Below are 57,671 nucleotides of genomic sequence, written 5' to 3'. Positions count from 1 at the left end.
ATCAGGGCGTCCTGCCCAATGAGCAGAGGCGCTATGGCTTCTTCGACGAGGATCGCGCTGGAACGGCCCTTGGGAATGCGGCTCGTCCCCGCTACGCCATCCGACGTCTCGATCCTCAGGTTCGCGGTGTGCTGCGTGGGACCTGACGCCGCAAGACCGTCGCGCCATCGGAATGCCGGAGCGACGGGCGCCTCGTGCACCTCCGCGGTGACTCGAGTGATCTCCATCGTGCTCATCCCTTCAACGCACCTGACGAAAGCCCCTCGACCACCTGGCGCTGGAAGAGGATGTAGACGACGATCACCGGGATGATCGAGATGACGATGCCGGCAGCGACCAGCCCGTACGAGCTCGCATACTCGGACTGGAAGCTCGCCAGGCCGAGCGGCAGCGTGCGCGACCCCGGGTCGGTGACGAGGACGCTCGCGTAGATGTACTCGTTCCACGCACCGATGAACTCGATGATGCCGACGGTGGCGAGCGCGGGACGGACGAGTGGGAGCACGACACGTCCGAATATGCGGAAGTGACCCGCACCATCGATCGCGGCCGCCTCACGCAGCTCGCCCGAGACTTCGTTCATGAACGCGGCTAGGAGGAACACCGCCTTCGGCAGAGAGAACACGGCGTACACCAGGATCAACGACCAGATCGAATCCCGGATGCCGAGATCGGTCATCTTGAGGAACGTCGGAATGATGAGCGCTTGCAAGGGCACGCCGAGTCCCACCGCGAATGCCAGGTAGAGGATGCTCGAACCGCGGAAGGGTATGCAGGTGATCGCATAGGCGACGCCGCAGGCGAGCGCCAACCCGAGCGCCACGCTGACGATGGCGACGATCCCGCTGTTGAGGAATGCGGTGCCGAGTCCACCGACTTGCCACGCCTGAACGAGATTGTCGAGGCTCCAGGTCTGCGGAAGGCCGAAGGGGTTGGCGAAGATCTCCCCGTTGGTCTTCGACGCGGTGATCATCACCCACGCGAGCAGAAGGAGCACGAAGAGGGCCAGCCCCCAAGTGAGAATCCATCGAAGGATCGTGCCGATCGCGTTCACCGTGATTCCTTCCGTGCTCGGAAGAACATCGGCAGGAGGAATGCGAGAGCGACGATGAACATGATCGTCGTCGCAATCGCGCTGCCGTAGCCGTAGCGGAACTGCTGATAGCCCTGCTCGTACAGATAGGAGCCGGTGACCTGCGTCAGGTTCGCAGGGCCGCCCTGCGTCAGCAGGAGCACGAAGTCGAACACCTTGAGCGCGGTCGTCAAGGACAGGATGATGCAGACCCCGATGGCGCCTCGGATCATCGGGAGGACGACATGCCAGAGTCGCTGGCGGGCGTTGACGCCGTCGACCTCGGCTGCTTCGAGGACTTCCTTGCTCAAGCCCTGCATGGCCGCCAGCAGGATGATCATCATGAGCCCGTAGTGTGTCCAGATCAAGGGCAGAGTGACGGCGGTCATCGCAGTCGCTTCGTCGCCGAGCCAGTTCCGAGCGAACCCCCCGAGACCAAACGAGCGCAGCGCGGAGTTGATCAGTCCGAAGTTCGTCTCGTAGAGAAAGCTGAACAGGAGAGCAACCGCGACGCTCGAGATCACGACGGGAATGAAGTAGATCGTCCGCAGGAAGCCGTGTCCCCGCACCTTGCGGTACAGGAACCAGGCGAGGAGCAGGGCGACCGGGAGTTGCACGAACAGCAGAAGCGCCGTCATGTAGGCAGTGTTCACCAGGGCTCGCACGAAAACCGGGTCCTGCACCAGGTCGACGAAGTTCTGGATCCCGATGAATACCGGATCGGTGATCGCGTTCCATTGGAAGAAGCTGTAGAACACCGTCTCCCCGACAGCCGCGGCGAAGAACCAGCCGTACAGAATGATGGCCGGAATCGTGAAGACGAGCAGTGGAAGCCAACGATGGCGCCATCCGCCGAGACGGGAGCCTCGCGCATGTGTCGCCACGGTGGCGGAACCGTCGGATGCTCGCGACGTCGATGCGGCGCCATCGGGATCCGGCACCTGCCCCCTCGCTTGGCGAGTTCCGGCACCCACGTAGTGCGTCGTCATCGGTTCTCCTGACTTCTCGCGGCTCGTGGGGTCATGATGCGTCTTCGAGCACGGCGCGGAAGGCGTCAGGCACATCTTCCGCAGAGATCTGACCGATGAGGAGCTGCTCGGTGAGCTCCTGCAACCCAGCAAGCTCCTCCGGGGCCAGGTACTGCTCGAACAGCGGCACGACCTCATCTCCTTGAAGTCCCTCACGGAGTTCGAGGACTTCGACGATCGACGGCGAGAGCGCTGCCTCGTCGAGATCGAGCTTGTCGAGTGAGATTCCAGCTGGCACGCCGGAGACCTCGACGAGATCAGCGGCCACTTCGGGGCCCGCCAGGTACGTCATGAGTTCCCACGCGGCATCGCGCTTCGCGGGGTCGTCGTGCGCTTTCTGCGACATGTAGACGAAGTAGTTCGACCCTGAAACCATCTGAACCGGGCTCTCGCCATCGATCGCGGGGAACAGGCTCACATCCGTGGTCTCACCAGCATCCTCCGAGAGGTTTCCCAGCGTCCAGGAGTCCTGGTAGTAACTGGCGGCCTGACCTGCGTTGTACAACTCGAGGCTCGGAAGTGTCGTCAGGGATTCCGCCCCGTCGGGGAACGCGCCAGCAGAGCGCAAGTCGATGATCGCCTGCGCCGACTCGATCACCTCATCGTCATACCCTTCGCCGGTGTCGGCGAATTCGCGCAGGTCTTCGTTACTCCCGATCAGCTGCGCGATGTACAGCTCGAGGAGGTACCGCTGCGCCGTCACATTGGCCGAGATGGGGATCTTCCCGGTGCCGGCGACCGTCGGCACCGCATCGATGAGCTCGGCGAGCGTCACAGGCACGTCCACTCCGGCGGCATCGAAGGCAGCACGGTCGGTGAGATACATGTGGATGTACGTGTTCATCGGCAGCCCATAGATCTCGTCTCCACGCTGGGCAGCGCCGAAGAGGGTGGGGTCGTACAGCTCGCCCACCTCGGAGTGCTCGGCGAGGAGATCGCTGATGTCAGCGACGCGTCCGGCGTCGATGTATGTCGACGTGCGGTTGAGTCCCCAGTGCAGGAAGACGTCGGGCTCCTCACCAGCTGCCATCTGGGTGGCGATGCGCTCCCCGATCGCGTTGCCCGCCGATTCCTCGATCACCAGGTCGATCTCGGGGTGATCCTCCGCGAACCGCTCGATCGCGGGCACGAAGGCCGCGGCCTGCGGCGCCTCGCCGACCCAGCCGTGGCCGAGACGGATCGTGACCGCCTCGCCCCCGGGAGCCGATGGTTCGGCGGGGCCGGCGCCGCATCCCGCCAGGAGCAGTACAGCAGTCATAGCGCCGGCAGCGGTAAAGGACAGGTTCTTACGCGTGATGCGCTTCATGACGCGCCTCCTCTTTGAGGTCGTGAAGTTCCGGTTCCTCGCGGTGGTGATCGGCGAGGATGGGTGTGAATTGGATTCTTGTAAGCAAAGCACCTAGATAGCACCGCATCTAGATTCATTTCGTCTTGATTGGGCGGTGGTTCGGCATCGGAATCCTCATGCCCTCCAGCGTCGACCAGAGTGCTTCAGAGGCGATATGGACTGCGGATGCAACGGCTGCTTCCACCTCCGAGACCGATCGCAGGCCCAGGACTGTGCGCTCGACGGCAGAGAAGAGCGAGGCGTACTGCACCGCGGCACCGTTGAGCGTGAAGCCGTTCTCGATACATGCCGCTGCGATGGCGCGCGCCCGCGAGAGGATCTCCGGCCCGGCGGGCTTGTAGTCGAAACGCGCGCCATCCACTGGAGCTGCCAGGATGCCGCTGTTGAAAATGCCGGCCGCATGCACACCGATGGAGCGCTGGGCACAGGATTCGACGAGGTCGAGACCCGACTGATCGAGCAGCGTCAGGCGCCCGGCGAGCATGACGACGTCGATGTCTCCCCCGTCGACGAAGCGTCGGGCGACGTCGACGATGTTCGTACCGACGCCGACCGCGCCGACGACTCCTTCGTCTTTGAGGCTGTAAAGCGTCGCCAAGCCCGTGGTCATTGCAGCGTCCATAGCCGACTCCGGATCATGCAGGTATGCCACTTCGACCCTGTCGACCCCGAGCCGGGTCATGCTCGATTCCAGGGAACGCATCACGCCGTCACGGGAGAAGTCGAACCGCCGTCGGACCCGGTGTCCACCGACAAACCGATCAGGAGCGATCTCGTCGTCGCAGGACTCGAGCACTCTGCCGACCTTCGTCGAGATCTCGCAATCATCCCGACGCACGGTTCTGAGGAAGCGGCCGAGCCGCTCTTCCGCAAGCCCACCGCCGTAGTGCGGCGCCGTGTCGAATGCCCGGATTCCCGCCGTGTACGCCGTGCGCAGCGCGGCCTGTGCGTCCTGCTCGGCGACGGGCGCGAAGAGACCTGCGAGCGGTGCTGTACCGAAGCCCAGGTCGGCCACGTTCATCGATCGTCTCCTCTGCTTCCGGCGATTCGTGGAGCCTGAGACGATCATCGCCGCGAACTGACATCCGATTGATATGCGGGGCCTATCGATCGACCTTCTTCAGATGCCGACTTCACGCAGGGTCGACGGTGACCGCGACGTTGTCGAAGGTGAATGCGCCGGCATGGCCCGATCCGATGCCGACATACACGGCTCCTATGTCCGAGGCGGGCGCACGGAACGGGTGACCCGCCCCCCTTTCTGTTCCGTTGATGAACACTCGATAGCTCTGGGTAGTCGTGTCAGCGACGATCTTGACCGCGTAGAGCGAGCCTGCCGTGATCGGCGCCAACTCGGTGTAGGTGGATCCGTCGAAGACCTGCAGCTTGCCGCCGTACGCGATGAGCGAGACCACTGGCTGCGTGCCCAGTCCTGGCTCGAAACCGGGAGCATGCATGTAGAGCAACGACTTCCAGGACGAAACATCGCTCAGCACGTAACTCGCGTCGACGTTGACGACGCCGCTGAGCGTACCGACGTCGAGGATCGCCGCGCTCGCGCCGGTCGCGCCCTTCGTGATCGAGACCGCTCGATTGTCCGTCGGCGTCGAATCCACGGTCGACACCGAGCCCGCCGTCGAATAGACCGCCCAGCCTCCTGGAAGCACTGTCCCGGACGTGGCATTGAAGGTGTCCTTGCGTATCGTGTTCGAAACGCCCGGCTGATAGTCGGGTGTTGGTCCCGCTTTCGCCGTGATACCGGTCCCGGTCGTTCCGTTGCGGAACGAGACGTTGTTGCGTGTGCCGACTCCGGTCTGAAGGTGGATGTTCTTCGCTACCGTCTGGAACACGTTGTCTCGCACCGTCGCATACTCGGTGTAGTTATCCAGATACACCGCGGCGATCGGTGCCGTTGTGAAGTTCCACGGGCCCTTCACGACGTGGTGAACCCAGTTGCCATGGATCTCTGTACCGAGCTGGCGACCGAGCGTGTAGATGCCACCGCCGTCACCGATCAACCGGTTCGTGTAGGACACCTCGTTGTATCGGATCTTGTTGTCACCGCCGCCGCCATCGAGGTGCGCACGTTGCTGGAACCCGACTTGGATACCGGTGTAGTAGCCGTCCGTGATGAGGTTGTGTTCGATGATCGAGTCGCTGAGATAGAAGGCTGCGACACCCATGCCGTTGGCGTAGTCGCGTCCGAATCTACTGATGGTGTTGTTGCCGACGAGGATTCTCGACGTCTGCTCGGCCACTGTCGGCTTGAGCTTGGAGTAGGCGTCCAGGTGGATGGCGTTTCCCGCGATGAGATCGAAGTCGTTCGAGACGATACTGATGTCGCGCGTTGCTTTCACCGTCTGCATGCCGTGCGCCCCGAGGAGCATGAATCGAGAATTCTCGACGGTGACCCGCTCGGCGAACGCGAGGGTGACCGCTGCCGGGACGATATCGACGTGACCGGTTTCGATCGTGACCGGCCGTGGGAGCACACCCTGAGTCGTCACAAGGCCCGACTGGGACGGCTCATTCCACGTCGTGTGGGCGAACGTGATGCCGGAGAAAGTGACGTCCGTGACGGATCCACTCGCGGTTCCCGCGAGCCGCACAAGGGTCTCCAAGCGCGGCGCCGTGATCGTCGTGGTGTTCATCGCCTGTCCGGCTTTCGGCTTGTAGTAGACCGTATCTGCACCGGTATCGAGGAACCACTCGCCTCCCACATCAAGGAAGTCCAGCGAGCCTTCGAGCCGGTACGGGCTGTCGTCGTAGTACTTCGCCGCCTGCCCGAATCCGATGGATCTCTCCGGCTCCATGAAGGAGACCGTCGATGTGACGCCGCCGGCGTCCGCGACGATCTCGTCGATGCGCAGGATGTTCTGGTACCACCAGCTCGTCGAGATGAACTCGGTACCAGAGCGATCCCCCGCGGGGATGTCGCCCGTCTCCACGGTGTACGTCCTGGCCGCGGGGTCCGCACCTGAGGCGATGAGGAACGGGCCGCCATCGGAGGGAGTCTCGAGGTTCGGCGTGCGTGCACGAACGCCGCGATCTTCCGCGACGTAAAGCTGGCGGAAGTCCAGCCCTTCGGCGTCCCGCTGGTAGATGCCGAGTGTCGGGTTCGACAGGGTCCACCCCGTGGTGAAGTCGGCCCCGCCAGAAAGCGTGACGTCGGCTCCGTCCGCGGCGACATAGCGGACTTGATGACCATTGGTCCCCGAGTCTGAGGCTCCGAGTTCGAGGGTCTCGTCGAGCTCGTATCGGCCATCATCGAGCGAGACCACGATGTCGCCTGTCATGTTCGAGTTGATGGTCCGCACTTTGGCGACGGCGGCTTCTAGGGAACAAGGCACGCTCTGGCTGCAGGCCGATCCGGTACCGGACGTCGACACGTGGACGAACGTCTGAACGTCTTCGGCAGCGGCACTCACTGGAGGCGCTGCCCCGAAGACCGAGGCTACGAGCGCGACGCTCAACAAGGGGGCGATCCTTCGGACTGCGGACATGTGAACTCCTTCGTTCACCTCCCAGTAAGGCACCGCCGTCCGTCGCATCCGGACCGTTTTCGTCTGGATCGAATCCTGCGCAAGGGTCAGAAGCCGGTGCAGGTCGCGCGGCCCCGGCACAGCGCCGCACTCACCCCTCGGGTGCCCGGTACCGGGACTCGTCCTCGAAAACCGTCTGCGCGTCAGAATCGAGTTCGAGGCTGACCGCCCCGCGACCATCGGAGAGCACGGTCATCCGGGACCCCACGACCGGGACTCTGTCCGCGCTCGTGCGCATGTGCCCCGCGACGAGCCTCCGTGCCCCGTCCTCGTCGTAGGCGACCTGGACAGTGAAGAACGGGTCGTCCCAGAGCCAGTAATTGCGGAACGTCACTTCCGTGAGAACGCCGGGAATCCTCGTGCCCGTCTCGCGCAATCTCGCGAGCTCCGCCTGCCGTGATCGCGCATGCCGTATGGCCGGCCCCACCCGGACCAACGTGAAGATCGCCCACAGTCCGAACACGACCCCGATCAGCACCGCCAACTCCCGGGGAAGGTCGGTGGCCGTGACGATGTGAGTCAGGTCGAACGGCGGCGCCGGTTCCATCCGGAAGCTGAGAGCGCCCCACACCCCCGCGCCCACCGCGAGTCCGCCCGTCACCGTCACGCTCCCGAGCAGGCCGGCGACCCGCGGTTGACCGAAAACGCGGCGGGCGTGCGTCCGAACGGAACTGGTCTGGATGAAGGCGAACGCCGCTACGACCACGGCCGCGGCCAGCCCCCACGGACTGCCGAGCCAGCTCAAGGCAGGAGTCGTCGGGTCGATTCCGAGCAGCCCCATGTACGGGACGGACGACGCCACCGCCCACAGGGCCGCGGCTGCCAGCATCCGCAGCACCAGGACATGATCGACCCGCCCGACCGGCTGGCCGGGTGCGAGCTGGGTCATGCGGGTTCCACGATCCGTCGTCGACAGGACCGGCATCATCTGCTGCGTACTGTCTCCCATCCGCACCCCCTCCTCGGATTGCGCCCAGGCACCTGGCCTCGATGCCGAAAGTACACCCGAACCCTCGCTACAGTGGGCACGTGCGCAAGATCGCCGACGCCCCGTCCCCCGAGCTGGTCGCACTGATCGCGCAGGAACGACTGCCACTCGCAGCGAGAACCCTCGTCTCCACGTTCACTCCGAAGCTCGGCGGTCCCTACCCCGCCTGCAGCAGGATGGAGCTCGCCGAGTTCCTGGCCGAGCACGGACAGGTGCCCAAGCACGCGTACACCTGGCGTCCGGACCGCTTCCCGGACGGAGCACTCGCCCGTCTCGTCATCGAGCTCGTGCTCCTCTGGGAACGCGCCGGCCTCGCCGCCCGCGGCATGAGTTACGAGATCGGCGAAGTCGTGCTCCTCGACGCCGGAGAGGCCGCGCTGCGACAGGAGAACCCGCACGCCGCCGTCCTCGCCGCACTCGGGGCCCGCTGACACCGGCGGAGCCACATCGCCCCTCTTCAGTTCCGGGCGATCGGCACCCCGTCGGACGTAGAGTGGATGCGGACGGTTCGTCCGAGAAGAGCTCCCGGCACCGTGCCGCCCGGAAGGGAGCCATCGTGGCTCAGTACGACGTCTCGGGCCGTTCCGCGATCGTGACGGGAGCAGGCAGCGGGATCGGCAGGTCGGTCGCGAAGCTGCTCGCGGCCAACGGCGCGTCCGTCGTCGTCAACGACCTGAACGCCGAGAACGCGCAGTCCGTCGTCGAGGAGATCCGCGCAGCGGGTGGCACGGCCGAGGCCTCGGCCGGCGACGCGACAGACACCGCTTGGATCGCCTCCTCGGTCGAGCTCGCCAACGGCCTGGCGCCATTGCGCATCGGCGTGAACAACGCCGGCATCGGCGGTGCCACCGCGCCGACGGCCGACTACGAGGATTCTGCGTGGGACAAGGTCATCGCGATCAACCTCAACGCCGTGTTCCGCAACATGAAGGCGCAGATCCCTTCGATCCTCGCCAACGGCGGCGGATCGGTCGTCAACATCGCCTCGATCCTCGGCAGCGTCGGCTTCGCCGGGTCGCCTGCCTACGTCACCGCCAAGCACGGCGTCGTCGGCATGACGAAGACCGCCGCGCTGGAGTACTCGGCGCAGGGCGTGCGCGTGAACTCGGTCGGTCCCGGCTTCATCGACACGCCACTGCTGGCGAACATGGATGCCGCAGCCAAGGACTTCCTCGTCAGCAAGCATCCGATCGGCCGGCTCGGACAGGCCGAGGAGGTCGCGCAGCTCGTCGTCTTCCTCGCGAGCGACGCCGCGAGCTTCATCACCGGGAGCTACCACCTCGTCGACGGCGGGTACACCGCGCTCTGATGCCGTCGTGGCCCAGACTGAGGACATGGACACCGTCCCCGGCCTGGAGCCCGACGTCGATCACCGCGACGTCGAACGCGCCTTCACGGCCGCCGGATGGTCGCGGATCGGCGCCGGCGACTGGGCGATCGCGCTCGTGTCGCCGGACGGCGCGACGGTCGCCCGCATCAGCCCGTTCGACCCGACCGGGCCGTACACCGCCGAGCTGTACCGCCGTGCCGAGCACACCCTTCTCGTGCCGCGCCTGTTCGCGCACCGGCGCCTCGCGGGCGGAGGTGACGTCCTGATCATGGAGCGCCTGCACCCGGTCGACCCGGCGGATGCCGCCGGGCTGCACCGCCTCATCGCGGACGAGGACGACAGCGTCGCGGAGCTGACCGGCATTCTGCGCGACCTCCACGAGCGCGCCCTGACCGAGCTGCCCTGGTGCGGACCGATCGACGCGAATCCGTCGAACGTCATGCGCGGATCCGACGGACGGCTCGTCCTGACGGATCCGTTCTACGCCGACGGCCCGGCGCTGTACGCCACGGCCGGGTCGGATCCGGATGCCGTGGTCGCCCGCATCCCCGAGGATCAGCGCCGCTTCATGACCGAGATCCCGCTGGCCGCCTCCGGACCATGGTCCGACGAAGACCGGGAAGCGATGCGCGCCGCGCTTGCCGCCGCGGACGCGCGGCGCTGATCCTCCGGTTCCGCGCCCGGTCTCAGCCGCGCGCCGGCTTCTTCTCCAGCACTCCGGCGAGCGCGAAGGCGACGAGCCCGGCGACGGGCGCCACGAGCAGTCCCGCCTGAAGGCTCACCGTGTCGGCGATGAAGCCGACGAACGGCGGCGACAGCAGGAAGCCGAGCCGCAGCAGCCAGGACACCACCGTGAGACCGGCCCCGTGGCGGAGCCCCGGCAGTTCGTCGGCGGCGTGCATCGCCGCAGGGATGAGGGTGGCGATGCCGAATCCGACCGCCGCGAAACCGGCGATCGTCCCCGGAACGCTCGGGAACGCGAGTGCGAGCCCCATGCCGACGGCGGCGATCAGCCCGCCGGCCCGGGCGACGGCGCGCTGACCGAAGCGGTCGGTCATGCCGTCGCCCAGCATCCGGCCGACGAACTGGGCGCCGACGAGCGCGATGAATCCGAGGGACGCGATGGCGGCGGGGGCGCCGAGCGACTCCGACAAGTAGAGGGTCGCCCAGGTGTTCCCGGCGTCCTCGGCGACGGCGCCGGCCATCGCGATGAGGGTGAGCGCGACCAGCGCCCACGCGATGCGCGGGCTGAGACCGCGGCGCGCCGCGCCCTGGATCTCGGGGACGTCGGCCACGGCATCCTCGTCCGTCTGCTCGTCTCGACCCGGCAGGCAGAACCTCAGCGCCACGAGTGCCACGAGGGCGAAGACGGCCGTCGAGATCGACAAATGGATGCCGACCGGGATCTGCAGGGCGATCGCGGCGGCCGCCATGCCGCCTCCGAGCACGGCGCCGATCGACCAGATCGCATGGAACGAGTTGATGATCGAGCGGCCGTACTGCTTCTGCACGCGCAGGCCATGGGCGTTCTGCGCGACATCGGTGATGGCATCCGATGCACCCCCGATGAACAGAGCCAGGGCGAACAGCAGCGCTGACGGCGAGAGCGCGGCGGCGAGCAGTCCGAGGCCGGTGAGCACGGTGCCGACGGCAGCGACGCGCGCCGACCCGAGGCGGCGGATGAGCACGGCCGCGGCGAGGCCCGCGACGATCGCTCCGGCGGGGAACGCCGCGACCGAGACCCCATAGGCGACGTTATCGAGTCCGAGCGCGCTCTTGATCTCGGGGTAGCGCGGCAGGATGTTCGCGAACAGCGCGCCGTTGGTCAGGAACAGGGCCGACACGGCGACGCGAGCACGGCGCACGGCGTCGTCCGGACGGGGAGGGGAAGTCACGCGTACAAGTGTACATCTGGCGTCGGGCGCCTGGATCGCAGGAGACCCGCCGTTCGCCACCGGATGTTCATCTGCCGTTGACGCCGCGGACGGCTGGCATCCCTAGCGTCCCGTGCGGCGGCACCCGACGCCACTCCCCCTCGCCCTCACACCCGTACGGAGGTAGCGCATGTCCTCCCATGCGTCCGATCACCCCACTCCACCGCGGCGCCGACACCGCGCCGTCGTCGCGGCCGGCGTCGTCACGGTCCTCGCGGCCTCGGCCGCGCTCACGGCCCCGGCCGCGCAGGCGGCCGAGGAGTCCGCGCTGTCCGCGTTCGACGCCGTGGACCCGTTCATCGGCACCGAGATGAACGACGCCAACAACGGTCGCGGCAACGACCACTACGGCAACACATTCCCGGGCGCGACCGTGCCGTTCGGGATGGTGCAGTCGAGTCCGACGACCTACCAGACGTCCACCGGAGAGCAGTACGGCGGCTACGAGTACCAGTCCGACCAGCTCCGCGGCTTTGGGATGACCCGCCTGTCGGGCACCGGATGCCGCTCGAACTACGGCGGCTTCGACTTCCCCGTGCTCCCGTTCGCGGGCGAGCTGACCAACGGCGCACTGCCGTCGAATCCGGCATCCGCCATCGGCGACTACTTCCTGGACTACTCGCACGACGGCGAAGTCGCCGATCCCGGGTACTACTCGGTCGACCTGGCGGGAGTCCAGGCCGAGCTGACGAGCACCACTCGCACGGCGGTGAGCCGGTACTCGTTCGACGACAACGCCACGCTCCTGTTCGAGGCGGGCGGATCGAACAACCAGGTGCACGCATCGGACATCGCCTTCGACCCGGCCACCGGTGAGCTCAGCGGCTCCGTAACCGCCAACATCGTCTGCAACGGCGGAGGCCAGTACACCGCGCACTTCTCTGCGACCTTCGATCAGCCCGTGGAGTCGTACGGCGTGTGGACCCCCGACGGCGTGCAGGCGCAGGGCACGCAGGCGCAGGCCGCCGCGAAGCACGGCGCCGGCGCCTGGCTGACCTTCGCCGACGGAGCCGACGTCACCGCGAAGATCGGCCTGAGCTACGTGTCGGTCGACGGGGCGCGCGCGAACGCGACGGCCGAGGCCGCGGACCTCGACTTCGACACGGCTCGCGCCCAGGCGCGCGCGGTCTGGGAGCAGGCGCTCGGCACGATCGACGCCACCGGGGGCAGCGACCGCGACCGGATCACCTTCTACACCTCGCTCTATCACGCGCTGCTGCATCCGAACACGTTCCAGGACGTCGACGGCACCTACATCGGCTACGACGGCGAGGCGCACACCGTCGAGGACGGCCGCGACTTCTACGTGAACTTCTCCGGGTGGGACACCTACCGGGGTCAGTCCCAGCTGGTCGCCCTGCTGTACCCGGAGCGCGCCAGCGACATCAACCAGTCCATCGTCGACATGGTGACCCAGTCCGGAAAGTGGACGAGCTGGCCGTCGTACAACCGGATCCAGACCAAGATGAGCGGCGACTCGCTGCAGAACATCGTCGCCGCGACGGACGACTTCGGGTCGACCGACTACGACCGCGCCACAGCGCTGGCGACGATGATCGCGACCCAGACGCTGCCGATGACCGACACCGGACGATCGGATGCCGTGCAGTACGGCAGTCTCGGCTGGATCGACGGCGACAAGCAGGGTGCCGCCACCTCGCGCACGCTCGAGTACGCCACGAACGACTTCGCCATCGCGCAGCTCGCGCAGCGCCTGGGCGATCAGGACGCGTATGAGCTCTTCTCCACGCGCTCGCAGAACTGGAAGAACGTCTTCAACTACGCCCGCGAACACGTCGACGCCCGCAACCGCAACGGGTTCATGAACACGTCGCTCACCACGCAGGGCGCGCAGTTCGAACAGTCCACCGGCCTGCAGTACGGCTTCAACGTCTCGCACAACATGGCGGACCTCATCGAGGCCCGAGGCGGCATCGATCAGGCCACGACCGACCTCGACAGCGTCCTGCGCGACCTCGACGGCGGCGCCTTCAGCGACACCGCGTACATCGCCAACCAGCCCAGCTTCGGGCTGCCGTGGGTCTACAACTGGCTGCAGGCTCCGCACAAGACGACCGAGACGCTCTACCGCGCCGCGGACGAGCTGTTCACGACCGCCCCGGACGGCCTGGCCGGCAACGACGATCTCGGCTCGTTCAGCGCCTGGTACGTCTGGGCGAACCTCGGTCTCATGCCCGCGATCTGGGGCACCGCGGATCTGCTCGTCTCGGCTCCGATGTTCGAGCACATCGAGATCACCTCGATCGGATCGGACCGCGTCATCACGATCGATGCGCCGGGCGCCGGCGACGACCGCCGCTACACGACCGGCCTCGCCGTCGACGGGACGGCCCAGACCGCGTCCTGGCTGCCGGCCGACTTCGCGCGCGAGGGCGGAACGCTCGCATTCACCATGGCGGAGAGCCCGGGCAGCTGGGGCACCGGCGCGGACGATGTGCCTCCGTCGTACGACGCAGGCGTGAACGCCCGGGGCGCGGTCGGCATCACGGACGACGGCGCAGTCAACATGGGCGGGCTGGATGCCGGAGGCGTCACGCTCTCCCGTCAGGATCTGGAGAAGGCCGGCATCACCGGCGGATCACAGATCCCGCTGGGCGAGACCGGCGTGGTCTTCACCTGGCCCGACACGCAGGCCGGAGAGGCCGACCACTGGATCCCGAGCGGGCAGGTGCTGGAGTTCGGCGATGTCGCGGCATCCGGAATCTCGTTCCTGGGCACCGCGACCAACGGACCTTCTCGCGGCACCGCCATCGTCACCTATTCGGACGGCACCACGCAGGACGTGGACGTGCGGCTCAGCGACTGGGTGCCGGGCAGCATGGAGCCGGGCAACGTCCGCGTGATCGAGCTCACCAAGCGGAACACGCTGAACGGCGGATCCGACTCGGCGCGGCCCGTCGTGTTCGGCACCTCCGTCGTGCCTCTCGACCCGGAGAAGACCGTGCGCAGCGTCGCCCTGCCGACCGCGGTGAGCAAGGGCATCATGCACGTTTTCGACGTCGCCCTGCGGCCCGTGGAGGCGGTCGATCCGGGGGAGCCGGAGCTTCCGACGCGTCCCGAGCCGCAGCAGCCGACGGAGCCGACGACCCCGGAACCGACCGAGCTCGACGGCACCGCGGTCGTGGACGCCGGCACCGAGTGGCGGTTCCATGACACGGAGGACGACCCGGCGGACGGCCTCGACGCGAAGACGGGCTGGACGGCGGCGGACTACGACGACAGCTCCTGGAAGACGGGCGTCGCGAGCTTCGGGGCGAAGAACGGCGCGATCGCCGATCTCGGCGGTGGCTTCACACCGACGACGCTGGTGACGCAGCACAAGTCGAGCGGCGAGAACATCGAGGCGTTCTTCTTCCGCACCTCGTTCGATCTGACCGCGGACGAGCTCGCGCAGGTCACCCAGTTGAACGGTGAGCTCGCCTACGACGACGCCGCGCGCGTGTACGTCAACGGCGAGCTGGTCGGAGGCTTCGCCGACGCCCGCATCGACGAAGACGCCACGAGCAACATGGTGTACGCCGGCGGCAACGGGACGGCGCCGCTGACCGGGTCCTTCACGGTTCCGGCATCCGTCCTGCAGGAGGGCGAGAACACGATCGCGATCCAGGTGCACAACACCAATGCCACGAGCTCGGACGTGTTCCTGCAGCTTCGGTCGCTGACCATCGCCGCGAAGGATGCTCCGGCCGCGATCTCCGATGTGCTGCTGCACGTCGGATCCGATGAGACCCGGCGCAACCTGACCTTCTACACCGACCGCGAGATCGCGGCGCAGGTGCAGATCGCCCCGGCATCCGCGCGGGAAGGTGCCGAGTTCCCTGTCGCGGATGCGCGCGTGATCGACGCCGCGACCGCCCAGGCCCGGGACGGCCGGTTCTCGAACCAGGTCGTGATCGACGACCTGGCCGAGGAGACGGCGTACCTGTATCGGGTCGGCAACGACGAGACGGGCTGGTCGCGGTCGTACGAGCTGTGGACCGGCACGTTCGACGAGACGTACAGCTTCGTCTACCTCACCGACGCCCAGATCGGCGCCTCCGGCAGCTGGCAGAACGACCGCGACCGCTGGGCCGCGGCAGTCGACCAGATCGACCAGTTCGAGAAGGACGCGTCGATGATCGTCAGCGGTGGCGACCAGGTCGAGACACACCGCTCGGAGGACGAGTACGCATCGCTCATCGCCCCGGAACTGCTCAAGCAGCTGCCGTTCCAGGCGACGATCGGCAACCACGACAATCAGTCCGACCAGTTCAACTCGCACTTCTTCACCCCGAACCGTTCGGAGACCCACGGGTACGAGAGCACGGAGGGACGAGCCGGAGGCGACTACTGGTACACCTACAACGACGTGCTCTATCTGAACATCAACACCAACGCACGCAGCACGGACGAGGAGGACCACGCGGCCTTCCTGCGTGAGGTGGTCGAGGAGCACGGCGCCGACGCGAACTGGATCGTCGCGGTCATGCACCACTCGCTGTACTCGGCGGCGTTCCACTCGGTGGAGCAGGACGTGATCGAGCGCCGCGCGGCGCTGGCACCCGTGTTCAGCGAGCTGGGCGTCGATCTCGTGCTCGCCGGGCACGATCACATCTACACCCGCAGTTACCTCATGGACGGCACGACCCCGGTCGGCGATCTGGATGCCCAGGAGCAGTCCGGCGTCACGCTCGCCGCCGAGGAGGGACAGGTGCTGTACGTGACCGGCAACTCGGCCAGCGGCAGCAAGTTCTACGGTCTGGACGCCTCCTCTCCGGAGGCCGCGATCAAGGACCAGTCGAACCAGCCGCAGTACACGGATGTGGACGTGTCGCCTTCCGCGATCACCCTCACCACCTACCAGACGATGGACCGCACGGTGATCGATCAGGTGACGCTGACCCGTACCGTGGACGACGCGAAGGGCCCGGAGTTCTCCGGGCTGGATGCCGAGGCCGAGGTCACACAGGGCCAGCCGTTCGATCCGCTCGAGGGCGTCACGGCGGTCGACGAGATCGACGGCGACGTGTCCGCGGCGATCCAGGTCGAGGGCACGGTGGACGTCCGGACTCCCGGTTCTTATCCGCTGGTCTACCGGGTGGCGGACAAGGCGGGCAACGAGACGGTGTTCGAGCGCGTCGTGACCGTGACAGCGGTGGAGCCGACGTTCGGAGGCGTGCCGCCGACCCGCGAGGTCGTCGCCGGCACGGAGTTCGATGAGCTCGAGGGCGTCACGGCGGTGGACGCGAACGGCGTGGACATCACCGACCGCATTCAGGTCGAGCGCATCACGCCCGACGTGTTCGCGCGCATGTTCGTTCCGGAGGACTCCGAGGGCTTCACACTGCGCTACACCGTGACCGATGACTACGGCACGACTGCGACGGCCGAGACCGTCGTCACCGTGGTGCCGACCGCCGAGCCGACGGATCCCGGGCAGGGCGGCGGTTCCGGCGGCGTCGGCGGTCCTGGGTCCGGCGGTGAAGCGGGAGACGGCACGCTGCCGGCGACCGGCGGCCAGGTGCCCGCGTTCCTGTGGGCACTGGGCGTGCTGGCGCTGTTCGCCGGCGCCGCACTGGTGGCGCGACGCCGCATGACGCGGGTCTGATCCGGCGGCGACTCCCGGGGGCCCGCAGGTTCGCCTGCGGGCCCCGTTCTTCGCGTCTGCGTCAGCACCTCTCGTCGCGACCTGGTCGCGGATCACATCTCTCGCCTCTACGCTCGGGGCATGACGGAGCTGACCCAGCCCACCGGCCGCGAGCACTCGGTGCAGGCCGTGCCGCGCCCGGACGGGAGCGCGCCGCGGGCGCTCGTGCTCGGTGCGACCGGCTACATCGGCGGGCGGCTCACGCCTCGGCTGCTGAACGCCGGATACCGCGTGCGCGTGCTCGCACGGGACGCGGCACGCGCAGCATCCTTCCCGTGGGGTTCCGACTGCGACGTGGTCAAGGGATCGGCGGACGACGCGGATGCCGTGCGAACCGCAGTGGCGGGCGTCGACATCATCTACTACCTGATCCATTCCATGACGGCCGGCAGGGGTTTCGAAGACGCCGATCAGCGCGCAGCCGCAACGGTCGCGCAGGCGGCGAGAGCGGCCGGCGTCCGGCGCATCGTCTACCTCGGCGGGCTGCATCCGGAGCACGCGCGACTGTCCGCGCATCTGCGATCGCGTGTCGAGGTCGGGGAGATCCTGCTCGCCTCCGGAGTCCCGACGCTCGTCCTGCAGGCGGGGGTCGTGATCGGTTCGGGCTCGGCATCGTTCGAGATGATCCGGCACCTCACCGAAGTGCTGCCGTACATGCCGGCGCCGAAGTGGGTGCGCAACAGGATCCAGCCCATCGCGATCCGCGACGTGCTGCACTACCTGCTGGGAGCCGCGCGCGTCGGGCCGGACGTGAACCGCGCCGTCGACATCGGCGGACCGGACGTGCTGCGGTACGGGCAGATGATGAACGGCTACGCCGTCGAGGCCGGGCTCCCGCAGCGCGCGATCGCCGCACTGCCGGTGCTGACTCCGGAACTCGCCTCGCACTGGGTGAACCTCGTCACCCCCGTGCCGCGCGCGATCGCCCGACCGCTGGTGGCCTCCCTGCAGAACGAGTGCGTCGTCAAAGACGACGTCGACGCGCTCATCCCGCCACCGGAGGGAGGGCTGACCCCGTACCGCACGGCGGTGCGCCTCGCGCTCGGACGCGTCGACGCCGACAGCGTCGAGACGAGCTGGCAGGATGCGGAGGTCTCCGGCGCCCCCAGCGATCCGCTGCCCAGCGACCCTGAGTGGGCGGGGCGCACGGTGTTCACGGATGTCCGGAGCGTGCACACGATCGCGTCGGCCGAAGAGCTCTGGCGCGTCATTCTGGGCATCGGTGGGGAGAACGGGTGGTACTCGTCACCGTTCCTGTGGGCCGTGCGCGGATGGATGGACCGCCTCCTCGGCGGGGTCGGGCTGCGCCGTGGCCGCCGCAGCCGATCGCGAGTGCGGGTGGGCGACGCCGTCGACTTCTGGCGGGTCGAAGAGGTCGCCGAACCGGACGAATCCCGTACAGGGCTGCTGCGTCTCCGAGCCGAGATGAAGGTTCCGGGTTCCGCCTGGCTGGAGCTGCGCGCTGTTCCCGACGGCGCAGAGGCTCTTTACGAGCAGCGGGCGATCTTCTTCCCCCGGGGGCTGACCGGCCGGTTGTACTGGTTCGCCGTTCTGCCGTTCCACGGATCGATCTTCGCCGGCATGGCAGCCCGGATCACGGGAGCGGCCGAGGGCGCGAAGGCGGCGCCCACGGTCGATCCGGTCCCGGAGGCCGACTCTCCCTAGGTGCGTCGCCGCCCGCCGAACAGGGCGTGCAGCAGCGGCAGCGCCGACACTCCGATCAGGATCCAGCCGAGCACCGGTGCCGCCGCGAGCAGCAAGGCACCGCCGATGACGAGTGCCATGAACAGCACCGCGGAGACGACGCGCCGGCCGATGCCGACGAGGATGTCGAGGCGCCGCTCGAGGCGCGACGTGTCGAACGACAGCGTGCCGTTGTCGGCACGGGAGATGACGTCGTCGACGCGTTTCGGCAGGCTCCACAGGATGCCGGCGTTGGCGGCCGCCTGCTTGCCGAAGTCCTGGATGAGGTTGCCGCTCTCATCCCTGAGCAGGCGGGCCGCGTACGGCTCCACCGGGTCCCAGATGTTGAAGGCGGGATCCAGCGCGCTGCACAGGCCGGATGTGAGCGACACCGCCCGGATCAGCAGCAGCAGGTTCTCGGGCAGCTGCACCGGCAACTCTCGCACCGTGTCGGTGAATTCGGTGGCGAAGCCGGTGAACTCGCGGGGATCGACCTCGCGCAGTTCGGCGAAACCCATGCCTCCGAAACGCGCGAACAGCGTCGTCAGGGCGCGTTCCAGCTCGCGGGTGTCGGCGGACGGCAGGAGGACGCCGATCTGCTGCGCGGCGCTCACCAGGCCCTTGCTGTCGCGCCCGGCGACCGCGATGACGAACGTGCGCAATCCCGCACGGAGCGAATCCGGGACCTCGGTCATCATGCCGAAGTCCACGAAGGTCAGATGCCAGGACGGCCCTTCCGCGTGCGGGGCGCGCGGCGTCACGAAGATGTTCCCGGGATGCGGGTCGGCGTGCACGAAACCGTGCGTGAAGACCTGGTCGAGCATGACGTCGGCGAAGACGTTCGCCACCTCGGTCGGGTCGATGCCCGCGGCGCGCAGAGCGACGGTGTCGTTGATCTTGATCGCGGTGACGTCCTCGAGGGTGAGCACGCGCCGCGTGGTGCGCTCCCACACGACGGCCGGAGCGGACACGCGCGGATCGTCGAGGAAGTCCGCCGCGAACCGCTCGGCTCCGGCCGCCTCGTGGAGGTAGTCGATCTCCTCACGACACGTGCCGGCGAACTCCTCGACGAGCGCGGGTGCGTCGACGCGGTCGCGCACGATCCGGACTCGGCTCGCCCATCGGGCCACACGGCGGAGGGCGGCGAGGTCGGTCGCGACGATCTCGTCGATTCCGGGGCGTTGCACCTTGACGACGACCTCGCGCAGGCCGGTCTCCTCGGCATCCTGATCCGACAGGCGGGCTCGATGCGCCTGGCCGAGGGATGCCGCAGCCAGCGGAGTCTCATCGAACCAGGCGTAGGCGCGGGCCAGCGGAACGCCGATCTCGGCCTCGGCGAGCGCACGGATGTCGGGGAACGGGACGGCGGGGACCTCGTCCTGCAGCCCCTCGAGCTCGGAGGTGATCTCAGGCGGAAGGACGTCCAGGCGCGAGGACATGAACTGCCCGACCTTGATCATGAGTCCGCCGAGCCCCACGGCGAGGTCGTGGAACCGCCGGGCGAAACGCTGCATCCGGGCGGCGCGCGTGCGGTCGGCGAGCGCCGTCATGCCGAATCGAGGCAGGACGAGCTCGTACCACCAGATCTTCAGGAACTCACGGGCCGCGAACGACACGATGCGCCGATAGCGTGCCCGGTGCCGTGCGGCCGGTGGCGCAGGCTCCGCCGCGCCCACGACCCCGCCCTCACCCGCTCGCTGAGCGCGCCCTTCCCCGTCCGCCCGGTCAGCGGATGCGTCGCCACCCGTCGGGTCAGCGAATCCATCGCCGCCCGGTCGCTGAGGGCGCTCCTCCCCACCCGTTCGCTGAGGGCGCTCCTCCCCACCCGCTCGTTGAGGGCGCTCCTCCCCACCCGCTCGTTGAGCGAGCGAAGCGAGTCGAAACGCGTCCGTTCCCGGGCCCCGCTCCCCCTCGGCATCCGCCGTGTCCATGCGCGCTCCGATCAGTCGCCGGCGAGGATCGCGTACAGCTTACGTCGCGCCTCGTCCAGGACGTCGACGGCCTTCTGGACCTGCTCGGGCGTGCCGGTGCGGGCGACCTGGGCGGCGACGCCGGCGAGTTCCATGCCCGCTTTCGGCAGTGCGGTGAGGTTCGCGGCGGAGCGCCCGCCGAACGCCTCCCACGGTGCCGGCTTGTCCGCGGCGGCCTCGGCCTCGGCGATGCCACTCTCGGTGAGCGAGTAGGTCTTGCGCCCGTTCTGCTCCTCGGCGGTGATGAGTCCCTCGTCGGCGAGCAGCTGCAGCGTCGGATACACCGACCCGGCGCTCGGCTTCCAGGCCCCGTGGGACCGATCCGAGATCTCGCTGATGATCTGGTAGCCGTGCATGGGCTGTTCCGCGAGCAGGGCGATGACGGCCGCGCGGACGTCGCCGCGCGCCATGCGGGACGGCCCGCCGGTGCGCTGCTCGAAGTTCTGCCGGAACTGCTCGAACGCGTCGAAGATCGATGCGCCGGGGCCGTTCGGCCCGAAGCCGGAGCCGAATCCGGGAGTGGGGAATGGACCGTTCATGATGACCTCCTCGAAGTGAGCGATAGTCAACGATATATCGTTAAGATGCGAAGCGGAAGGCCTCGGTGGGCACGCGGGCTTCCCAGATCGAACGATTAACGATAGATTCCTTCCGTTCTTCGATGAGAGGCTGGACATGGGAAACGTGACGATCGTGGTGCTCAAGGTCGTGATCGCCGTGGCGCTGCTGGGGTCGCTGGCGGTGCAGGCGCTGATCGTCCCGGCGCTGTGGCTGGATCTCGCCGGCGAAGAGCTCTGGGGGCGCATCGCGTTCGTGGGCATCGCCGTGCTCGGCATCGTGTCGATGCAGGTGTTCGCGGTGTGCGTGTGGATGCTCCTGACGAAGGTCCGGCGCGGGTCCATCTTCTCGGCATCCTCGTTCGGGTGGGTGAATGCAATCGTCGGATGCTTCGCGGCTGCCGCCGTGCTCGCCCTGGCGCTCGCGGTCCTGCTGGCGCCGGGGTCCGTTGCGCCGGGCCTGGTCGGACTGATCTGCGGGGCATCACTCGTGCTGGGAGGGATCGCGCTGCTCGTCGTGGTGATGAAGGCGCTGCTGCGCCAGGCGATCGCCCGCGAGGACGAGGCGCAAGCGTTGCGCAACGAGCTGGGCGAGGTGATCTGATGCCCGTGATCGTCGACATCGACGTCATGCTCGCGCGCCGCAAGATGGCCGTCGGCGAGCTCGCCGAGCGCATCGGCATCACACCCACGAACCTCGCGGTGCTGAAGAACGGCCGCGCGAAGGCCGTGCGCTTCACGACGCTGGATGCTCTGTGCGAGGTGCTCGACTGCCAGCCCGGCGATCTGCTGCGCTGGGTCCCGGAGGGGGACGCCGGCTGACGCCTGCGGGGCTTCCGAGATCCGGCGAATGCCGCGAGATCCGGATCGTTGCGGCGCTTTCGTCCGGATCTCGCGCGAGCATCCGGATCTCGGGGCGAGCCGGCCGTGCAACATCAACCGTGAACGGCGTAGGTCCCTTCCGGATAGAGAGCGGGCACGTGGGATGCGACGTACTCGGTGAGCTGCCGGACCACTCGCCGGATGTCATCGCCCGCGTAGTGCGTGCGCTCCCAGCTGGCGTAGAGCGCGCAGCGCATGGTCTCGCCGTGGTGGCGCAGCTGTCGGGAGACGAGGCCGAACCGCGGTGGCTCGACGACCACGCACGGGCCGTGCCCCGCGGCGGAGCGGGCTTGGATGATCGGGGCATCCGCGCCGAGGGAGGCCATCTCCAGCGACCACCCCTCGCCCTCGGCCGCTTGCTGGATCTGAGCCCAGGCCGCCGATCCCTTGCCCGCCGTCAGGAAGGGCCCCGCCAGGAGCTCGCGCAGTTCCACGTGTTCGCGATCGGCCAGCGGGTGGGACGCGGGCAGCTGGCAGAGCAGCGGCATCGTCAGGACGCGGGTGCCACGCAACCGGGGTGACGGCGGGGCGGTCGTGATGGCGATGTCCGCCCCCGCGCGGAGTCGGTCGTAGGTCTCGACGGGAGACGCGATCATGACGTCGGAGATCGGGCCGCCGCGAGCGATGAACGGTGCGAGGACGAGGACGCTGGTCATCTCGGGGGCTGCCGCGACGAACGATCGCTGTTCCTGCACGATCCCGTTCATGACCTCTCGGGCGCGTCGACCGCGGCGGACGAGGTCGCGCGCCATGGGCTCGAGGCGCTCGCCGGCGTACGTCGTCACCATCCCGCCAGGCAGCCGGCGGAACAGTGCCGCACCCACCCGACGCTCCAGCGACGCGATCTGCCGCGAGACGGTCGGCTGCGTCCGGATCAGGCGCTCAGCCGCAAGACTGACCGAACCGCTGTCGACGACGGCGACGAAGGCCTCCAATTCCCGCTCTCCATACATGCATAAATCGTATAGCCGCACCCACTTTTCTCATTGGACGGGCATAACGTGCTGCCGCCAGGATGGCCTGAACCCGAGTCCCCCGACAGAGAGGCCCCCGATGGCCGTTTCGCACACGGAGATCACCCCCGCCCGTCAACGTCGCTCGATGGTCGGCGCCTTCGTCGGCACGGCGATCGAGTGGTACGACTTCTACATCTTCGGCACCGCTGCCGCCCTCGTCTTCGGTCGAGTCTTCTACCCGGAAGTCGCTCCGGGGGCCGCGTTGCTGGCGTCGTTCGCGACGTTCTGGGTCGGCTTCCTCATGCGCCCAGTGGGCGGTCTCGTCTTCGGCCACTTCGGCGACAAGCTCGGCCGCAAGAAGGTCCTCGTCATCACGCTCGTCCTGATGGGGGTGGCGACCACCTTGATCGGACTCCTTCCGACGTACGCTCAGATCGGCATCCTGGCGCCGGTGCTCCTGGTCGTCCTGCGAGGACTTCAGGGCTTCGCGGTCGGCGGAGAGTGGGGTGGGGCGGTGCTCCTGTCCACGGAGAACGCCAGGGCGGAGAAGAAGGGTCTCGCCGGCGCCTGGGTGCAGCAGGGCTCACCGGCCGGATCCATCCTCGCGACCGTCATGTTCCTCCTCGTGGGGCTGCTGCCCGACGAGCAGTTCATCACATGGGGCTGGCGGATTCCGTTCCTGCTGTCGGCCGTGCTCGTCATCGTGGGTCTCGTCATCCGCGTGAAGGTCGAAGAGTCGCCGGACTTCGTCGTGGCGAAGCAGACGCAGCAGACGGTCAGCGCACCGGTTCTCGTCGCCATCCGCACCGCACCCGTGCTCATCGGCCTGGGCGTCCTCGCGTCGGTGATGGGGATCTCGAACGCCTACTTCTCCAACACCTTCCTGCTGGCGTGGACCACCGGTTCGCTGGGGATCGACCGCCAGCTGATGCTGAACATCTTGCTGGGCATGGCCGTGCTGCAGTTCATCTGGCAGCCGATCGCCGCGAAGATCGCCGAGCGGTTCGGCATCGCCCGGGTCATGCTCGCGGGCCTGCTGCTCAGCGTCGTGCTGATCGTGCCCTACTTCCTGGCGATCCAGGCCGCCGATCCCGTATGGATCACGGTCACCCTGTACGTCACGATCCTCGGCAGCACGGCCTACTACGCGCTGCTGGCGACCTTCCTCGCCTCGGCCTTCCCCGCGAGCATCCGGTACTCGGGCGTCTCGCTCGCGTATCAGCTGTGCGCCACGATCTTCGGCGGTTCGACGCCCCTGCTCGCCCAGTGGATCCTCAACTCCAGCGGCGGGAGCGTCTGGGCGGTGGCGGCGTTCTACGCCGCGGTGGTCGTCCTCACCATCGTCGGCGTGTGGGGCCTGCAGCGCCGGATCACGCGTCAAGCGGCTCCCCAGGAGGCAGCCGTCTGACATGCGCATCGACACGATCTTCACCAACGGCCGCATCCGCACGCTCGACCCGCAGCGCCCGTTCGCGCACAGCATCGGCACGCTCGGCGACCGCATCGCCGGCTTCGACGATGACCTGCACGGCGTCGAGGCCGACCATGTCGTGGATCTCGGCGGCCGACCGGTGCTCCCCGGATTCCACGACGCGCACCATCACCTGTCCTTGACCGGATTCCGGCTCGCGTCGCTGAACCTGCGGCCGGGAGCCGTGAACTCCCTGGCCGACCTGTACGACGCCGTGCACGAGTACGCGAAGGATCTCGCGCCGGATGCCTGGGTGCGCGGATCGGGCTACGACCAGAACTTCCTCGAGGACCATCCGACGGCCGAAGCACTGGACCGAGCCGCCGGCGGGAGGCCCGTGATCCTCGAGCATGTGTCCGGACACATGCTCGTCGCGAACACACGCGCCTTCGAGCTGGCCGGCTACCCGCGCCGGGAAGGGTACCCGGAGATCTCCGGCGGAGGCATCCCGCGCGATCCGGACGGGCGCCCGCAGGGCCTGCTGCAGGAGTCGGCCATGGCGCCCCTCTATGCGCTCGTACGGCCCGTTGCGCTCGAGGACGTCCAGCGCCATCTGAGCCTCGCGAGCGACCAGGCGCTCGCCTACGGGCTGACGTCGGTGACCGAACCCGGGATCGGCGAGATCCGGATGGTGGGCAACAGCCCCCTCGACTATCACGCCTACCAGACCGCCGTCGAGCAGCGGATGCTGCGGGTTCGTACGACGCTCATGCCCTACATCACCGTGCTCCACCCGTTCGAGGATCTGCCAGACAAGGACGTGCTCGGGCTGGACCTCGGCATCCGCACGGGGCTCGGCGACGACATGCTGCGGGTCGGTCCGGTGAAGATCGTCGCGGACGGGTCGTTCATCGGACGGTCCGCGGCCATGCACGCGTGCTTCCACGGCGAGTCGGACAACTTCGGCGTGTTACTGCACGAACCCGAGCGGCTTCGGGAGTACATCGTCGGCGCGCATCGCGCAGGGTGGACGGTCGCGACGCATGCGATCGGCGATCGGGCGATCACGCACGTGCTCGATGCGGTCGAGGAAGCGCAGCGCGTCGCTCCGCGCCCTGGGGTCCGCCACAGGATCGAGCACTTCGCCCTGGCGAGCGACGCGGATATCGCCCGCGCGGCCCACCTCGGCGTGATACCTGTGCCGCAGGGCGTGTTCCTGTCGGACTTCGGCGACGGCATGGCGGCCGCCGTCGCAGAGGACCGCCGCGAGGACATCTACCGGGTCAAGTCGCTGGCGGAAGCGGGCATCGTGCTAAACGGATCCACCGACTCGCCCGTGTCCGACGCGAACCCGCTCGTGTCGTTGCGCGACATGGTGCTGCGCCGCACCGGGGAGGGCCGTGTGCTCGGCGAACGCGAGCGCATCGACGTGGACGAGGCCGTACGCGCGTACACGTACGGCTCGTCCTACGCGGTCGGTCAGGAGCACACGAAGGGCACGTTGAAGACCGGGATGCTGGCGGACTTCATCGCCCTCAGCGACGACCTGTACGAGATCTCTCCGGAGAGGATCTCGGAGCAGGAGGTCACCTTGACGGTCGTCGGCGGACGGGTGGAGTTCGGCGACGCGGGCTGATTCCTGCGGGCTTCCCGAGCGTCAGTCGAGTTCGCGCAGCTCCGACGTCCGCTCGCCGCCGGCATCCCCGGTGTTGACCGTGCCCTGCGGCTCGAACAGGAGCGCCTGCACCTCGCCCTCCGCCTTCGGGCAATGCTCGACGCCCTTCGGCACCACGAACACGTCGTTCGGGCCGAGGACGACGTCGCGATCGCGGAGCTGGATGGTCAGCTCGCCGCTGATCACCAGGAACAGCTCGTCCGTGTCGGGATGCGTGTGCCAGACGAACTCGCCCTGCAACTTGACGACCTTGACGTCGTAGTCGTTGACGCTCGTCAGACGGTGAGGCTGCCAGTGCTCGGCGATCGAGGCGAGGGCGGTGTCGATGTTGCGGACGTCGGTGGTCATGAGATGAGCGTACGGCGCGCCCGTCCGCAGGCGGCGCGGAACCGTGTCAGGCCGTGCTCTCCCGGACGACCAGCGTGTGAGGCGCGACGATCTCCCGCGCGGGCAGCTCCGGATCCTCGATGCGCTCGATGATGCGGCGCACCGATTCCCTGGCGATGAAAGGCGTGTCCAACGAGATCGTGCTGAGAGATGGACGCGCGAATCGCCCCTCCTCCACGTCGTCGATGCCGATCACCGCGACATCCTCGGGCACACGCAGGCCAGAGTCGAAGACGGCGCGCATGGCTCCGATCGCGAGGAGATCCGAGAAACAGAAGATCGCATCCGGCGGGTCCTCGAGTGCGAGAAGCGCCTGCGCCGCACGGTAGCCGTCGATGCGGCTGTAGTGCTCGGCGGTGACGACGTAGTCCGCTCGCCCCTCCAGCCCGGCATCCGCCAGTGCCGCCTCGTAGCCCGCCGAGCGCTGCAGCGGCGTCGCGTACTCCTCCAGCGGCTGCGACCCGATCGCGGCGATCCGCGTGCGGCCGGTCTCGATCAGATGGCTGACGGCATCCCTCGCCGCTGCCACGTTGTCGATGGCGACGTGGTCGTAGCGGCCGTCGAAATCGTGCTCGCCGAGGAGGATCAACGGCATCCGCGTGGTGCTGGACATGTCCAGCAGCTCGGACTTCGTGACCAGCGGGCTGAAGAGCAGCCCGTCGAACAACATGGTGCGGTCCTCGCCGGTGAGCAGCTGACGCTCGCGCTCGTGGTCATGCCCGGTCTGATCGATCATGACGCGGTAGCCGACCTCGGCGGCCGCCTCGATCACGTCGCGGGCGAGTTCGCTGAAGTAGGGCACGTCGATCTCGGGCACCACGAGCGCCAGCATGCCCGTGCGTCCGGTGCGCAGCGTTCGCGCCACCGGGTTCGGCCGGTAGTCGAGCTCCTCGATGGCGGCGAGCACCTTCGCGCGCATCTTCTCGCTGACATGCGTGTACCCGCTCACCACGTTGGAGACGGTGCGCATCGACACCTGTGCGCGTTCTGCGACATCGCGGAGTGTGGCCGGCATCCCGCCATCCTATCGTTTGCAACGTGTGCAAATCTCCGGTACTGTTTGCATACGTTGGCAAACGCGTCGACGGCACCACACACCGCACCGTCCTCATCCACACAAGGGAGTGTCATGAACCGCAATCCGAACCGGCCGGCTTCGCGCCTCGCCGCGATCGGCGGAGTCGCCATCGCTGCGCTGGCACTGACGGCGTGCGGACCCGACATCACATCGGGCTCCGACGACACTGCAGCATCCGATCGTCTGCAGGCACCGACCGCCGAACAGCCCGAGGGTGAGATCACCATCTGGGACCGTTCCGGCGACCTGTACGAGGTCTTCGACGCCGTCATCGACGAGTTCAACGAGAAGTATCCCGGCATCACCGTGCACCACGAAGCCGTCGACATCAACGCGAAGCTGCAGAACACGTTGATCACGGGGACCGACGTCCCCGACGGCGTCTTCCTCGATGACGCGCTCGTCAGCAGTTATGCCGATCATCTGTGGGACGTCAGCGACGTGCTCGCACCCTATGTCGACGACATCGCGCCGCAGAAGATCGACGCGACGACGGTCGATGGGGGTATCTACGGCGTTCCCTACGATCTGAATCCCGGTCTGCTGTACTACAACGCGGCGGCGCTCGAGGCCGCGGGCATCGATGCGACGACGATCGAGACCTACGACGACCTGCTCGACGCGGCTCGTGCGTATCAGGATGCCAAGCCGGGCTCGAAGCCGATCCATCTGGAGCAGAGCGCATTCCTCGGACAGCTCCAGCTGGAGATGTACGCGAGTCAGCTGGGCACGTCGATCGCAGATGCCGACGGCGAGCTCCGGCTGGACAGCCCGGAGTACGAGCAGATCCTGACGTTCCTGGACACGGTGCAGACCGAGGGCCTGGGCACGCGGGCCGAGTACCTGAGCCCGACCGACATCGCCGAGCTCGAGAACGGTAACCAGGTCTTCTACCCATGGGCCATCTGGTTCGACTTCGCGCCGCAGCAGCTGCTGCCGGAGACGAGCGGCGACTGGCGGGCGATGGAGCTGCCCGCATGGGAGGACGGCGGCGCGCGCAGCGGCGCGATGGGCGGATCCTCGTTCGTGCTCCCGAAGGACGGCGAGAACGCGGACCTGGCGTGGCTCTTCTACGAGTTCCTCATGTACGACGAGGCCGGGTACAGCGCGGTCTGGGGAGTCAACGACATCTATCCGACCGGGCTCAACACGTCGATCCCCGCGTACCTCCCGGCCGCGGATCCGACCGAGCCGCTCTTCCAACCGCTCGAAGCGCTGGGCGGTCAGGATCTCTGGGAGGTCGCGACCACCGCCGGGGCGCAGATCCCGAGCGGAACTGCCATCCCGTCCTGGTGGAACGGCGCCGTAGACTACCTCGGCAACGACATCCAGAAGATGCTGGACGGCGACCTCACGCCCGCCGAGGTCATCAGCAGTTCGACCGAGGGCATCCAGTCCAACCTCATCGACAGGCAGTGACGGACCGATCCGGATGACGACCTCCACCCTCCCCTCCGCGGTGCCGCAGCGCACCCGCCGCCGCCCGAGCGGAGCGACGCTGAAACGGCGCTCCGCGCCCTACCTCTTCGTCCTCCCCTTCGTCGTGATCTTCCTCGCGTTCAGCGTGTACCCGCTGATCTTCACCGCGCGGCTCAGCTTCACGAACTGGCGCGGCTCCGGCGCCGCGGAGTGGGTGGGCTGGGGCAACTACGCCTACCTGCTCACGAGCGAGGCGTTCTGGAGCTCGCTCGGCAATTCGGCCGTGCTCTGGCTGCTGATCGTCCCGGTCCAGATGGTGCTCTCGGTGATCGTGGCCGTCCTGCTGAACTCGGCGAAACTCCGGATGCGCGGCCTCTACCGGGTGGCGTTCATCGTTCCGTTCGTCACTCCTCTCGTCGCCGTCGCGCAGATCTGGGTGGTGCTCTTCGACCAGCAGTACGGAGCGATCAACGCTTTCCTCAGCCTGTTCGGCCTCCCCGATATCGGCTGGCTCACGACGAGCGCCTGGGCGAAGCCGACGCTGGCTCTGCTGTTCCTGTGGAAGACGACGGGCTTCATCGTCATCATCCTGCTCTCGGGGCTGCAGTCCATCGATCAGTCGATGTACGAGGCCGCCGAACTGGATGGAGCATCCAAGCTCCGTCAGCTGTGGAGCATCACGGTGCCTCTGCTGCGCCGCACGATCATGTTCGCGGTCGTCCTGCAGACGCTCGCCGTCTTCCAGATGTTCGCGGAGCCGTTCGTCGTGACGCAGGGCGGGCCCTACAACTCGACGACCACGGCCGGTTACTACCTCTACAACCACATCACGCGGGGCGACCTGGGCACGGGAGCGGCGAACTCGTTCCTGCTCGTCATTCTCGTGATGGTGCTCTCGCTGTTCTTCGTCCGGATGCTGCGAGCGAAGGATTGACATGACCGATACACTGACCCGTCCCGCCACGGATGCTGCAGCATCCGTCTCCCGGCAGCGAGCCGTGCGCCGCCCGCGTCCCCGCATCGGTTCGCACGCGTTCCTCCTGCTGCTGATGATCGGCTTCCTGGCGCCGGTCGCCTGGGCGATCGTCTCGTCGTTCAAGCAGCCGAATGACATCATCCGCGATCCGCTCGGATTCGATCCCTCGACGTTCACGCTCGACAACTTCACCGCGATGTTCCAGGACGTGCCGATCGCGCACGGCTTCCTCAACACGGGGATCGTGCTGGTCGTGAAGGGCGGCATCACGCTGTTCTTCGCACCCCTAGCGGCGTACGCCTTCGCGAAGTACGACTTCGCCGGGAAGAACCTCATCTTCGGCGCGGTGCTCATCACCCTGATGCTGCCGACGATCGTGCTCATCATTCCGCTGCTGCTGGAGATGAAGGCACTCGGATGGGTCAACACCTACCAGGCGCTCATCCTGCCCGGGGCGATCGACGCCTTCGCGATCTTCTGGATGCGACAGGTGATCAGCGCCGTGCCCGACGAGCTGCTGGACGCGGCACGGGTGGACGGCTGCAGCGAGTTCGGCATCTTCTGGCGCGTGATCGTGCCCGTCATCCGCCCCGGCCTCGCCGGACTCGCGGTGCTCACGATCATGAACATCTACAACGACTTCGTGTGGCCCGTGATCGTCGCCAGCTCCGAGCAGATGGCGACGCTGCAGGTCGTCCTGTCGACGCTCGCGCAGAACATCACGGGCAATCGGATCGGCGCCGACTACGCGACGGTCACCGGCGAGCTCCTCGCGGCGAGCTCGATCGCCCTCATTCCCTTGCTGGTGCTCTTCATCGTGCTCCAGCGTCACTTCATCAACGGCATCCTCGCCGGCAGCGTGAAAGGCTGAACGTGTCCCTCTCCACCACCGACTCCTCCCCTGTCACCATCGCCGATGCGGCGGTGCCACGCCCCGAGTATCCGCGTCCGGATCGCGACCGGTCGGAGCGATGGCTGACGCTCAACGGGCAGTGGGGGTTCGAGGCCGACGGCGTCCGTGCCGACATCACGGTCCCCTTCGCCTGGGAGAGCGCTGCCTCCGGCATCCGACAGACCTGGCTGGAGCGGGGAACCTACCGTCGCGAGGTGACCGTGCCCGTCGAGTGGTCGGGGCGGCGGGTCGTCCTGAGCTTCGGCGCGGTGCATCATCGTGCGATCGTCCGAATCGACGGCGCCCTCGTCGGCGAGCATGTCGGCGGATACGAGTCGTTCGAGTTCGATGCGACCGCGTTCCTCGTGCCGGGGGTGGCGTCAGAACTGACCGTGGAGGTCGACGCACCGGCCGACAAGCGTGAGATCGCGCACGGCAAGCAGCGCTCCATTCCGCGCGACGACTACGACGGGGTCTCGTTCACGCCGACGTCCGGCATCTGGCAATCGGTCTGGCTCGAGGCGCGAGGGCGCACGTACGCCCGCTCGATCGCGCTGCGTGGCGACAGCCTGACCGGCATCGACGTCACGGTCGGGTTGTCCGGCGATGCCGTGGTCGGCTCGATCGTCCGGGTTCGGACGGCAGATGCAGAGGTGGAGCTGATCTCGGATGCCGCGGGTCTGGCCGCCGGGCGTCTCGAGCTGTCCGAGCCGCGGCTGTGGCAGCCGGAGGACCCGCATCTGTACCGGGTCGAGGTCATCGTCGGGGAAGGCGAGGCGGCGGATCGCGTCGTCGCGACGACGGGGCTGCGCCGGATCGAGACCCGCGGCGAAGAACTCGTGCTGAACGGATCACGGCTGTACGTGCGCGGCGTCCTCGACCAGGGGTACTGGCCGGACTCGGGCCTCACTGCGCCGGACGCCGAAGCGCTGCGGAAGGACATCGCGCTCGCCCGCGAGCTGGGCTACAACCTCGTGCGCAAGCACCTGAAGTTCGAGGACCCGATCTGGCTGCACGAGGCCGACCTCACCGGGATGCTCGTGTGGGCGGAGCCGGCGTGCCCGAGCCGGTTCTCGGCGGCCGCGGCCGAGGCGTTCGAGGCGCAGTTGCCCGCGATGGTCGAGCGTGACGGGAACCACCCGAGCATCGTCATCTGGGGGTTGTACAACGAGGAGTGGGGCCTGGACTGGGACATCCCGGGCAGCGCCGCGCGGGCTGAGGCAGCCATGCGCGCCTACGACCTGCTGCGCACGCTCGACGACACGCGCCCGATTGTGGAGAACTCCGGCTGGGCGCACGTGAAGAGCGATCTGGTCGACTGGCACTACTACGAACCCGACATCGCGACGTGGGCGCAGGCGGTAGCGGATCTGGCATCCGGCGAGCGCGAGGCGTTCCCTGTCAGGCTCGGGCCGGACTTCATCGTGGACAAGTCGTTCTACGGGTCGCCGGCCTTCCCACGCCACGGCGTACCGATCCTCAACAGCGAGTACGGCGAAGGCTTCACGAGTCTCGAGCGAGCATGGCACCTGCGGTGGGAGACGCAGGAACTGCGCCGGCACGCCCGCTACTCCGGCTACGTCTACACGGAGTTCTCGGATGTCGAGCACGAGTGCGCCGGGCTGCTCACCGAGGACCGTCGCACGAAGGATTGGGGCGGACTCGTTCCGGCCGATGTGAACGCCGAGACGGTGCTCGTGCTGGACCTCGTGCCCGCTCGTGCTGGCGCTGACCTCGCGACGCCCGTGAAGGCGTTCGAGCTGGATGTGCACGTGTCGCACCACGGGCGCTCTGCGCTGGACGTGCAGATGCACGGCGCGTGGGTCCGCGCAGGAGCGTCGATGGATGCTCTGCCCGGGGACGGCATCGTGACCACTCAGCCCTTCGTCGTCGAGCCCTTCGTGCTCTCGGATGCCGTGACGCTTGCCGTGCCCGCTCGTGACACGGCAGGGCGCTTCCTGGTCTGGGCGACGGATGCCGCGGGCGCCGTCGTGGCACGAACGTTTCTCGATGCGGCCGAGGTCGAAGCCCCGAACCGGCGCGGGGCACGCGACGGCGAGTTCGTCGGCGTGGAGGTTCCGGGGGAGGCGTGAGAGGCGGGCTCAGGCGCAGGTGCCCACCAGAGCCTTTGCGTCATGCATAGCGGCGCACAGCTTCGCGAATCTCCTCTGCATGCTCATAGATCTCATCTAGGTCCACGATCGCGTGGCGGGTTTCCGTCTTGTCCTCATCGAGCAGGCCGAGATACTTCTGCTTGCCGTTGAAGTGCAGTCTGGCGATCGGCTTGCGGTTGTTGTCGTCGAGCAGAACAGCAAAATAGCTCTTCGCATCGCGCTGCGTCACGCGCTGCGGCTTGACCTCCCCACACGCGATGGCCTTGACGATCTGATACCCCTCGAGCTCCTCGAGCGTAGTCTCGATCTCGGTGTCGCGGTCGAGGTCGGCGTCCGCGACCTCGACACTGGTTGCCGGGGGCACGTCCGCAATCTGACTGGCGCCGCTCACTCCGAGCGCGGTCTTGAGCCTGTCGTTGACGCGCTCGGTCAGGAACTGGTGCGCGGCCTTGTTCACGAGTCCAGTGAACTGCTGCCGAACTCGTTGCGTAAACGCGCCATCGTAGACGCGTGCGGTGAAGAACTTGACCCACTCATCCGTAGGCTCCCGGAACTGCGCCGCGATCTCGCGTTTGAGTGCGCCGATGTACTTGAGTTCTTCTGCCGCGCTGATGATCGAATCGAGGTCGAAGCTCTCCTTGCTGAGCTTCTGAAGTTCCGAGATGAGGGTCTCGTCAATGTCGAGCAGATCGAGCACCAGGAACGGCTTGGAGTCCATCCGATTCGGTGCGTCGAGGTCTGTGTAGAAGTGCCAGACCGCACCGTTGGTGAGGACCGCGATTCGCGCGTTCGTGACGGAGAAATAGCGGAACAGCTGCGAAGCGTGCTCGATCCTCAGCGCACCCATCGAGGGCTTGCATTCGATGAGGATCTGCACCTCACCGTCGCGCATGATTGCGTAATCGACCTTCTCGCCCTTCTTGGTGCCCACATCTGCAGTGAACTCGGGCACTACCTCGAGCGGGTCGAAGACGTCGTAGCCGAGAATCGTCGAAATGAAGGGCATGACGAACGCGTTCTTCGTCGCCTCTTCCGTCCCGATCGCGGTGGCTTGGTTTCGCACTTTCACTGCGAGGGACTCAAGACGCTCAGCAAACTCCACGTCGCTCCGATCTCTCCATTGATTGAGGGTTAGTCCAGACGATAGCGGACCTAGCACCCTTCCAGCGACGAGCGTGGTCGACTGAAGTATCCCGCACCCGTTGCGAACACACGCCCCCGACAGTTGGCAGCACCGCAAGGCCCACCTTCGGGCACAGCTAGGCTTCGAACAGGCCATCGAGGTGGACAAGGGAGCATCGCGTGGAACGGCAAGTCCATGTCGTGGGAGCAGTGTTGATCCGCGGCGGTGCCGTGCTCGCCGCCCAACGAGGTCCGGCGATGTCGTTGCCCGGGAAGTGGGAATTCCCCGGCGGTAAGATCGAACCCGGTGAGTCTCCGCAAGAAGCGCTAGTCCGCGAAATTCGCGAAGAGCTTCTCTGCAGCATCGTCGTTGGCAAGCGGATCAGCACTACGACGCAGGACTACCCGTTCGGCGTGGTCACCCTCACCACCTACTACGCCACAGTCGTCGAAGGTATTCCTCGCCCCACGGAACACGCTGATCTTCGATGGGTCCAATTGAGCGAGATTGGGGGCCTTGACTGGGCTCCGGCGGATATCCCTGCGGTTGAACGGATCATCGGCGACAACCTCAGATAAGGACCATCGCTACGCGGCGAAAAGTGCGTACTTCGCTGCTAGCCGCTCCTTCGAAGGATGGTCGGCCGCACGCCGCGGCAGCGTCAAAGGTCGCCCGTGCATATCCTGAAGCCCGTGCCGCAGCATCGGCCCGTCGACTTCCTCGAGGAGGGCTCGGTCGATTCGGACTTCATAGTCGGGAGTTATCCCTAGCAGATTCTGATCATAAGAAGCGTGATGGATCTTGCAGAGCGCCAGTCCGTTGGTCACGTCGGGGACGCCTCCAGCGTGTGAGTCAGCAATGATATGCGCAGCATCGAGCAGCTCGGCGTGCTTGAGGTTACAGATGGCGCACGAACTTTCATACGCACGGAGCACGCGGGCCCGGAACATCGGCTGGTGAAGGCGGGTTTTGACGAGGCGCTCGGCGTACCGCCGCTCATACTCCTTGAGGTGCAGCGGGTCGTCGAAGTACCGGAGAGATTCATCGAGAGCGATCCTTACGATGCGCTCCAAGGGATCATCATGCACGATGTACGCCGGGTAGAAAGCGACGAAATAGCCCGGTCGCACGCCGAGGAAATACACAAGTGGGTCCGCGTTCTGGTACGCGCGACGAAGCTTGACGTTGTCGCCACCTTCGCGAGATTGGTACGAGTAGGTAACGAGGCCCTCAGGGCTGATCCCATCTGAGTACTCCGTCTTCTTCGAACTTGTCATGATCGTCAAGGTCGAATCGAAGTCCGCGGGGTTCCGAATACCGCGGCCGGTATCGAGCAGCGGAATCCGCTGCCCTTGGAACGTGTAGTTGATCAGCTCACCCCGGCTGAACTCGTATGCACCTGCGCTACGTCGCGCATCGAGCCAGCGAAAGACATCCTCTCGGATAGCAGCCTGTTCTCGGAGCGGACGGTTCACGCTCTCAACATATCTGCATCGTGGGCAATGCGACCCGACCACCGCCTCATCCGGCTGCTACCGTCACTCCCATGCCGTCTGCTCAGACCACCGAAGCCCTCCGCACCTTCGTCGAGGCCCGGGACTGGTCCGCCTTCCACACCCCGGAGAACCTGGCGAAGAGCATCTCGATCGAGGCGGCCGAACTCCTCGAGCTATACCAGTGGACGGAGAGCCCCGACCAGCAGCACGTGGAGGACGAACTCGCCGATGTCGTCAGCTACTGCATCCACCTCGCGAACCGGCTCGGTGTGGACCTCGACGAGATCGTCATGCGAAAGCTCGCCAAGACTGAACGCAAGTACCCGGTCGAACTGAACCAGGGCACGATCAACAAGCACGAGCCGCAGGCATGACCAGCATCCGCCACGTGCGGTTCGAAAGAGCTCACGTCGATGACTGGGCCGCGCAGGATCCGCAGCACACCAACTGGCCGGTCGTCTACGTCATCGACGGAACGCGCAAGCTCTACGTCGGCGAGACCACCCGTGCCCACAAACGCATCCGGCAGCACCTCGAAGGACCGAAACGGGATGCGGGCCTGGACAGCATCCGTGTCGTCGTCGATCCCACCTTCAACAAGTCCGCTTGCCTCGACCTCGAATCGCACCTGATCCGTTGGTTCTCGGGTGACGGGCAGTACAGCATCCTCAACGGCAACGACGGGCTCACCGATGCGGACTACTACGACCGGGCGCTGTATCGGGAGTCGTTCCGCGACATCTTCGAGACGCTGCGCTCCGAGGGCCTGTTCAGCCGCAGCATCCCGCAGATCGAGAACTCCGACCTGTTCAAGCTGTCGCCGTTCAAGGCGCTGGGCGACGATCAGGCGATCGCGGTCAGCGAGATCGTCGAGGGCTTCCTGGCCGACCTGGCCGACCCCGCAGAGCGTTCCACACAGGTCGTGCAGGGCGATCCCGGCACGGGCAAGACGATCATCGCGATCTACCTGATGAAGTTGCTCGCCGACATCCGCGATTTCGAGCACCACGACGACATCGAGCCGGACTCCATGTTCTCCGAGTTCTTCGTCCCGGAGAACCGCGAGCTTCTCAGCGGTCTGCGCATGGCTCTGGTGATTCCCCAGCAGTCGCTGCGCGAATCCGTCAAGAAGGTCTTCAAGAAGACGCCGAAGCTCGACCCATCGATGGTGCTCACCCCGTTTCAGCTCGGCGAGTCATCGGTCGAGTACGACCTGGTGCTGGTCGACGAGACGCACCGGCTCGGACAGCGCGCGAACCAGGCATCCGGTGTGCAGAACAAGAAGTTCCGCGACATCAATGTCGACCTGTTCGGCGCGGACGACCCGACGTACACCCAGCTCGACTGGATCAAGAAGCGCAGCCGGCACCAGCTGCTCCTCGTCGATGGTGCACAGAGCGTGCGTCCGCACGACCTGTCGCCCGCGATTCTGGATGCCGAGCTGCGCGATGCCCGGAATGCCCATCGCCATTACCGGCTGACCACTCAGATGCGGGTGCGCGCCGGCGCGGATTACGTAGAGTTCATCCGGTCGGCGCTACGCGGCGAGAACCCTGCACCGATGGATCTCGGCGCCTACGACCTGCGCTTCTTCGATCATCTCGGGGACATGCGTGCGGCTATCCGGGAGAAGGATGCCGAGATGGGCCTGTCCCGCCTGGTCGCCGGCTACGCATGGGATTGGAGATCTCGGCGGGACCGCGCCGCCTTCGACATCGACCTCGATGGCGTGCGGATGCGGTGGAACAGCACCGATAGGGACTGGATCAACTCGCCGGGCTCGCTGGAGGAAGTCGGGTCGATCCACACCGTGCAGGGGTACGACCTGAACTACGCCGGTGTCATCATCGGGCCCGACCTGCGCCTGGATACCGCGACCGGCCGGATCGTGGCCGACCGCGAGGCCTATCGCGACAAGAAGGGCAAGGAGAGCACCGGGCACCTCAAAGAAGCGTTCGGCGACGACGAGCTGCTCGTGTTCATCCGCAACATCTATGGGGTACTGCTCACGCGGGGGATCCACGGCACGTACGTGTACGTGTGCGATCCGGGACTGCGCGAGCGGCTGCGGCGGCTACTGCCCTGACGCCTCACCACATGCCAGTTCATAGGACAGCTCCGCACGACGACGGGCCGCGCCTACCTTCGATGGCTCTTTGTTCCCGACATGGAAATGATCCAGGTGGGGGCACGGGTACGCCGTCAGCGTGAGCCTCTTCGGATAATCGTGAAGACAGACAACCCACGCCTCCTCTAGCGACGTGTACGCGATCATTCCGGCATCCAGACAGATCTGACGTCGCTCATGGGTCGGGCCCAGTTCAGTCCGCTCCTCCACCGCGGCGCGCCAGAGTCGGGCCTCACCCAGTGGAGCCGATGGTCGTTGGTGTGATGTCCGCCGCGCACGTTCCTTTCGACGATGCCTTCGACGCCGTTTCTCCGCGGCGCGCCGGCCACATCGCGCGGAGCAGTGCAGGGGTTGTTGCCCGGGCCAGACCGACCTCTCCACCGTTTCGCAGCAATGCGCGCACGTCACAGTCACCGTCACCTTGTCCACCGGCGGATCATCTCAGGCGCTTCCGACGTCCGAACGCTAGGCCCCGATCCCCCGCATCAGCACGCCCACCACGGCATCCACCTGCTCCGCCCCCAGCACCTTCCCCTGCAACGCGGCATAGCTCGCCAACGCGACGAACTGATCCGCGATCACCGCGGCGTCCACGTCCGGCCGCACGTCCCCGGCCTCCGCGGCCCGCTCGAGACGCGACGAGACCCACGCGCGAATCGGCGCCGCAAGCCTCTCGTTCAGCGCGGCTCCCAGCTCGGCATCCGTCGCGGTCACCGCGATCAGCGCCCTCGCAAGCGCGACCCCCTCGACGTCCCCGAGAGAGGCGGACATCGCGGAGAACCAGGCCCGGAGGTCGCTTTCGAGATCCGACGTCATCGGCAGGACGACGTCCGCCCCCGGCACCTCCCCTTCCAGCAGCGCCTCACCGAGTATCGCGGCCTTCGACGGCCACCAGCGGTAGATCGTCTGCTTCGACACCCCGGCTGTCGCAGCCAGGCCCTCGATCGACACGGACGAATAGCCCTCGTCGACGAGGGCGGCGCGCATTGCCGCCAGGACCGACTGGCGGGCCTTCTCACTACGGGGACGAGCCACCCCACGAGCGTACCGAAGGCGTACAATAAATGGACGCACCGTTGCGAAATAGAGAAGGAGCACGACATGGCCCTGACCGCACACTCCACCATCGGCGAATGGCTGAACGACGAGGTCGGCGGACCTCTGGTCCGCGGACTGTTCGAGAAGACCGGCGCCGATCCCGAACTCCTCACCCCGGTGCTCGGCCTGCCGCTGCAGCAGCTCGTCGCGATGAGCCAGGGCGCCCTGCCCCAGTCCGTCGTGGATGACCTGGTGCGCGCCGCCAACGGCGGCGAGATCCCCGCCGACGACGAGAACGCCAGTTGGACCGAGCAGCCCACCGCCGGACGCTTCTCCGGCAAGACGGTGATCGTCACGGGAGCGGCGTCCGGGATCGGCCGGGCCACGGCATCCCGCATCGCCCGCGAGGGCGGCCGCGTCATCGCCGCCGACATCTCCGCCGAGAAGCTCGACGCCCTCAAGGCCGAACTCCCCGACGTCGTCACCGTCGCGGGCGATCTCACGCAGCAGGACGCCATCGACGCCGTCATCGCCGCTGCGGGCGAGCGCATCGACGGCCTCGCCAACATCGCCGGCATCAACGACGACTTCTCCCCCGCCGGCGAGACCACGGATGCCGTGTGGGACCGCGTGATCGCCATCAACCTCACCGCACCGTTCAAGCTCATGCGCGCGGTGCTTCCGATCATGGAGAAGAGCGGGCGCGGCGCGATCCTCAACGTGTCGAGCGAGGCCGGCCTGCGCGGCAACGCCTCGGGCAACGCCTACACGGCCAGCAAGCACGGCATCATCGGCGTCACGAAGTCCGCGGCCTTCATGTACGGGCCCAAGGGCATCCGCGTGAACTCGGTCGCTCCCGGGGGCGTCGCCACCGGCATCCCGATGCCGCCGAACATGTCGGAGTACGGCTCCGGACGCCTCGCCCCGTTCCAGCAGGCGATCCCGACCGTCGCGACGGCCGAGCACCTCGCCGCGTCGATCACGTTCCTCCTGTCGGACGACGCCGTCAACATCAACGGCGCCGTCCTGGCCTCCGACGGCGGCTGGTCGGTCCAGTAGCCCTCCTGACTGATGCCGGCCCGGATGACTCGGAGCCGGCATCCGTCATCGAGCGCCCGTCACAGCGCGGTCATCGTCTCCCGCGGGTGCTGCCCGAACAGCTCCTTGTCGTCGCTCGGTCCGGCGTCCTCCTTGACGGCATGTCCGACCTGCCGAGCCGCGGCGGCGCTGCGCCCCACCCGCACGGCGTCCTCGCGGTTCTCGAATCCGGTTCCGAGTGTGCGCGACTCTCCTTCGATCCGGTTGAACCAGATCCCGCTCTGCTGGAACGTCTCGATATCGCCTGAAGCCACGACAGCCCTCCTGTCTTTCGGTTCTCCCTTCCTAGAACGTCCCCGCCACGCGCACGAGGCCCTTGCCTTCGGGCTCGTGCCCCGTTAACGCGCACGCGCGGCATCGTCGGGAGCCCGCCGAATCGCGGCGCACCTCCACCGCACGCCAGAGCCGGCGCCTACACTCGCACCCATGGATTCCGCCGACGTCACCACCCCGTCCCAGGCGGAAGAACTCGCGTCCCGCATCCTCGGCCGCCGAGACCGTCCCCTCGTGCTCGTCTCCGCCGATGCCGACGGGCTGTTCTCCTTCGACGTCGCACGTCTGCGCACCGAGCTGGACGGTCTCGCCGACGTCGTCACCATCGCGACGGGCGCCGTGACCCGCCATCTCGAGCAGCTCCTGCCTCCGAAGACGCACGCGTTCGGAGGGGCGGCGCGGTCCTACCCGATCGACTTCGGCACCGACCCGGCCTGGACGCGCTCGCACCTGCGCTTCCCCGGCCACGCCACCACCGAGGACCTCATCGACGACGCCCTGCATCAGACCGTGCAGCGCACCGTGGAATCGACGCCGACCCCGAGCATCCGTCGCGCCTCCGGCATCGTGCAGGGCTTCGTGGCGGGCGGCGACCGCGCCATCGTGCGCCTGGACGACGGATCCACCGTCACCGCGACGGCGGCCCTGCTCCCACCCGACATCCCGCTTCTCGCCGCGCTCATCGAGAACGAGCCTGTCGCCGGCATCCTCGAAGGAACGGAACTGCACCCCGAGCCGCTCGCACCGGACCTCGATGCCTTCCCCGACGGCTCGCACACGCTGGCGCTCGTCGTGAAGGTGACCGATCTGCGGGCGACCGTCCAGCTGCATCCGCAGATCTCCGTGGTGCTGCGCCGTCGCGACGTCGACACCGGCGACGGTCCGGTCGGCGACGTGCTCACGGTCGGGGACGTCGTCCGCGTGCGAGTCCATCGGATGCCGGGAAAGCCACCCGCCCTCAGCCGCGCCGAAGCCGACCCGGACGCTCCCCTGCTCCCGTCCCTGCCTCTGGTCATCGGCGGCGCGCCCTGGCTCGGCGAAGGCCGCCCCTCGCGACGGCAACCGGAGGCCGCGGCTCCCGCATCGTCCGAGAGCGCGGTGCCCGCGGCATCCGGAATGATCCCGACCACCGCGTCCGTCGACTACGCGACCCGCGGCGACATCGCGGCGCTGTCCCATGAGCTCACGCAGCTGCACGCGGACATGCTCGCGCTGACCAACCTCGTCGCCCGGTCGAGCGGAGGGAGCGGCACGGACGACCATGAGCTCACCCGGCTGCGGCGCGAGAACGAGCAGCTGCGCGCGAAGCTCGCCGACGAACGCGCCGAACGCGCGAGCACAGAGGCGAAGCTCACCGCAGCCGAACAGGACCGTCGCGAGACCGGCCGCGCCCTGCGCGATGCTCGCCGCGCCGCGGAACGCTCGTACGTGGACGCCACCGCCGACGGCATCCGCTTCGAGATCGAGCGCACCTGGGGAAACCGCACCTCACCCGGCGAGCGCGAACGTTGGCCGCTGCGCGAATACACGCTCGGCTCCGACTTCATCGCGTCGCTCGAAGCGCTGGACGAGGGGCAGCTGAGCAAGGCGATCCGCACCTGCGTCGACGCGATCACCGGACGCGACCGGGAGATCCCGGCGCGCGACCTGCATCGCCTACGCACCGGTGAGGGTGGTGGCGACCCCTACGTCGTGCGCGAGGACGGCGCCCGCTGCATGCGCTCGAGCGTGGAGCAGAACGTCGCCGGCGCGCGACGACTGCACTACTGGGAGCTTGCGGGCGGCGCCGTCGAGCTCGGGCGGATCGTGCACCACGACGACACGAAGCCCTAGGACCCGGCCGGCGACGAAAGGAAGGGCGTTCCGGATGTCGGACGCCGGTGCGAGAATGCCCGCATGCTGCTCGCGGAGCTCGTCGACACGACCGAGGACGTCGCCGCGACCTCGTCGCGCCTCGCGAAGATCGATGCTCTCGCACGGCTGCTCGAGCGTGCGGACCCGAGCGAGCTCCCCGCCCTCATCGGCCTGCTGCTCGCCAGTCCCCGACAGGGCCGGCTGGGCGTCGGATGGCGCGGACTCTCCGCCGTCGACGTCGCGCACGCCGAGGAGGCAGCGCTCACGGTCGCCGAGGTCGATCTGGCGCTCGACGCGATCGCCGCAGCGGCCGGCGCCGGGTCGACCGCGCTCCGCGCGAGCCTGCTCGCCGATCTCGCCGCACGGTCGACCGCCCGCGAGTGGGATCTCCTCATGCGCGCGCTGCTGGGCGAACTGCGCACCGGCGCACTCGGCGGCGTCCTGCTCGACGCGATCGCCCGCGCCTCCGATCGCCCCGTGGCGACCGTGCGCCGGGCCGCGATGCTCTCGGGCGACCTCGGTGAGACCGCCCTGCTCGCTCTGACCGGGACGGCCGAGCAGCTCGAGTCCGTCGGCCTTCGCGTCGGACGACCGGTGCTGCCCATGCTCGCCGCCACCGCCGCGACGCCCACGGCGGCGCTCGAGATCACCGGCGAGGCCTCGGTCGAGTACAAGCTCGACGGCGCCCGCATCCAGGTGCACCGCCACGGCGATCAGGTCGGGGTCTACACCCGCAGTCTCGCCGACATCACCCATCGCGTCCCGGAGATCGTCGAGATCGTCCGGGCGCTGCCCGCCCGCGACCTCATCCTGGACGGCGAGACGCTGGCGCTCGACGAGGACGGCGGACCGCGGCCGTTCCAGCAGACCATGTCGCGGTTCGGCGCCGAAGTCTCGCGCGACCTCGCCCTGCGCCCCTGGTTCTTCGACCTGCTCCACATCGACGGGCGAGACCTCATCGACGAACCGCTCGCGACCAGACTCGCCGAACTCGACCGCATCGCCGGGGAATGGCGGATGCCGGGGGTGGTCACCTCCGACCCCGGCGCCGCCGAGCAGCTCTCCCGCGACGCGCTCGCCGCAGGGCACGAGGGCGTCCTCGTCAAGGCGATCGACTCGACCTACACCGCGGGGCGCCGCGGGAAGTCCTGGGTGAAGGTCAAGCCCGTCCTGACCTACGACCTCGTCGTCCTCGCGGCGGAATGGGGATCGGGGCGTCGTCGCGGAATGCTGTCGAACCTGCATCTCGGCGCCCGCGACCCCGACGGCGAGTTCGGAGACGCCGGCGGCTTCGTCATGGTCGGCAAGACCTTCAAGGGACTCACGGACGACCTGCTGCGCTGGCAGACCGAGACGTTCCCCTCGTACGAGACCGGGCGGTCACCGCACGCGGTGCTCCTCCGGCCCGAACTCGTCGTCGAGATCGCGATCGACGGAGTGCAGCGCTCGCCGCGCTACCCGGGCGGCATCGCGCTGCGGTTCGCGCGGGTCAAGACGTACCGCCCCGACAAGACGGCCGCCGAGGCCGACACGATCCAGAGCCTGCGCGCGCTGCTGCGCGGCTGAATCCCCACCCCAGATGCCGCGTCCGCACACGGCGCGACGGAATCCGCGCGATTGTAGGGGCCGCGAATCACCCTTTCCGCGTGACGTCAACCCCGCTGAGATTCATGCACTCGACGATTAGCGTCGGACTCCCGACAGGAGGAGTTCGCGATGACGCTGGAAGTGGTGTCACCGACCGCCGCACTGCTGGACGGCCGGTACCTGCTGCAGGATCGTGTGGGGCGCGGCGGAATGGCGACCGTGTACCGCGCGGAGGACACGCACCTCGGCCGCACGGTGGCGATCAAGATGATCCACGAATCGGACGACGGGCCGATCTCGGCCGATCGTGCGCACACCGAGAAGGCGTTGCTCGCCGCTCTCAACCACCCCTCGCTCGTCGCCCTCTATGACGCTCAACTCGAGCCGCATCGTCCGCGTTATCTCGTCATGGAGTTCATCGACGGGCCGACGCTGGCCGCGCTGATGGCCGAGGGCACGCTCGCGCCGCGAGCGCTCGCGCACATCCTGCAGGATCTTGCCGACGGACTCGCCGCCGTGCATGCGGCAGGCGTCGTCCATCGCGACGTGAAGCCGTCCAACGTCCTCCTCGCCTCCACGGGAGATCCGGATCGCCCGTGGTCCGCCAAGCTCGCCGACTTCGGTATCGCGTGCGCTCTGGACCGCTCGCGAATGACGGGACGCGGCGTCGTACTCGGAACGCTGGCCTACATGGCGCCCGAGCAGCTCCGGGACACCGATCCGGGCACTCCCGTCGACATCTTCGCCCTCGGCATCGTCATGCTCGAGGCGCTGACCGGCGAATCCGGATATCCGTCGCTCGGCTCCGACCGCGCGTCCGCTGTCACGCGCGCGACCCGCCCGCCGTCCCTCCCCGACGACATCGACGAGCACTGGCGAGCGCTGCTCGACCAGATGACGCGACTCGACGCGGCCGAGCGTCCCGACGCGGCTGCGGTCGCACGCACGGCCCGGAGCATCGCGGCCACCAGCGCCGCGACGCCGCTCGTCGCTCCGCCTGCGCCGAGCGCGGCTCATCGTTCCGACGCCGGCGCCGGCACGACGGCGCCGACCGCGGTGCTGCCCACCGCGGCCGGACGTGGTGCGCGACGACGGATCGGAGTCGCATCCGCCCTCACGCTCACCGTCGCGGCGGCCGTCGCCGTCGGTGCCGCGATCATCACTCAACCGGCCGGTGTCGTGCAGGGCGGCCTGATGACATCCGTGACGTCGCTCGACGCGGGCGATGTCACGGATCCGGTCGACCCCGCGCCGGATGCAGTCGACCCCGAACCGGCGCTCCAGGACCAGCAGGACCTGGGCACGGCCGACGACGACCGCGGCAACCGAGGGAAGGGCAGCGGCGAGGATCGCGGCGACGGCTCTTCGCAGGGCAACAGCGGCAAGGGCAACAACGGCAACGGCAACGGCAACGGCAACGAGGGAAACGGCGGGACGAAAGACGACAAGGGCAAGGGCGGATGATGCGGGTCAGCCGCGCACGTCGAGCACCCAGGTCACGCCGAACCGGTCGGTGAGCATCCCGAAACCGGGCGACCAGGCCGACGCGGCGAGGGGCTCGATGACTGATCCGCCCGCCACCAGTGCCGTCCAGCGCTCCTGCAGCTCACCGAGGGTGTCGGCCTGGAGGGACTGGAAGAAGGTGCGGTCCGTGATCGTCGTCCCGTTCTCGCGCCGCGTCGTTCCGGCCGTCTCGGCGGGGTCGCTGTCGTCGCGGCCGGGAATGTCGTAGGCGAGCAGCCGGAAGCCGTCCGCGGCGTCGAGCCGCCCGAAGACGACCTTGTCCGCGCCGGGCAGCTCGGCCGGCATCCCGACGTCCCGATACCGCGTGATCGAGACCTCGCCACCGAAGACCGAGCGATAGAACTCGAGAGCCTGGTGGGCGGTGCCGCCGAAGTTGAGATGGGTGGTGGTCGTGAGGGTCATGAGACTTCCTGTCCTGAGAGAGAACGACGGTCGGTGCGCCGTCGGATTCCACGATCACAGGCATAGCGGTCAGTTTCGGTCCGCTTCTCGAGGCAGGATGGACGCATGACCCACAGCCCCTCGCGCATGCTCGAGCTGCTCTCGCTGCTGCAGGTGCGCCGGGACTGGCCGGGACACGTCCTCGCCGAGCGCCTCGCCGTGACCCCGCGCACGGTGCGCCGCGACGTCGATCGGCTGCGCGAGCTCGGCTACCGGATCGACGCGCTCAAGGGACCGCACGGCGGGTATCGTCTCGCACCGGGTTCCGAACTGCCCCCTCTCCTCTTCGACGACGATCAGGCGGTCGCGATCGCCGTCGCCCTGCAGACGGCATCCGCCACCGGCGTCGACATCGATGAAGCGGCCGCGCGCGCCCTGGCGACCGTACGGCAGGTGATGCCCTCCCGACTGCGGCACAGGATCGACGGCATCCGCTTCGCCGGCCCTCGGACGAGCGGGGTCGGCGTCGACCCCGCCGTTCTCGAGGCCGTGACCGTGGCCGCGCGCGATCGTCACGTCCTGCGCTTCGACTACGGCACAGACCGCGACCGGCGTCCGCGGCGCACCGAGCCGCACGCCGTCGTCGCCCGCGAGGGACGCTGGTACCTGCTCGCCTGGGATCTCGACTCCGCCGACTGGCGCACATTCCGCCTCGATCGCATGAGCCCGCGCATCCCGACCGGCCCGTCGTTCGTACCGCGACCGCTGCCGGCGGCGGATGCCGAGACCTACCTCGCCGCGCGCGCGAAGGGCTCGGACGCCGAAGACCGCTGGCCCTGCGTCGGCGAGTTCGTGATCGCGCTGCCAGCCCGCGAGGTCGCGCCGTGGATCGGCGACGGCACGCTGCAGGAGATCGACGCGAACTCCTGCAGGATCACCGTCGGGTCCTGGTCATGGACGGGGGTACTGGCCGCGACCGCACGGTTCGACGCGCCTTTCACGATCGTCGGCCCCGAAGCCCTGTGCGAGGCCGCAGAGACGCTGGCCCAGCGGTTCACCGCCGCCGCGCGTCCGCTCTCCTGACACCCACCGCTCGCGCCGGTGGGCGGAGGTCGCCGCACGGGCTCCGCTGCTGCCCGCGATCAGTCGAAAAGCCTACGCACCTGCTCGACGCCGGGGAAGGGAGCAGAGTCCCGGCGCTCGGGTGCGGGCTCACGTGCGGCGGCGTCCGGGTCCATCAGACGGCGCATCCCGGCGCGCACGATCCCGGGATCCAGGGATGTGATGCCGCTCAGGGCAAGGATGGTCACGCCCTGATCGAGTGCCGTCATGAGGCGCGCGATGTCATCGGCCGGAAGACTCTCGTCCTCAGATCGCGCTTCGGTCACGACACGCGCGTACGCGTCGATCATCATCTGCACGCGTTCGCGCAGCGCAGGCACGAGCTTCTCGTCTCGTGCCGCCGTCGCGATGAACTCGAGCGTGGCGAGCCCGAACCCTCGCACCATGTCGGCGATCTCGACGCCGCTCTCCGTCCTCGTGCCGGAGGCGGAGGTGGACACCTGTTCATCGGACGAGAGCGGATCCCAGTCCGAGTCGCGAAGCATCGTCAGGTTGAACTCCATCAGCGCGAGAAACAGGTCCGGCTTGCCGCTGAAGTTCGAATAGACAGCACCTTTCGAGAATCCGGCTTCGTTGGCGATGCCCTCCAGGCTCGTCGCGTGATAGCCGTCGCGAGAAAACGCGTCGAGCGCCGCGAGTATGAGCGCCTGGCGGGTTTCCTGCTGCCGTTCGGCTCTGGACCGCCGGGAACGGGAAGCGGGACGATCGGCCATCCGCCCACTGTACTGGTTGACCTACTGACCGAATCCAGATACCGTCAGTATTCGAGATACCGACGGTATCCGAAGGGGGGACGGGCATGACTGCAACGGTTCTGGAGCTGAAGGACGTCACTCGACGGTTCGGCGATGTCGTCGCGAACGATGCGATCAGCCTGCAGGTACGGGCGGGAGAGGTCGTCGGGCTGCTCGGCCACAACGGGGCAGGCAAGACGACGTTGGTCTCGCAGATCGTAGGCCTGCTGAAGCCGGATGCCGGCACCATCCGTGTCGCCGGCATCGACGCCGTCGCCACCCCCGCCCGTGCGCGTCAGCGTGCGGCACTGCAACCCCAAGCGCAGGCCCCGCTCGACGGCATGACGCCCCGGGCCGCGATCGAGATCGCCGGGCGACTGCGCGGGCTCTCCCGCCGGGACGCCGACCAGAGCACGCGCGCGATCGCCGATGAACTCGACATCAAGGAGTGGCTCGATTGCCGAGCGACCCCGGACGGCGGCGGAATATCCGGCGGGGTGCGCCGCCTCACCGCGTTCGCGATGGCCGCCGTCGCCCCGGTGCCGCTCGTCGTTCTCGATGAGCCGACCAACGATGTGGATGCCGCACGACGGCGGCGGCTGTGGAAGACCGTTCGACGACTCGGCGATGAGGGTGCCGGCGTGCTCCTCGTCACACACAACGTGGTGGAGGCGGAGCGCGTCGTCGACTCGCTCGTCGTGCTCGATCGCGGCAGGGTCGTCGCGGCGGGGTCGCCCGGTCAGCTGCGGGGTTCCGGCGACGGCGATCTGCAGCTCGATCTCTCGCTGCATCCGGACGGCGCCGATCCATCCGAATCCGTCTCCGGCATTCCCATTCCGATCACGCGACGCGTCCGATCCGGACGCCGAGTGCTGCTGACGCTCGCGGCTGCCGATGCCGCCGATGCGGTCACGTGGGCGACGGCGCTGCGGGCCTCCGGCCGCATCGAGGGATACGCGCTGACCCCCGCCACACTGGAGGACGCCTATCTCGCCGCGACCTCGAGCGTTGCCACGGAAACGACGGATGCTGCTGATGTATGAACCGCAGATCGTCTCCGCTCCGACGACCACGCCGGCGCCACGGCGCGCCGGCGTCTGGCTCGGCTACACCACCCTGTTGCGCTGGACTCTCGCGCAGACCGGCACCATGCTCCCGTTCGTCATCGTCGTGCAGGCCGTGCTGGCCGCCGGGATCATCATCGGCTTCGGCCTGCTCATCCCCGACATCGACACCGCGTCGGCGCAGTTCCTCTCCACCGGTGCCCCGACCGTGCTGCTGATGATCGTCGGGCTGGTCATGGTCGCCTCGGGCGTCGCCCAGGCGCGCACGAACGGCACGTTCACCTATCTGCGCGCGCTGCCCGTACCGCGGGCCCTCGTGCTGCTGGCCGACCTCACCGTGTGGCTCGGCATCATGCTCCCGAGCGTGGCGGTCGCCGTCATCGTGGCGCATTGGCGCTACGGATTCAGTTACTCCTTCGACTGGCCGCTGCTTCTGACGGCATCCGTCCTGACCGCCCTCACCGCCAGCTCCATCGGGTACGCGATCGCCGTTGCCGTGCCGCCGTTGATCACCCAGCTCGTCACCCAGGTGCTCGTGTTCTTCGTGATGCTCTTCTCACCGATCACCTTCCCGGCCGACCGGCTTCCCGAGTGGTTCCAAGCCGTGCATGACCTGCTTCCCTTCCAGCCCGCGGCGGATCTCATTCGCGCAGGGCTGGTCTCCGATGCCTATCCCGCGAGCGGACGGGACCTGATCGTGCTGCTGATCTGGTGCGCTCTCGCACTGGCGATCAGCATCCGAGCGATGGTACGGCGAGCCTGAGGCATCGACGGATCGCAAGCCTGCCGCGCCGGTAGACTGAGACCGCCCCGCCATACCTTCTGCCACTTGGAGCGCGCGTGACCACCGCCCCCGAAGCATCCGCCCGTCAGCACGTCCCCGACTCCGTCGAGAACGCGATCGCGACCCCCGAGAAGGAGCAGCCGTACGGCGCTCTCGGCCTCAAGGACGACGAGTACGCGCGCATCCGCGAGATCCTGGGCCGCCGACCCACGAGCGGTGAGCTGGCCATGTACTCGGTGATGTGGTCCGAGCACTGCTCCTACAAGTCGTCGAAGAACTACCTGCGCCGTTTCGGCCAGAAGGTGTCCGACGAGATGAAGGAGCGCCTGATGGTCGGCATGGGCCAGAACGCGGGCGTCGTCGACGTCGGCGAGGGCTGGGCCGTCACCTTCAAGGCCGAGTCGCACAACCACCCCAGCTTCATCGAGCCGTTCCAGGGCGCGGCCACGGGCGTCGGCGGCATCGTCCGCGACATCATCTCGATGGGCGCGCGCCCCGTCGCCGTCATGGACGCGCTCCGCTTCGGCGCCATCGACCACCCCGACACCGCCCGCGTCGTGCACGGCGTGACGGCCGGCATCAGCTTCTACGGCAACTGCCTCGGCCTGCCCAACATCGGCGGCGAGACCGTCTTCGACGCGGTCTACCAGGCCAACCCGCTCGTCAACGCCCTCGCCGTCGGCGTCCTGCGCCACGAGGATCTCAAGCTCGCCAACGCCACCGGCGTCGGCAACAAGGTCGTCCTGTTCGGGGCACGCACCGGCGGAGACGGCATCGGCGGTGCCAGCATCCTGGCCTCCGACTCCTTCGACGACGGCGGACCCACCAAGCGCCCCGCCGTCCAGGTCGGAGACCCGTTCGCCGAGAAGGTGCTCATCGAGTGCTGCCTGGAGCTGTACCGCGGCGAGCTCGTCGAAGCCATCCAGGACCTCGGGGCCGCCGGCATCTCGTGCGCCACGAGCGAGCTGGCCGCGAACGGCAACAGCGGCATGCACGTGTCGCTCGACAACGTACTGCTGCGCGACCCCACCCTGACCGCTGAGGAGATCCTCATGTCGGAGTCTCAGGAGCGCATGATGGCGATCGTCGCCCCCGAGAAGCTCGACGCCTTCATGGCCGTCGTCGACAAGTGGGAGGTCGAGACCAGCGTCCTCGGCGAGGTCACCGGTGACGGCCGCCTCATCATCGACTGGCAGGGCGAGCGCATCGTCGACGTCGACCCGTCCACCGTCGCGGTCGACGGCCCGGTGTACGACCGCCCGGTCGCCTATCCGACGTGGATCGACGCCCTGCAGGCGGACGCCGCGGAGAACCTTCCCCGCTCGAACGACCCCGAGCAGCTGAAGAAGCAGTTCCTCGATCTCGTCGCGTCGCCGAACCTCGCCGACACCCGCTGGATCACGAACCAGTACGACTACTACGTGCTCGGCAACACCGCTCTCGCCTTCCCCGACGACGCGGGCATGATCCGCGTCGACGAGGAGTCCGGCCTGGGCTTCGCCATCGCGACGGACGCGAACGGCCGCTACTGTCAGCTCGATCCGTATGCCGGAGCCCAGCTCGCGCTGGCCGAGGCGTACCGCAACGTCGCCGTCACGGGGGCCACCCCGACCGCGATCACGGACTGCCTGAACTTCGGCTCCCCCGAGAACCCTGAGGTCATGTGGCAGTTCGGACAGACGGTCGACGGCCTCGCGGACGGCTGCTACGCGCTGGGCACCCCGGTGACCGGCGGGAACGTCTCGTTCTACAACCAGACCGGCGACGTGCCGATCCACCCGACCCCGCTCGTCGGCGTCCTCGGCCTCATCGAGGACGTCTCGCGCCGCATCCCGTCGGGCTGGCAGGACGAGGGCCAGAACATCTACCTGCTCGGCACCACGGCGACCGAGCTCAGCGGATCGGCGTGGGCCGACGTCGTGCACTCGCACCTGGGCGGGCTGCCGCCGAAGGTGGATCTGGATGCCGAGAAGCGCCTCGCCGGCCTCATCGGCGCCGCTCGCGACGAGTGGCTGATCTCGTCGGCTCATGACCTGTCGACCGGTGGCCTCGCGCAGGCCCTCGCCGAGGGCGTCATGCGTTTCGGCGTCGGCGCCCGCGTCTGGCTGAACGAGCTCATCGAGCGCGACGGGGTGGATGCCGCGACCGCGCTGTTCTCCGAGTCGACGGGGCGCGTGATCGTCACCGTGCCGCGTGAGGACGACGTGAAGTTCCGCGGGCTGTGCGAGGGACGCGGGTACCCGGTTCTGCGCATCGGCGTGACGGACACCGAGCCGCAGCTCGAGGTGCAGGACGTCTTCACGGTCTCGGCCGCCGAACTGCGCGAGCGGTCCCGGGCCACCCTGCCGAGCCACTTCGGCCCCACCGTCACCGAGCCGGTCTCGGCCTGACGACGAGTCGGACAGAGGAGTCCCGATGACCGAGAAGCACGAAGAAGCCGAGGACATGTCGCTCTACTCCGAGCGGCGGCAGAAGCGGATCCGCATCACGGCGTGGGTCACGATCGCGGCGCTGATCCTCGTCGGCGGCGGCGCGACCGTGCTCTCCCTCCTGTTCGGCTGAGCAGGTCGGGCGTACCCTCAGGCAGGAAGGGAGGCGCCATGACCATCCGACCTCTGGACGTCGCGCGGGACGAGGACATCGAGGGATACCTCATGGGCTCGCCGGTGAGCATCATGCGCGAGTACATCACCACCCCGGGACGAGGACCCCGTCTGCACCGGCATCCGTACGCGGAGACGTTCGTGATCCACCGCGGCCGAGCCCTCTTCACCGTCGGGGAGGAGCAGGTCGTGGGCGCGGGCGGGCAGATCCTCGTCGTGCCCGCGCTCGTCGTCCACCGCTTCGAAGTGCTCGACGGCGGGACCTACGAGGCCACGCACGTGCACGCGAATGATCGCTTCGTCACGGAGTGGCTCGAGTAGGGCGGCGCGATCGTGACCGATGCCGAACTGCGCGCCCTGCTGGAGGGACTGCATCACGAAGCGGTGGACCGTGTCGCGTCGCTCGACACGACCCTCGCCCAGTTGGCGCGCGACCGCACCGGTCAGAGCGACGACGACGAGCACGATCCGGAGGGCGTCCCGCTGTCGGCCGAGTGGTCGAGATTGAGCGGATTGCGCGACGACGCGAGGCATGAGCTGCAGCACGTGGCCGACGCGCTGGCGCGGATGGATGCCGGGACCTACGGCGTCTGCGCGGCATGCGGTCGCCGCATCCCTCCCGCCCGCCTCGAAGCCCGGCCGTTCGCCGAACTCTGCGTGCCGTGCGCCGAGAAGTCCGGGCGCTGACGGCGACTCCCGCACGGCTAGGCTGAAGCCATCATGGACGAGTTTCTCCAGGGCTTCTGGACCTTCGCCGGGAACTACTGGTGGCTGATCTTCCCCATCATGGGGATGGCCGGTGGTGTCGCGAAGGCCTGGGAGCGCGCCTCGAAGCGCCGGCACGAGCGTCGACTGGAGACCATCAGGGTCAAGGGCGAGATCAAGGCCGCGCAGCTCGCCGCCCGCGGGCAGACCGGGGCGATCAGGACGCCGCGGCGGGAGATCCCGGCAGAGCCTCAGGTGTCGTCGAATCAGCTCCTCGAGCGCCTGTTCGCGGAGCACGACGAGATCACGGCGCGCTGGCTCGACTACGAGCTCGATGTCGCCAAGCTCATCGCCTTCCCCGCCATGAGCGACGGGCGCCAGCCGCTGACGGCGGCGTTCCTGCGTGCCAAGAAGACCGCGGACGCCCTGCGACCGGAGTCCGCCGACGCGAAGGTCACCGAGCAGCAGGTCGCCGAGTACCTCGACGCGGTGGGCAACTACGCCGTCGCGTTCGAGATCGCCGAGAAGGATGCCCGTCGCCTGCGGGATTCGACCTTCACCGAGGCCGAACGCAAGAAGCTCGACAGAGCGCAGCAACTGCTGAAGGTCGCCGTCGACGAGACCGCCACCCAGGCCGAACGCAACATCGCCTACAAACGCGTGCGCGAGGAGCTCGACGGCCTCATCCTTCTCTCCGACGCCGCCGTCGAGGTGCTCGAGAAGAAGGTCGCGAGAGAGATCACCGCGAAGCCGGCGGCAGATCCGTCGCCCGCGGCTCCCGCGCAGGCCGCCGCCGCGCCGACCGTTCCCGAGCCGGAGCGGATGCCCCTGCGCCGCGAGGACGATCGCGCGTGAAGCCCGAGAACGTCACCGGGCCGATCAGTGAGCACGCCGAAGGTCCGATCTGGTGGGCGGGGTGGGGCGGCCTGCGGTGGGTGGACGGCCACCGGGGCGATCTGCTGACGCTGAGAGACGACGGCATCGATCGCCGGCACCTGGACGACGAGTACGCTGCCTTCGTCCGTCCTCGCGCGAACGGCGGCTTCGCCGCGTTCGGCGCGCGGACGCTCTACCTCTCGGACACTCAGGACGGACCGGCCCGCGCCGTGCGCGAGTTCGCGCTGGGAGACGCCCGTTTCAACGACGGCTGCACGACGCCGGACGGACGGATGCTGGCCGGGTCCATGGCCGGACCTGCCGCCGGGGCCGCCGGTCGCCTCCTGCGGATCGACGCCGCTCTGTCGGACAGCACCGTCCTGTCCGATGTCACCGTCTCCAACGGCGTCGCGTTCTCACCGGACGGCAGGACGGCCTACTACGTGGACAGCGCGACGGGCCGCATCGACCGGTTCGACGTCGCGGACGGGGAACTGGTCGGCCGACGGCCGTTCGCCGCGATCCCCGACGGTGGCGGGGTCCCCGACGGCCTGACCGTCGCCGCCGACGGGAGCGTCTGGGTCGCCCTCTGGGGCGGCTCCGCCGTGCACGGATACGACACGGAAGGACGGCTGCGCGAACGCGTCCCTCTCCCCGTCGAGCAGGTGAGCGCCTGCACCTTCGGCTCCGACGATCTCGGCACGCTGTTCATCACCACCTCGGCGCAGGACATGGGCGCCGACCACGGCACGGATGCCGGTTCGGTGTATGCGATCCGGCTCGGGGTCACGGGCATGCCGGTGACCCCGTTCGCCGGATAGCCGCACGTCAGATCCGGGCGCGGCGCACGCGCTGCCGCTGCGCCCCGAGACGATCGATCTCGAGTGTCATCTCATCGCCGTCCGCGAGGTACGGGAACCGGCCGGACAGGGCGACGCCCTCCGGCGTGCCGGTGTTCACGACGTCTCCCGGCTCGAGCACCATGAACCGGCTGAGATGGTGGATGAGGTCGAGCACGGGGAACACCATGTCCGCCGTCGACGAGTCCTGACGGACCTGTCCGTTCACCCAGGACCGCAGCCGCAGTGCCTGCGGATCGACCTCGTCGGCCGGCACGAGCACCGGACCGAGCGGGTTGAACGTCTCGGCGCACTTGCCCTTCGACCACTGTCCGCCGGACGCCTCGATCTGGTACTCGCGCTCCGACACGTCGTTGGAGACGGCGAACCCCGCGATGACCTCCCGAGCATCCTCCGGGGACGACAGGTAGCGCGCCCGCCTGCCGACCACGACGGCGAGTTCCACCTCCCAGTCCGCCTTCTGGGCCCCGGGCGGCAGCAGCACGTCGTCCTCGGGACCGACGATCGTGTTCGGATGCTTGAAGAAGATCACCGGCTCGGCAGGCGGTGCCGACCCGGATTCCGCGGCATGAGCGGCATAGTTCATCCCGATGCAGACGACGGCCTGAGGGCGCGCGATCGGTGCGCCGACGCGCAGGCCCGCGGCATCCGCCTCCGGCAGAGTTCCCGCCGCCAGAGCTCGTCGCACCCGTCCGATGCCGTCGGCCGCGAGGAATGCCCCGTCGATGTCGTCGGTGAGGGACGCGAGATCTCGCAGGGCGCCGTCGTCGTCCCGCACGAAGGGGCGCTCGCGTCCCACCGGTCCGAGTCGCATGAGGTCCATGGCTTCTGCTCCTCCGGTCAGCGGGCGTCGCGGTACGCGGGGTTGACGACGGGGACGCTCTCTCCGGAGAGGTGGCGGATGATGTTGTCCGCGGCATGCACGGGGAGATCCTCCAGCGCCTCCGGAGAGAACCAGGCGGCGTGCGGAGAGAGCAGCACCTCGTCCATGTCGCGCAGGGGCGAGGACGCCGCCAGCGGTTCGCCCGCGAACACGTCCAGTGCTGCCGCGCCGAGATGTCCGGAGCGCAGGGCGTCCGCGAGCGCCTCCTCATCGACGAGCGGGCCCCGGCAGGTGTTCACGACGACGGCACCGCGCTTCATGGTCGCGAGCGCCGCGGCGTCGATGAGGTGACGCGTCGCATCGGTGAGCGGGACGTGCAGCGTCAGGATGTCGGCCGCGCCGATGGCCTCCGGGATCCCGACCGGTTCGCAGCCTGCCTCCCGCACGGACTCCGCGGACGCGAAGGGGTCCGCCACCAGCACGCGGAACCCGAGACCGCGCAGCCCTCTGGCCACGAGCGAGCCGATGCGGCCGAACCCGAGAACGGAGACCGTGGTGCGCGACGGACGCACAGCCATCGGGCGCGCATCCACCGCCTTCCATGCACCTGCGCGAACGGCTCTGTCGTATGCCGGCAGGCCGCGCCCCTGCGCCATGATCATGGCGATCGTGTGCGCCGCGACCTCTTCGATGCAATAACTCGGAGTGTTCGCGACCGCGATGCCGCGCGCTGTCGCCGCGTCGACATCGATCATGTCGTAGCCGATCCCGACCCGGCTGATGATCTTGAGCTCCGGCATCCGGTCCATCACGTCGGCCGTGATCGGAGCCCACTGCACCACGAGCCCTTCGGGACTCCCCTGCGTCGCGATGTCCGCCGGACTCGCCGACGGGGCGCGCTCGGCCCGCAGGCCGGCCGCCCGGAGCGTGTCCTCGATGACGGTTCCGGGGAGATCGCAGTCGCTGATCACGATGAGAGGCGAGGTCATGCACAGATGCTATAGCAAATAGCACTGCATGAGACAGCCGCCTCGCGGGCGCCTCGATTTTGCTATAGCGTTTCTGCATGAGCATTCGCCGCGCCCTCATCACCGGAGCCAGCTCCGGAATCGGAACCGCCGCCGCCCTCGAACTCGCCGGTGAGGGCCACGCGCTCTGGATCACCTATGCGGGGCGCCAGGCCGAGGCGGAGTCGGTCGCCGCGCAGTGCCGTGCCGCCGGAGCCCCCGAGGTGCACGTCACCCGACTCGACCTGCGGGACGCCGCATCGGTGGAGGCGCTCGTCGCCGAGGTGTCGGCGCAGTGGGGGTCGCTTCACGTGCTCGTCAACAATGGCGGGGTCTGCCCGTACACCGCGTACGAGGACATCGACATCGACGAGTGGGATCTCGTGATGGAGACGAACGCTCGCGGAACTTTCCTCCTCACACGCGCGGCACTGCCCCTGCTCCGTCAGGCCGACGGCGATCGATCGGTCGTCAACATCTCCTCCATCGCCGGCCAGGTCGGCGCGCTCCAGACCGGCCTCCACTACGCCGCCAGCAAGGGCGCCATCCTCGCGCTCACCCGCAGCTTCGCTCGCCATCTGGCCCCGGAGGGCATCCGCGTCAACGCCGTCACCCCGGGCCCAGTCGCCAGCGCGATCACCGATCAGCTGCAGGGCGAGGGACGCGCGAGACTCGCGTCGTCCATCCCCCTCGGCGACTTCGGCCAGCCGGCGGACGTCGCCTGGATCATCTCGGCACTGGCATCGGAGCGGTCGCGCTTCATCACCGGCGCCACCTACGACGTCAACGGAGGAGTTCGCATTGACTGATCACCGCAGCGCCCTGGACACGGTGCAGGCCCAGCTCGACGCCTTCAACGCGCACGACCTCGACGCCTTCGTCGCGACCTACGCCGAGGATGCCGTCATCACCGGCGTCGCGCCGGAGCCGATCGTCGGGCGCGACGCGATCCGGGCCTTCTACCGGCCGCGACTGGCGAACCCGGAGCTGTCCTGCGTCATCGACACGCACGTGCTGTTCGGAGCCCGCTGGGTGGTGGCGCAGGAGCAGGTCGTCAACGCCGGCGTCGCGACCGAGACGATCGCCACCTTCGACGTCCAGGACGGCGTCATCGCCCGCGCCTCGATGCTCAAGGCCTGAACTCGCGACGCCGGCGGCGCTGTCGCCCCGCGCCGCCTCAGTCCCGGAAACGCGCGCGCAGCACGGGGTCGACGGAGATGTCCCCGAACGACGCCGTCCAGGCCCCGTCGACCGCGATCGACTGCCCCGACAGGTACGGGGCCTCGTCGGACAGCAGGAACGCCACCACGGCCGCGACCTCGTCCGCCCGGGCGATCCGACCCATGGGCGGCCCCTCGGCGAGCGCCCGCTCGGCGGCTCCCGGGTCGGGAGAGCCTGCGATCTGCGCCTCCAGGTGCGGCGTGCGCACTCCGCCCGGCGCGACCGCGTTGGCGCGGATGCCGAGCCCGCCGTACGTCGTCGCGAGGCTCCGCGTCAGCGCGTCGATGCCGCCCTTGGTGAACTCGTAGGCGGCGTGGTCGATGAAGCTCGCTCGCCCGTGGATGGACCCGACGTTCACGATCGCCCCGGCCACGCCCTGGTCCAGGAAGGCGGAGACCGCCGCGGAACTGCCCCACAGGTAGCCGAAGCCGTTGATGCCGACGATCTCGCGCACGAGGTCCTCGTCGAGGTCGTGCAGCGG

General features: G+C 68.1%; 53 protein-coding genes (2 of these 53 cut by a window edge). 31 read left to right on the top strand and 22 right to left on the bottom strand.

Annotated elements, in window-relative coordinates:
- From KYX17_RS19860 to KYX17_RS19830, 7 genes are all read right to left on the bottom strand, one after another.
- Positions 1-227, bottom strand: partial view of an enolase C-terminal domain-like protein gene (locus KYX17_RS19860; RefSeq protein ID WP_243228846.1) — the beginning only. The gene continues 811 nt to the left of window position 1, outside the view; 227 of the gene's 1,038 nt are visible here — the first part of the coding sequence; it begins with the start codon at positions 225-227; its stop codon lies beyond the left edge, outside the window.
- Between the two features lie 5 nt (positions 228-232).
- Complete coding sequence (locus KYX17_RS19855) at positions 233-1,054, bottom strand: carbohydrate ABC transporter permease (RefSeq protein WP_243228845.1); 822 nt, start codon at positions 1,052-1,054, stop codon at positions 233-235.
- A complete protein-coding gene (locus KYX17_RS19850; protein WP_243228844.1) occupies positions 1,051-2,013 on the bottom strand; it encodes a carbohydrate ABC transporter permease in 963 nt (320 codons plus the stop codon). Before KYX17_RS19850 ends, KYX17_RS19855 begins: the two co-directional genes overlap by 4 nt.
- A 79-nt stretch (positions 2,014-2,092) precedes the next feature.
- Positions 2,093-3,406 (bottom strand): ABC transporter substrate-binding protein, encoded by a 1,314-nt coding sequence (locus KYX17_RS19845; RefSeq protein ID WP_243228843.1) that lies wholly within the window; start codon positions 3,404-3,406, stop codon positions 2,093-2,095.
- Between the two features lie 115 nt (positions 3,407-3,521).
- Positions 3,522-4,469, bottom strand: coding sequence for an aldo/keto reductase (locus KYX17_RS19840; protein ID WP_243228842.1), 948 nt, complete (start codon positions 4,467-4,469; stop codon positions 3,522-3,524).
- Between the two features lie 112 nt (positions 4,470-4,581).
- Positions 4,582-6,921, bottom strand: coding sequence for a right-handed parallel beta-helix repeat-containing protein (locus KYX17_RS19835; protein ID WP_243228841.1), 2,340 nt, complete (start codon positions 6,919-6,921; stop codon positions 4,582-4,584).
- Positions 6,922-7,081: 160 nt separating this feature from the next.
- Positions 7,082-7,939 (bottom strand): hypothetical protein, encoded by an 858-nt coding sequence (locus KYX17_RS19830; RefSeq protein WP_243228839.1) that lies wholly within the window; start codon positions 7,937-7,939, stop codon positions 7,082-7,084.
- Between the two features lie 80 nt (positions 7,940-8,019).
- On the opposite strand from KYX17_RS19830, the gene KYX17_RS19825 reads away from it, so the two are divergent.
- The 3 genes from KYX17_RS19825 (at position 8,020) to KYX17_RS19815 (ending at position 9,972) form a co-directional block, all read left to right on the top strand.
- Positions 8,020-8,409 carry a hypothetical protein gene (locus tag KYX17_RS19825; protein ID WP_243228837.1) on the top strand — a complete coding sequence of 130 codons (390 nt, stop codon included), beginning with the start codon at positions 8,020-8,022 and terminating at the stop codon, positions 8,407-8,409.
- Between the two features lie 125 nt (positions 8,410-8,534).
- Positions 8,535-9,287 carry an SDR family NAD(P)-dependent oxidoreductase gene (locus tag KYX17_RS19820; RefSeq protein ID WP_243228835.1) on the top strand — a complete coding sequence of 251 codons (753 nt, stop codon included), beginning with the start codon at positions 8,535-8,537 and terminating at the stop codon, positions 9,285-9,287.
- Between the two features lie 25 nt (positions 9,288-9,312).
- Complete coding sequence (locus KYX17_RS19815) at positions 9,313-9,972, top strand: hypothetical protein (protein WP_243228834.1); 660 nt, start codon at positions 9,313-9,315, stop codon at positions 9,970-9,972.
- Between the two features lie 22 nt (positions 9,973-9,994).
- Here KYX17_RS19815 and KYX17_RS19810 read toward each other — a convergent pair whose 3' ends face one another.
- Positions 9,995-11,203 (bottom strand): MFS transporter, encoded by a 1,209-nt coding sequence (locus tag KYX17_RS19810; protein ID WP_243228832.1) that lies wholly within the window; start codon positions 11,201-11,203, stop codon positions 9,995-9,997.
- A gap of 169 nt (positions 11,204-11,372) precedes the next feature.
- Here KYX17_RS19810 and KYX17_RS19805 point away from each other — a divergent pair, with 169 nt between their 5' ends.
- Entirely contained in the window at positions 11,373-16,850 is a 5,478-nt protein-coding gene (locus KYX17_RS19805; protein WP_243228830.1) for a GH92 family glycosyl hydrolase, read from the top strand.
- Positions 16,851-16,970: 120 nt separating this feature from the next.
- Positions 16,971-18,554 (top strand): SDR family oxidoreductase, encoded by a 1,584-nt coding sequence (locus KYX17_RS19800; RefSeq protein WP_243228829.1) that lies wholly within the window; start codon positions 16,971-16,973, stop codon positions 18,552-18,554.
- On the opposite strand, the gene KYX17_RS19795 is transcribed toward KYX17_RS19800, so the two are convergent.
- Positions 18,551-20,188 (bottom strand): AarF/ABC1/UbiB kinase family protein, encoded by a 1,638-nt coding sequence (locus tag KYX17_RS19795; RefSeq protein WP_243228827.1) that lies wholly within the window; start codon positions 20,186-20,188, stop codon positions 18,551-18,553. The genes KYX17_RS19800 and KYX17_RS19795 overlap by 4 nt on opposite strands.
- Positions 20,189-20,514: 326 nt before the next feature.
- Complete coding sequence (locus tag KYX17_RS19790) at positions 20,515-21,081, bottom strand: PadR family transcriptional regulator (protein WP_243228825.1); 567 nt, start codon at positions 21,079-21,081, stop codon at positions 20,515-20,517.
- Positions 21,082-21,217: 136 nt separating this feature from the next.
- On the opposite strand from KYX17_RS19790, the gene KYX17_RS19785 reads away from it, so the two are divergent.
- Positions 21,218-21,703: a DUF2975 domain-containing protein gene (locus tag KYX17_RS19785; protein WP_243228823.1), complete on the top strand. Its 486-nt coding sequence runs from the start codon at positions 21,218-21,220 to the stop codon at positions 21,701-21,703.
- The gene (locus KYX17_RS19780) at positions 21,703-21,921 is read left to right on the top strand and encodes a helix-turn-helix transcriptional regulator (protein ID WP_243228821.1); all 219 of its coding nucleotides are present in this window, start codon (positions 21,703-21,705) and stop codon (positions 21,919-21,921) included. Before KYX17_RS19785 ends, KYX17_RS19780 begins: the two co-directional genes overlap by 1 nt.
- Before the next feature lie 113 nt (positions 21,922-22,034).
- Here the strand turns inward: KYX17_RS19780 and KYX17_RS19775 are convergent, their stop codons facing one another.
- Positions 22,035-22,934 (bottom strand): LysR family transcriptional regulator, encoded by a 900-nt coding sequence (locus KYX17_RS19775; protein ID WP_243228819.1) that lies wholly within the window; start codon positions 22,932-22,934, stop codon positions 22,035-22,037.
- Between the two features lie 100 nt (positions 22,935-23,034).
- On the opposite strand from KYX17_RS19775, the gene KYX17_RS19770 reads away from it, so the two are divergent.
- On the top strand, positions 23,035-24,345 hold the full coding sequence (locus tag KYX17_RS19770) for an MFS transporter (protein ID WP_243228817.1): 1,311 nt from the start codon (positions 23,035-23,037) through the stop codon (positions 24,343-24,345).
- A 1-nt stretch (position 24,346) separates the two neighbouring features.
- A complete protein-coding gene (locus KYX17_RS19765; RefSeq protein WP_243228814.1) occupies positions 24,347-25,984 on the top strand; it encodes an amidohydrolase in 1,638 nt (545 codons plus the stop codon).
- A 21-nt stretch (positions 25,985-26,005) separates the two neighbouring features.
- On the opposite strand, the gene KYX17_RS19760 is transcribed toward KYX17_RS19765, so the two are convergent.
- Positions 26,006-26,371 (bottom strand): cupin domain-containing protein, encoded by a 366-nt coding sequence (locus KYX17_RS19760; RefSeq protein WP_243228812.1) that lies wholly within the window; start codon positions 26,369-26,371, stop codon positions 26,006-26,008.
- 46 nt (positions 26,372-26,417) lie between these two features.
- Entirely contained in the window at positions 26,418-27,425 is a 1,008-nt protein-coding gene (locus KYX17_RS19755; RefSeq protein ID WP_243228810.1) for a LacI family DNA-binding transcriptional regulator, read from the bottom strand.
- A 114-nt stretch (positions 27,426-27,539) separates the two neighbouring features.
- Between KYX17_RS19755 and KYX17_RS19750 the strand changes: the two genes are divergently transcribed.
- The 4 genes from KYX17_RS19750 to KYX17_RS19735 are packed head-to-tail and all read left to right on the top strand — an operon-like array spanning position 27,540 to position 32,868.
- Complete coding sequence (locus tag KYX17_RS19750; RefSeq protein WP_243228808.1) at positions 27,540-28,907, top strand: ABC transporter substrate-binding protein; 1,368 nt, start codon at positions 27,540-27,542, stop codon at positions 28,905-28,907.
- 13 nt (positions 28,908-28,920) lie between these two features.
- Positions 28,921-29,841: a carbohydrate ABC transporter permease gene (locus KYX17_RS19745; protein ID WP_243228806.1), complete on the top strand. Its 921-nt coding sequence runs from the start codon at positions 28,921-28,923 to the stop codon at positions 29,839-29,841.
- A gap of 1 nt (position 29,842) precedes the next feature.
- Positions 29,843-30,754, top strand: coding sequence for a carbohydrate ABC transporter permease (locus tag KYX17_RS19740; protein ID WP_243228805.1), 912 nt, complete (start codon positions 29,843-29,845; stop codon positions 30,752-30,754).
- 2 nt (positions 30,755-30,756) lie between these two features.
- Positions 30,757-32,868, top strand: coding sequence for a glycoside hydrolase family 2 protein (locus tag KYX17_RS19735; RefSeq protein ID WP_243228802.1), 2,112 nt, complete (start codon positions 30,757-30,759; stop codon positions 32,866-32,868).
- 40 nt (positions 32,869-32,908) lie between these two features.
- Here the strand turns inward: KYX17_RS19735 and KYX17_RS19730 are convergent, their stop codons facing one another.
- Positions 32,909-33,991 (bottom strand): type I restriction endonuclease, encoded by a 1,083-nt coding sequence (locus tag KYX17_RS19730; protein WP_243228799.1) that lies wholly within the window; start codon positions 33,989-33,991, stop codon positions 32,909-32,911.
- Between the two features lie 200 nt (positions 33,992-34,191).
- Between KYX17_RS19730 and KYX17_RS19725 the strand changes: the two genes are divergently transcribed.
- Positions 34,192-34,590: a (deoxy)nucleoside triphosphate pyrophosphohydrolase gene (locus tag KYX17_RS19725; protein WP_243228797.1), complete on the top strand. Its 399-nt coding sequence runs from the start codon at positions 34,192-34,194 to the stop codon at positions 34,588-34,590.
- 9 nt (positions 34,591-34,599) lie between these two features.
- On the opposite strand, the gene KYX17_RS32340 is transcribed toward KYX17_RS19725, so the two are convergent.
- Positions 34,600-35,487, bottom strand: coding sequence for an HNH endonuclease (locus KYX17_RS32340; protein ID WP_243228795.1), 888 nt, complete (start codon positions 35,485-35,487; stop codon positions 34,600-34,602).
- Between the two features lie 71 nt (positions 35,488-35,558).
- Between KYX17_RS32340 and KYX17_RS19715 the strand changes: the two genes are divergently transcribed.
- Both KYX17_RS19715 and KYX17_RS19710 read left to right on the top strand, forming a co-directional pair.
- Complete coding sequence (locus KYX17_RS19715; RefSeq protein ID WP_243228794.1) at positions 35,559-35,882, top strand: nucleotide pyrophosphohydrolase; 324 nt, start codon at positions 35,559-35,561, stop codon at positions 35,880-35,882.
- Positions 35,879-37,594 (top strand): DUF2075 domain-containing protein, encoded by a 1,716-nt coding sequence (locus KYX17_RS19710; RefSeq protein ID WP_243228792.1) that lies wholly within the window; start codon positions 35,879-35,881, stop codon positions 37,592-37,594. Before KYX17_RS19715 ends, KYX17_RS19710 begins: the two co-directional genes overlap by 4 nt.
- 507 nt (positions 37,595-38,101) lie before the next feature.
- Here the strand turns inward: KYX17_RS19710 and KYX17_RS19705 are convergent.
- Positions 38,102-38,671: a TetR/AcrR family transcriptional regulator gene (locus KYX17_RS19705; protein ID WP_243228790.1), complete on the bottom strand. Its 570-nt coding sequence runs from the start codon at positions 38,669-38,671 to the stop codon at positions 38,102-38,104.
- Between the two features lie 66 nt (positions 38,672-38,737).
- Between KYX17_RS19705 and KYX17_RS19700 the strand changes: the two genes are divergently transcribed.
- Positions 38,738-39,733, top strand: coding sequence for an SDR family NAD(P)-dependent oxidoreductase (locus tag KYX17_RS19700; protein ID WP_243228788.1), 996 nt, complete (start codon positions 38,738-38,740; stop codon positions 39,731-39,733).
- Between the two features lie 59 nt (positions 39,734-39,792).
- Here the strand turns inward: KYX17_RS19700 and KYX17_RS19695 are convergent, their stop codons facing one another.
- Complete coding sequence (locus KYX17_RS19695; protein ID WP_243228787.1) at positions 39,793-40,026, bottom strand: hypothetical protein; 234 nt, start codon at positions 40,024-40,026, stop codon at positions 39,793-39,795.
- A 172-nt stretch (positions 40,027-40,198) separates the two neighbouring features.
- Between KYX17_RS19695 and KYX17_RS19690 the strand changes: the two genes are divergently transcribed.
- The 3 genes from KYX17_RS19690 (at position 40,199) to KYX17_RS19680 (ending at position 44,950) form a co-directional block, all read left to right on the top strand.
- Positions 40,199-41,878 (top strand): hypothetical protein, encoded by a 1,680-nt coding sequence (locus tag KYX17_RS19690; protein WP_243228785.1) that lies wholly within the window; start codon positions 40,199-40,201, stop codon positions 41,876-41,878.
- A gap of 63 nt (positions 41,879-41,941) precedes the next feature.
- On the top strand, positions 41,942-43,465 hold the full coding sequence (locus KYX17_RS19685; protein ID WP_243228783.1) for an ATP-dependent DNA ligase: 1,524 nt from the start codon (positions 41,942-41,944) through the stop codon (positions 43,463-43,465).
- 150 nt (positions 43,466-43,615) lie between these two features.
- On the top strand, positions 43,616-44,950 hold the full coding sequence (locus tag KYX17_RS19680) for a serine/threonine-protein kinase (protein ID WP_243228781.1): 1,335 nt from the start codon (positions 43,616-43,618) through the stop codon (positions 44,948-44,950).
- A 6-nt stretch (positions 44,951-44,956) separates the two neighbouring features.
- Here KYX17_RS19680 and KYX17_RS19675 read toward each other — a convergent pair whose 3' ends face one another.
- The gene (locus KYX17_RS19675; RefSeq protein WP_243228779.1) at positions 44,957-45,412 is read right to left on the bottom strand and encodes a VOC family protein; all 456 of its coding nucleotides are present in this window, start codon (positions 45,410-45,412) and stop codon (positions 44,957-44,959) included.
- Positions 45,413-45,517: 105 nt separating this feature from the next.
- Here KYX17_RS19675 and KYX17_RS19670 point away from each other — a divergent pair, with 105 nt between their 5' ends.
- Complete coding sequence (locus KYX17_RS19670) at positions 45,518-46,474, top strand: YafY family protein (protein WP_243228777.1); 957 nt, start codon at positions 45,518-45,520, stop codon at positions 46,472-46,474.
- A gap of 59 nt (positions 46,475-46,533) precedes the next feature.
- Here KYX17_RS19670 and KYX17_RS19665 read toward each other — a convergent pair whose 3' ends face one another.
- Positions 46,534-47,226, bottom strand: a complete 693-nt coding sequence (locus KYX17_RS19665) for a TetR/AcrR family transcriptional regulator (RefSeq protein ID WP_243228775.1) — start codon at positions 47,224-47,226, stop codon at positions 46,534-46,536.
- 86 nt (positions 47,227-47,312) lie between these two features.
- On the opposite strand from KYX17_RS19665, the gene KYX17_RS19660 reads away from it, so the two are divergent.
- The 8 genes from KYX17_RS19660 (at position 47,313) to KYX17_RS19625 (ending at position 54,100) form a co-directional block, all read left to right on the top strand.
- Positions 47,313-48,290: an ABC transporter ATP-binding protein gene (locus KYX17_RS19660; protein ID WP_243228773.1), complete on the top strand. Its 978-nt coding sequence runs from the start codon at positions 47,313-47,315 to the stop codon at positions 48,288-48,290.
- Entirely contained in the window at positions 48,283-49,074 is a 792-nt protein-coding gene (locus KYX17_RS19655; protein ID WP_243228770.1) for an ABC transporter permease, read from the top strand. The genes KYX17_RS19660 and KYX17_RS19655 overlap by 8 nt, the downstream gene beginning before the upstream one ends.
- Positions 49,075-49,151: 77 nt before the next feature.
- Positions 49,152-51,485, top strand: a complete 2,334-nt coding sequence (gene purL / locus KYX17_RS19650) for a phosphoribosylformylglycinamidine synthase subunit PurL (protein WP_243228768.1) — start codon at positions 49,152-49,154, stop codon at positions 51,483-51,485.
- A gap of 25 nt (positions 51,486-51,510) precedes the next feature.
- Positions 51,511-51,657 (top strand): hypothetical protein, encoded by a 147-nt coding sequence (locus KYX17_RS19645; RefSeq protein WP_243229225.1) that lies wholly within the window; start codon positions 51,511-51,513, stop codon positions 51,655-51,657.
- 38 nt (positions 51,658-51,695) lie between these two features.
- Positions 51,696-52,019, top strand: a complete 324-nt coding sequence (locus KYX17_RS19640) for a cupin domain-containing protein (protein WP_243228766.1) — start codon at positions 51,696-51,698, stop codon at positions 52,017-52,019.
- A gap of 12 nt (positions 52,020-52,031) precedes the next feature.
- On the top strand, positions 52,032-52,385 hold the full coding sequence (locus KYX17_RS19635; protein ID WP_243228765.1) for a TraR/DksA C4-type zinc finger protein: 354 nt from the start codon (positions 52,032-52,034) through the stop codon (positions 52,383-52,385).
- Between the two features lie 33 nt (positions 52,386-52,418).
- Positions 52,419-53,258: a hypothetical protein gene (locus KYX17_RS19630; protein WP_243228763.1), complete on the top strand. Its 840-nt coding sequence runs from the start codon at positions 52,419-52,421 to the stop codon at positions 53,256-53,258.
- Positions 53,255-54,100 carry an SMP-30/gluconolactonase/LRE family protein gene (locus tag KYX17_RS19625; RefSeq protein WP_243228761.1) on the top strand — a complete coding sequence of 282 codons (846 nt, stop codon included), beginning with the start codon at positions 53,255-53,257 and terminating at the stop codon, positions 54,098-54,100. Before KYX17_RS19630 ends, KYX17_RS19625 begins: the two co-directional genes overlap by 4 nt.
- A 7-nt stretch (positions 54,101-54,107) precedes the next feature.
- On the opposite strand, the gene KYX17_RS19620 is transcribed toward KYX17_RS19625, so the two are convergent.
- Together KYX17_RS19620 and KYX17_RS19615 are read right to left on the bottom strand one after the other, a co-directional pair.
- On the bottom strand, positions 54,108-54,962 hold the full coding sequence (locus KYX17_RS19620) for a fumarylacetoacetate hydrolase family protein (protein ID WP_243228759.1): 855 nt from the start codon (positions 54,960-54,962) through the stop codon (positions 54,108-54,110).
- A gap of 17 nt (positions 54,963-54,979) precedes the next feature.
- Positions 54,980-55,951, bottom strand: coding sequence for a C-terminal binding protein (locus tag KYX17_RS19615; RefSeq protein ID WP_243228758.1), 972 nt, complete (start codon positions 55,949-55,951; stop codon positions 54,980-54,982).
- Between the two features lie 77 nt (positions 55,952-56,028).
- Here KYX17_RS19615 and KYX17_RS19610 point away from each other — a divergent pair, with 77 nt between their 5' ends.
- Together KYX17_RS19610 and KYX17_RS19605 are read left to right on the top strand one after the other, a co-directional pair.
- Entirely contained in the window at positions 56,029-56,778 is a 750-nt protein-coding gene (locus KYX17_RS19610; protein ID WP_243228756.1) for an SDR family NAD(P)-dependent oxidoreductase, read from the top strand.
- Positions 56,771-57,109 (top strand): nuclear transport factor 2 family protein, encoded by a 339-nt coding sequence (locus KYX17_RS19605; protein WP_243228754.1) that lies wholly within the window; start codon positions 56,771-56,773, stop codon positions 57,107-57,109. The genes KYX17_RS19610 and KYX17_RS19605 overlap by 8 nt, the downstream gene beginning before the upstream one ends.
- Before the next feature lie 37 nt (positions 57,110-57,146).
- Here the strand turns inward: KYX17_RS19605 and KYX17_RS19600 are convergent, their stop codons facing one another.
- Positions 57,147-57,671, bottom strand: the 3' portion of a protein-coding gene (locus KYX17_RS19600; RefSeq protein WP_243228752.1) for an SDR family NAD(P)-dependent oxidoreductase. Its footprint extends 255 nt past the window's final position; only the last 525 of its 780 coding nucleotides appear in the window; its start codon lies off the right edge, out of view — the gene reads right to left on this strand; it ends in the stop codon at positions 57,147-57,149.

Source organism: Microbacterium sp. CIAB417 (genome assembly GCF_022788845.1).
The sequence above is the reverse complement of the archived record's forward strand: the minus strand, read 5'-3'. Positions and strand labels throughout refer to the sequence as shown.

Excerpts from the sequence above, each read along its gene's own strand:
- KYX17_RS19845 (WP_243228843.1), bottom strand. The coding sequence starts at position 3,406 with ATGAAGCGCATCACGCGTAAGAACCTGTCCTTTACCGCTGCCGGCGCT.
- KYX17_RS19840 (WP_243228842.1), bottom strand. The coding sequence starts at position 4,469 with ATGAACGTGGCCGACCTGGGCTTCGGTACAGCACCGCTCGCAGGTCTC.
- KYX17_RS19830 (WP_243228839.1), bottom strand. The coding sequence starts at position 7,939 with ATGGGAGACAGTACGCAGCAGATGATGCCGGTCCTGTCGACGACGGAT.
- KYX17_RS19815 (WP_243228834.1), top strand. The coding sequence starts at position 9,313 with ATGGACACCGTCCCCGGCCTGGAGCCCGACGTCGATCACCGCGACGTC.
- KYX17_RS19805 (WP_243228830.1), top strand. The coding sequence starts at position 11,373 with ATGTCCTCCCATGCGTCCGATCACCCCACTCCACCGCGGCGCCGACAC.
- KYX17_RS19800 (WP_243228829.1), top strand. The coding sequence starts at position 16,971 with ATGACGGAGCTGACCCAGCCCACCGGCCGCGAGCACTCGGTGCAGGCC.
- KYX17_RS19790 (WP_243228825.1), bottom strand. The coding sequence starts at position 21,081 with ATGAACGGTCCATTCCCCACTCCCGGATTCGGCTCCGGCTTCGGGCCG.
- KYX17_RS19785 (WP_243228823.1), top strand. The coding sequence starts at position 21,218 with ATGGGAAACGTGACGATCGTGGTGCTCAAGGTCGTGATCGCCGTGGCG.
- KYX17_RS19780 (WP_243228821.1), top strand. The coding sequence starts at position 21,703 with ATGCCCGTGATCGTCGACATCGACGTCATGCTCGCGCGCCGCAAGATG.
- KYX17_RS19775 (WP_243228819.1), bottom strand. The coding sequence starts at position 22,934 with ATGTATGGAGAGCGGGAATTGGAGGCCTTCGTCGCCGTCGTCGACAGC.
- KYX17_RS19770 (WP_243228817.1), top strand. The coding sequence starts at position 23,035 with ATGGCCGTTTCGCACACGGAGATCACCCCCGCCCGTCAACGTCGCTCG.
- KYX17_RS19765 (WP_243228814.1), top strand. The coding sequence starts at position 24,347 with ATGCGCATCGACACGATCTTCACCAACGGCCGCATCCGCACGCTCGAC.
- KYX17_RS19760 (WP_243228812.1), bottom strand. The coding sequence starts at position 26,371 with ATGACCACCGACGTCCGCAACATCGACACCGCCCTCGCCTCGATCGCC.
- KYX17_RS19755 (WP_243228810.1), bottom strand. The coding sequence starts at position 27,425 with ATGCCGGCCACACTCCGCGATGTCGCAGAACGCGCACAGGTGTCGATG.
- KYX17_RS19750 (WP_243228808.1), top strand. The coding sequence starts at position 27,540 with ATGAACCGCAATCCGAACCGGCCGGCTTCGCGCCTCGCCGCGATCGGC.
- KYX17_RS19745 (WP_243228806.1), top strand. The coding sequence starts at position 28,921 with ATGACGACCTCCACCCTCCCCTCCGCGGTGCCGCAGCGCACCCGCCGC.
- KYX17_RS19740 (WP_243228805.1), top strand. The coding sequence starts at position 29,843 with ATGACCGATACACTGACCCGTCCCGCCACGGATGCTGCAGCATCCGTC.
- KYX17_RS19715 (WP_243228794.1), top strand. The coding sequence starts at position 35,559 with ATGCCGTCTGCTCAGACCACCGAAGCCCTCCGCACCTTCGTCGAGGCC.
- KYX17_RS19710 (WP_243228792.1), top strand. The coding sequence starts at position 35,879 with ATGACCAGCATCCGCCACGTGCGGTTCGAAAGAGCTCACGTCGATGAC.
- KYX17_RS19700 (WP_243228788.1), top strand. The coding sequence starts at position 38,738 with ATGGCCCTGACCGCACACTCCACCATCGGCGAATGGCTGAACGACGAG.
- KYX17_RS19690 (WP_243228785.1), top strand. The coding sequence starts at position 40,199 with ATGGATTCCGCCGACGTCACCACCCCGTCCCAGGCGGAAGAACTCGCG.
- KYX17_RS19685 (WP_243228783.1), top strand. The coding sequence starts at position 41,942 with ATGCTGCTCGCGGAGCTCGTCGACACGACCGAGGACGTCGCCGCGACC.
- KYX17_RS19680 (WP_243228781.1), top strand. The coding sequence starts at position 43,616 with ATGACGCTGGAAGTGGTGTCACCGACCGCCGCACTGCTGGACGGCCGG.
- KYX17_RS19675 (WP_243228779.1), bottom strand. The coding sequence starts at position 45,412 with ATGACCCTCACGACCACCACCCATCTCAACTTCGGCGGCACCGCCCAC.
- KYX17_RS19670 (WP_243228777.1), top strand. The coding sequence starts at position 45,518 with ATGACCCACAGCCCCTCGCGCATGCTCGAGCTGCTCTCGCTGCTGCAG.
- KYX17_RS19665 (WP_243228775.1), bottom strand. The coding sequence starts at position 47,226 with ATGGCCGATCGTCCCGCTTCCCGTTCCCGGCGGTCCAGAGCCGAACGG.
- KYX17_RS19660 (WP_243228773.1), top strand. The coding sequence starts at position 47,313 with ATGACTGCAACGGTTCTGGAGCTGAAGGACGTCACTCGACGGTTCGGC.
- KYX17_RS19655 (WP_243228770.1), top strand. The coding sequence starts at position 48,283 with ATGTATGAACCGCAGATCGTCTCCGCTCCGACGACCACGCCGGCGCCA.
- KYX17_RS19645 (WP_243229225.1), top strand. The coding sequence starts at position 51,511 with ATGACCGAGAAGCACGAAGAAGCCGAGGACATGTCGCTCTACTCCGAG.
- KYX17_RS19640 (WP_243228766.1), top strand. The coding sequence starts at position 51,696 with ATGACCATCCGACCTCTGGACGTCGCGCGGGACGAGGACATCGAGGGA.
- KYX17_RS19630 (WP_243228763.1), top strand. The coding sequence starts at position 52,419 with ATGGACGAGTTTCTCCAGGGCTTCTGGACCTTCGCCGGGAACTACTGG.
- KYX17_RS19620 (WP_243228759.1), bottom strand. The coding sequence starts at position 54,962 with ATGGACCTCATGCGACTCGGACCGGTGGGACGCGAGCGCCCCTTCGTG.
- KYX17_RS19615 (WP_243228758.1), bottom strand. The coding sequence starts at position 55,951 with ATGACCTCGCCTCTCATCGTGATCAGCGACTGCGATCTCCCCGGAACC.
- KYX17_RS19610 (WP_243228756.1), top strand. The coding sequence starts at position 56,029 with ATGAGCATTCGCCGCGCCCTCATCACCGGAGCCAGCTCCGGAATCGGA.